Annotated in this window: 52 protein-coding genes and 1 tRNA gene (2 of these 53 cut by a window edge); 38 read left to right on the top strand and 15 right to left on the bottom strand. The window is 37.4% G+C overall.

Going from position 1 to position 57671, the window contains the following annotated elements; genetic code table 11:
• Both WJR50_RS18975 and WJR50_RS18970 read left to right on the top strand, forming a co-directional pair.
• Window positions 1-953: the 3' portion of a phage integrase SAM-like domain-containing protein gene (locus WJR50_RS18975; RefSeq protein WP_341294888.1), read on the top strand. Its footprint begins 367 nt before the window's first position; 953 of the gene's 1320 nt are visible here — the last part of the coding sequence; its start codon lies beyond the left edge, outside the window; its stop codon occupies window positions 951-953.
• On the top strand, window positions 953-1495 hold the full coding sequence (locus WJR50_RS18970; RefSeq protein ID WP_341294887.1) for a hypothetical protein: 543 nt from the start codon (window positions 953-955) through the stop codon (window positions 1493-1495). Before WJR50_RS18975 ends, WJR50_RS18970 begins: the two co-directional genes overlap by 1 nt.
• A 218-nt stretch (window positions 1496-1713) precedes the next feature.
• Here the strand turns inward: WJR50_RS18970 and WJR50_RS18965 are convergent, their stop codons facing one another.
• The 6 genes from WJR50_RS18965 to WJR50_RS18940 all read right to left on the bottom strand — a co-directional run bounded on the left by WJR50_RS18965 (window position 1714) and on the right by WJR50_RS18940 (window position 10768).
• Window positions 1714-4539, bottom strand: coding sequence for a hypothetical protein (locus tag WJR50_RS18965; RefSeq protein WP_341294886.1), 2826 nt, complete (start codon window positions 4537-4539; stop codon window positions 1714-1716).
• On the bottom strand, window positions 4539-6260 hold the full coding sequence (locus WJR50_RS18960) for a hyaluronate lyase N-terminal domain-containing protein (RefSeq protein WP_341294885.1): 1722 nt from the start codon (window positions 6258-6260) through the stop codon (window positions 4539-4541). The genes WJR50_RS18965 and WJR50_RS18960 overlap by 1 nt, the downstream gene beginning before the upstream one ends.
• Before the next feature lie 265 nt (window positions 6261-6525).
• Window positions 6526-6744, bottom strand: coding sequence for a hypothetical protein (locus tag WJR50_RS18955; protein WP_341294884.1), 219 nt, complete (start codon window positions 6742-6744; stop codon window positions 6526-6528).
• A 129-nt stretch (window positions 6745-6873) separates the two neighbouring features.
• A complete protein-coding gene (locus tag WJR50_RS18950) occupies window positions 6874-7413 on the bottom strand; it encodes a hypothetical protein (protein WP_341294883.1) in 540 nt (179 codons plus the stop codon).
• 52 nt (window positions 7414-7465) lie between these two features.
• Window positions 7466-8260: a phage antirepressor KilAC domain-containing protein gene (locus WJR50_RS18945; RefSeq protein WP_341294882.1), complete on the bottom strand. Its 795-nt coding sequence runs from the start codon at window positions 8258-8260 to the stop codon at window positions 7466-7468.
• A 381-nt stretch (window positions 8261-8641) separates the two neighbouring features.
• Window positions 8642-10768, bottom strand: coding sequence for a hypothetical protein (locus WJR50_RS18940; protein WP_341294881.1), 2127 nt, complete (start codon window positions 10766-10768; stop codon window positions 8642-8644).
• Between the two features lie 518 nt (window positions 10769-11286).
• Between WJR50_RS18940 and WJR50_RS18935 the strand changes: the two genes are divergently transcribed.
• From WJR50_RS18935 to WJR50_RS18920, 4 genes are all read left to right on the top strand, one after another.
• Window positions 11287-11721 carry a hypothetical protein gene (locus tag WJR50_RS18935; RefSeq protein ID WP_341294880.1) on the top strand — a complete coding sequence of 145 codons (435 nt, stop codon included), beginning with the start codon at window positions 11287-11289 and terminating at the stop codon, window positions 11719-11721.
• Between the two features lie 582 nt (window positions 11722-12303).
• Window positions 12304-12777 carry a hypothetical protein gene (locus tag WJR50_RS18930; RefSeq protein ID WP_341294879.1) on the top strand — a complete coding sequence of 158 codons (474 nt, stop codon included), beginning with the start codon at window positions 12304-12306 and terminating at the stop codon, window positions 12775-12777.
• A 40-nt stretch (window positions 12778-12817) separates the two neighbouring features.
• Entirely contained in the window at window positions 12818-13051 is a 234-nt protein-coding gene (locus tag WJR50_RS18925; RefSeq protein ID WP_341294878.1) for a hypothetical protein, read from the top strand.
• 507 nt (window positions 13052-13558) lie between these two features.
• The gene (locus WJR50_RS18920; RefSeq protein ID WP_341294877.1) at window positions 13559-14461 is read left to right on the top strand and encodes a hypothetical protein; all 903 of its coding nucleotides are present in this window, start codon (window positions 13559-13561) and stop codon (window positions 14459-14461) included.
• A 12-nt stretch (window positions 14462-14473) separates the two neighbouring features.
• Here WJR50_RS18920 and WJR50_RS18915 read toward each other — a convergent pair whose 3' ends face one another.
• On the bottom strand, window positions 14474-15994 hold the full coding sequence (locus WJR50_RS18915) for a hypothetical protein (RefSeq protein ID WP_341294876.1): 1521 nt from the start codon (window positions 15992-15994) through the stop codon (window positions 14474-14476).
• 81 nt (window positions 15995-16075) lie between these two features.
• Here WJR50_RS18915 and WJR50_RS18910 point away from each other — a divergent pair, with 81 nt between their 5' ends.
• From WJR50_RS18910 to WJR50_RS18900, 3 genes are all read left to right on the top strand, one after another.
• Window positions 16076-16483: a DUF5681 domain-containing protein gene (locus tag WJR50_RS18910; RefSeq protein WP_341294875.1), complete on the top strand. Its 408-nt coding sequence runs from the start codon at window positions 16076-16078 to the stop codon at window positions 16481-16483.
• 213 nt (window positions 16484-16696) lie between these two features.
• On the top strand, window positions 16697-17614 hold the full coding sequence (locus WJR50_RS18905) for a hypothetical protein (protein ID WP_341294874.1): 918 nt from the start codon (window positions 16697-16699) through the stop codon (window positions 17612-17614).
• A gap of 43 nt (window positions 17615-17657) precedes the next feature.
• Window positions 17658-18869, top strand: a complete 1212-nt coding sequence (locus tag WJR50_RS18900) for a PBSX family phage terminase large subunit (RefSeq protein WP_341294873.1) — start codon at window positions 17658-17660, stop codon at window positions 18867-18869.
• Here the strand turns inward: WJR50_RS18900 and WJR50_RS18895 are convergent, their stop codons facing one another.
• Window positions 18870-19199 carry a hypothetical protein gene (locus WJR50_RS18895; RefSeq protein ID WP_341294872.1) on the bottom strand — a complete coding sequence of 110 codons (330 nt, stop codon included), beginning with the start codon at window positions 19197-19199 and terminating at the stop codon, window positions 18870-18872.
• Between the two features lie 76 nt (window positions 19200-19275).
• Between WJR50_RS18895 and WJR50_RS18890 the strand changes: the two genes are divergently transcribed.
• The 16 genes from WJR50_RS18890 (at window position 19276) to WJR50_RS18815 (ending at window position 36490) form a co-directional block, all read left to right on the top strand.
• A complete protein-coding gene (locus tag WJR50_RS18890) occupies window positions 19276-20703 on the top strand; it encodes a phage portal protein (protein ID WP_341294871.1) in 1428 nt (475 codons plus the stop codon).
• Window positions 20693-21484: a phage minor head protein gene (locus WJR50_RS18885; RefSeq protein ID WP_341294870.1), complete on the top strand. Its 792-nt coding sequence runs from the start codon at window positions 20693-20695 to the stop codon at window positions 21482-21484. The genes WJR50_RS18890 and WJR50_RS18885 overlap by 11 nt, the downstream gene beginning before the upstream one ends.
• Before the next feature lie 57 nt (window positions 21485-21541).
• Window positions 21542-22276, top strand: coding sequence for an HK97 family phage prohead protease (locus tag WJR50_RS18880; RefSeq protein WP_341294869.1), 735 nt, complete (start codon window positions 21542-21544; stop codon window positions 22274-22276).
• A 1-nt stretch (window position 22277) separates the two neighbouring features.
• On the top strand, window positions 22278-23453 hold the full coding sequence (locus tag WJR50_RS18875; RefSeq protein WP_341294868.1) for a phage major capsid protein: 1176 nt from the start codon (window positions 22278-22280) through the stop codon (window positions 23451-23453).
• Window positions 23454-23705: 252 nt separating this feature from the next.
• Window positions 23706-23978, top strand: a complete 273-nt coding sequence (locus WJR50_RS18870; protein ID WP_341294867.1) for a hypothetical protein — start codon at window positions 23706-23708, stop codon at window positions 23976-23978.
• Between the two features lie 2 nt (window positions 23979-23980).
• Window positions 23981-24565, top strand: coding sequence for a head-tail connector protein (locus tag WJR50_RS18865; RefSeq protein WP_341294866.1), 585 nt, complete (start codon window positions 23981-23983; stop codon window positions 24563-24565).
• A complete protein-coding gene (locus tag WJR50_RS18860; protein WP_341294865.1) occupies window positions 24565-24984 on the top strand; it encodes a head-tail adaptor protein in 420 nt (139 codons plus the stop codon). The genes WJR50_RS18865 and WJR50_RS18860 overlap by 1 nt, the downstream gene beginning before the upstream one ends.
• Window positions 24985-24990: 6 nt before the next feature.
• Entirely contained in the window at window positions 24991-25365 is a 375-nt protein-coding gene (locus WJR50_RS18855; RefSeq protein WP_341294864.1) for an HK97-gp10 family putative phage morphogenesis protein, read from the top strand.
• Between the two features lie 5 nt (window positions 25366-25370).
• A complete protein-coding gene (locus tag WJR50_RS18850; protein ID WP_341294863.1) occupies window positions 25371-25877 on the top strand; it encodes a hypothetical protein in 507 nt (168 codons plus the stop codon).
• 53 nt (window positions 25878-25930) lie between these two features.
• Window positions 25931-26341 carry a phage tail tube protein gene (locus tag WJR50_RS18845; RefSeq protein ID WP_341294862.1) on the top strand — a complete coding sequence of 137 codons (411 nt, stop codon included), beginning with the start codon at window positions 25931-25933 and terminating at the stop codon, window positions 26339-26341.
• 15 nt (window positions 26342-26356) lie between these two features.
• Window positions 26357-26746 (top strand): hypothetical protein, encoded by a 390-nt coding sequence (locus WJR50_RS18840; protein WP_341294861.1) that lies wholly within the window; start codon window positions 26357-26359, stop codon window positions 26744-26746.
• 8 nt (window positions 26747-26754) lie between these two features.
• Window positions 26755-27126, top strand: a complete 372-nt coding sequence (locus WJR50_RS18835) for a hypothetical protein (RefSeq protein WP_341294860.1) — start codon at window positions 26755-26757, stop codon at window positions 27124-27126.
• 12 nt (window positions 27127-27138) lie between these two features.
• Complete coding sequence (locus WJR50_RS18830) at window positions 27139-28935, top strand: hypothetical protein (RefSeq protein ID WP_341294859.1); 1797 nt, start codon at window positions 27139-27141, stop codon at window positions 28933-28935.
• A gap of 36 nt (window positions 28936-28971) precedes the next feature.
• Entirely contained in the window at window positions 28972-33612 is a 4641-nt protein-coding gene (locus tag WJR50_RS18825; RefSeq protein ID WP_341294858.1) for an autotransporter outer membrane beta-barrel domain-containing protein, read from the top strand.
• A gap of 144 nt (window positions 33613-33756) precedes the next feature.
• Window positions 33757-34020, top strand: coding sequence for a hypothetical protein (locus WJR50_RS18820; RefSeq protein ID WP_341294857.1), 264 nt, complete (start codon window positions 33757-33759; stop codon window positions 34018-34020).
• Between the two features lie 130 nt (window positions 34021-34150).
• Window positions 34151-36490, top strand: coding sequence for a hypothetical protein (locus WJR50_RS18815; RefSeq protein WP_341294856.1), 2340 nt, complete (start codon window positions 34151-34153; stop codon window positions 36488-36490).
• 230 nt (window positions 36491-36720) lie between these two features.
• On the opposite strand, the gene WJR50_RS18810 is transcribed toward WJR50_RS18815, so the two are convergent.
• Window positions 36721-37467, bottom strand: a complete 747-nt coding sequence (locus WJR50_RS18810) for an NUMOD1 domain-containing DNA-binding protein (protein WP_341294855.1) — start codon at window positions 37465-37467, stop codon at window positions 36721-36723.
• Between the two features lie 83 nt (window positions 37468-37550).
• Window positions 37551-37622: transfer RNA gene (locus tag WJR50_RS18805), tRNA-Arg, on the bottom strand.
• Between the two features lie 535 nt (window positions 37623-38157).
• Here WJR50_RS18805 and WJR50_RS18800 point away from each other — a divergent pair.
• The 13 genes from WJR50_RS18800 (at window position 38158) to WJR50_RS18740 (ending at window position 53837) form a co-directional block, all read left to right on the top strand.
• Complete coding sequence (locus WJR50_RS18800; protein ID WP_341294854.1) at window positions 38158-39942, top strand: FAD-dependent oxidoreductase; 1785 nt, start codon at window positions 38158-38160, stop codon at window positions 39940-39942.
• Complete coding sequence (locus WJR50_RS18795; RefSeq protein ID WP_445223476.1) at window positions 39939-41789, top strand: 2-oxoacid:acceptor oxidoreductase subunit alpha; 1851 nt, start codon at window positions 39939-39941, stop codon at window positions 41787-41789. Before WJR50_RS18800 ends, WJR50_RS18795 begins: the two co-directional genes overlap by 4 nt.
• Window positions 41786-42838: a 2-oxoacid:ferredoxin oxidoreductase subunit beta gene (locus WJR50_RS18790; protein ID WP_341294853.1), complete on the top strand. Its 1053-nt coding sequence runs from the start codon at window positions 41786-41788 to the stop codon at window positions 42836-42838. Before WJR50_RS18795 ends, WJR50_RS18790 begins: the two co-directional genes overlap by 4 nt.
• Before the next feature lie 87 nt (window positions 42839-42925).
• Complete coding sequence (locus WJR50_RS18785; RefSeq protein WP_341294852.1) at window positions 42926-43207, top strand: hypothetical protein; 282 nt, start codon at window positions 42926-42928, stop codon at window positions 43205-43207.
• Window positions 43204-43590 (top strand): type II toxin-antitoxin system VapC family toxin, encoded by a 387-nt coding sequence (locus tag WJR50_RS18780; RefSeq protein ID WP_341294851.1) that lies wholly within the window; start codon window positions 43204-43206, stop codon window positions 43588-43590. The genes WJR50_RS18785 and WJR50_RS18780 overlap by 4 nt, the downstream gene beginning before the upstream one ends.
• Before the next feature lie 194 nt (window positions 43591-43784).
• A complete protein-coding gene (locus WJR50_RS18775; RefSeq protein ID WP_341294850.1) occupies window positions 43785-44978 on the top strand; it encodes a PepSY-associated TM helix domain-containing protein in 1194 nt (397 codons plus the stop codon).
• Window positions 44979-45031: 53 nt separating this feature from the next.
• Window positions 45032-45691 (top strand): HD domain-containing protein, encoded by a 660-nt coding sequence (locus WJR50_RS18770; protein ID WP_341294849.1) that lies wholly within the window; start codon window positions 45032-45034, stop codon window positions 45689-45691.
• A gap of 167 nt (window positions 45692-45858) precedes the next feature.
• Window positions 45859-46686, top strand: a complete 828-nt coding sequence (locus tag WJR50_RS18765) for a DUF5675 family protein (protein WP_341294848.1) — start codon at window positions 45859-45861, stop codon at window positions 46684-46686.
• Window positions 46683-49070, top strand: a complete 2388-nt coding sequence (locus tag WJR50_RS18760; protein ID WP_341294847.1) for an N-acetylmuramidase domain-containing protein — start codon at window positions 46683-46685, stop codon at window positions 49068-49070. Before WJR50_RS18765 ends, WJR50_RS18760 begins: the two co-directional genes overlap by 4 nt.
• On the top strand, window positions 49070-49702 hold the full coding sequence (locus WJR50_RS18755; RefSeq protein ID WP_341294846.1) for a DUF4230 domain-containing protein: 633 nt from the start codon (window positions 49070-49072) through the stop codon (window positions 49700-49702). The genes WJR50_RS18760 and WJR50_RS18755 overlap by 1 nt, the downstream gene beginning before the upstream one ends.
• Window positions 49695-51878, top strand: coding sequence for a hypothetical protein (locus WJR50_RS18750; protein ID WP_341294845.1), 2184 nt, complete (start codon window positions 49695-49697; stop codon window positions 51876-51878). The genes WJR50_RS18755 and WJR50_RS18750 overlap by 8 nt, the downstream gene beginning before the upstream one ends.
• Window positions 51879-52035: 157 nt before the next feature.
• Window positions 52036-53061, top strand: coding sequence for a zinc-binding alcohol dehydrogenase family protein (locus WJR50_RS18745; protein WP_341294844.1), 1026 nt, complete (start codon window positions 52036-52038; stop codon window positions 53059-53061).
• Window positions 53062-53171: 110 nt separating this feature from the next.
• Entirely contained in the window at window positions 53172-53837 is a 666-nt protein-coding gene (locus WJR50_RS18740; protein WP_341294843.1) for a hypothetical protein, read from the top strand.
• Between the two features lie 57 nt (window positions 53838-53894).
• Here the strand turns inward: WJR50_RS18740 and WJR50_RS18735 are convergent, their stop codons facing one another.
• From WJR50_RS18735 to WJR50_RS18715, 5 genes are all read right to left on the bottom strand, one after another.
• A complete protein-coding gene (locus WJR50_RS18735; protein ID WP_341294842.1) occupies window positions 53895-54605 on the bottom strand; it encodes an Rv2686c family ABC transporter permease subunit in 711 nt (236 codons plus the stop codon).
• A 4-nt stretch (window positions 54606-54609) separates the two neighbouring features.
• Window positions 54610-55311, bottom strand: a complete 702-nt coding sequence (locus tag WJR50_RS18730) for a fluoroquinolone export ABC transporter permease subunit (protein WP_341294841.1) — start codon at window positions 55309-55311, stop codon at window positions 54610-54612.
• Entirely contained in the window at window positions 55308-56159 is an 852-nt protein-coding gene (locus tag WJR50_RS18725) for an ABC transporter ATP-binding protein (protein ID WP_341294840.1), read from the bottom strand. Before WJR50_RS18725 ends, WJR50_RS18730 begins: the two co-directional genes overlap by 4 nt.
• 4 nt (window positions 56160-56163) lie before the next feature.
• On the bottom strand, window positions 56164-56823 hold the full coding sequence (locus WJR50_RS18720; RefSeq protein WP_341294839.1) for a TetR/AcrR family transcriptional regulator: 660 nt from the start codon (window positions 56821-56823) through the stop codon (window positions 56164-56166).
• Between the two features lie 215 nt (window positions 56824-57038).
• Window positions 57039-57671: the 3' portion of a hypothetical protein gene (locus WJR50_RS18715; protein ID WP_341294838.1), read on the bottom strand. Its footprint extends 264 nt past the window's final position; the window shows 633 of its 897 coding nt (coding positions 265-897); its start codon lies beyond the right edge, outside the window; it ends in the stop codon at window positions 57039-57041.

Raw genomic sequence — 57671 nt, 5'->3', positions numbered from 1 at the left:
ACATTCATTTGAATAATATTTCAAACAAGAACACTAGAAAGTCAGAGAAAAATGTCAGGAATTACGTCGAGCTATATGACAAAAATGCAAAGTTAAAGGATATAGATTTTGAATGGTTAGAAGGTTTTTATGATTACATATCTAAGCATCTTGATAAGATAAGTACAATTGAATCTTATATGTCAAGATTGGGTAGAGTGTTCAATACTATCAAAAAATATAATAGGAGAAACAGGAAAATTAAACAATATGTGATGGAGATAAAAGAGGATATCCAAGACCTAAAACCAGATGTTTTGTTTGATGATCCTATAGGGTTGGATTATGGTATGTTTTTGGACTTATTTAATTTTGATCAGTTTGATATTAAACAATCACATCTAAGGGTTACTAGAGATCATTTTGTACTTATGGTGTCGATGGGTGGACTACGAGTTCATGACTACCTAGCAATTAAACAGGATGACATAAGGAAGGAATACATGATGATAGATGGTGAAGCTAGAGAAGTTTGGTTACTGAATTACTTCGAGCAAAAAAACAAAAAACAACATAAAGACATTCCTATCCTGAGTTATGGAGTTGAAATTCTAAAACGGAATGATGGTAAATTACCTAAACGTAAACCTGCTAAAGACATAAACCTCCAGTTAAAAAAGTTAGCTGAATTGCTGGGATGGGATCACGAAATAGAAGTAAAATATTTTGATGCTGATAGGAATATAAAGATGATAGAAAGAAAAAGATTCTGTGATCATATCACTAGCAAAATGGCTAGACAAACGAGAGTAAGTATTGATGATGAAAGTCAGATCGATGAAGCAATTAGTAGACTTGCAACTGGACATAGATCAAAAGCAAGAAGTAGGTATCAGTACAAATCTACTGCTGCAATGGTGAAAGGGAATTTGAAGCATGAGGAAATTTACAATTCAATTAAGAAAGCTGAGTAATGAAAAAATACGAGTCTATAGCACAGAACTTTGAATTCTTTTACGATTCGGTATATGTTGATTCAGGAATATCACAAGTACTTGCAGCTAGATTATTAACTAATCATTTACTTCATTTGAACAGACAGGAAGCAGAACATTTTTTGAAGATATTTTTTACTCTGCATTCGGATCACTTCAAAGTGTATAATATTGTTTTTGATAGAAAGGATTCGGTAAGAAGGTTTATTCAAATGATAGCTGAGTCATTTCCTGTTCTGAGTAATCATATTAACGGGAAAGTATATGATTATATATGTAATATCTCTGATCAAGATATACAGGATATTATACAGTATGCTGATGAAAATAAGATTATGGAAAGATTCTATTCTTTTAGTGAGGTAGTTAATAACCCTGATAATCAAATATCTCTTAACACCCTGAAGAATTATATCAAGAAACTAAACATAGATGTAAAAAATGTAGGTAATGAAAAAGCTAAAGGAAAATTCATTACCGAAAGTGATCTACAAAAAATTCTAGAAGCAAAAAACGGATAAATTGTATTATTACAATATTTGATTTACCTTTATGCATATTCTTACACAACTTAACAATCTAGAAAAGCTCGTTCATATAGTTCGAGCCTTTTTTTACTTCAAATTAAATTTGTATTATTCAAATAATAAATATACCTTTATAACGCATAGTTAGTTACATATATACAGCGTAAGTGAGTAGAGGTCCGGTGTCGTGGTTTGAGCCGGACCTTTTTCTACTATGCGTAATTAGTTTTGTTCCAGGTGAAATTCTGATTGCTCATATATTGTTTCACATTACTACCACTTGCATTGATCAAACTCAGAACCATTCTTGCAACTCTATCAGCACCACTAGCAGAAAAATGCGTTTCGTCAGGTCCCGAAGGGGGGGAATCACTAGAAGCGAAGTCACTAGCAATAGTTGTTGTTCCATCCTGCGAGTATAGATATAAGAAAGTCTCTTGACTAAGTGCTTGAAGATCGAGTAAAACAACATTCTTTTCAGTTGCTACACTTCTTACAGTATCATCATAATTACCATGACTGTTGAAAGAAGGTGCAATCATCCTTTCTACAGGAGTAACCAATATTGGATTACCTCCCCTAGCACGTGTTTCATCGACAAAACTTCTTAACCTATTTGCCATTACAGCCGTTGAAGTGCCTTTTGTTTCGCTGTACTGATCATTATGTCCGAACTGAAACAGTACATAGTGACCTGCTGATACTTGATCTCTTACAGGATTAGCACCACCACTCCAAAACAGTTCATAGAAAGAATCAGCACTTTCTCCAGAGTCACCTCTATTATTTACAGTTGCACTAGCATTGACATAATTACCGAAATATTCTCCCCAACCATGCTTACCACCAGAATTCAAATTCACAGTACTATCACCACATAGATGAATAGTAGTAGATACAAGTTCTCCTGATCGATATTCATGACAACCTATATCTATCTGATCAACCGTGAATGAATTAATATCCTTAGTATATCCTGCAATGTTGAATCCTGCATTAATCGCAACACTACCAGCTTTTAGGGTGTAATCTCCACTACCGTTTGCTTGAGGATCTACAAATAGATCAGTAAGACTTACATTATTAATGTCTCCCTGTCCTGTATATCCAGCACCACCACCTGAACCATTACAAAAAATATTGTTCCTTCCTACATGATCCCCGTTTCCATTTCCCAGGCTACAACTCATATCATAACCATCAGGATTACCGTTGCTGTGAAAGATATTGTTATAGATTTGTACCTGATTAGTATTACCATCCAAGCCCCAACTTTCCATTCCTCTTCTACACTCGATAATTGTATTGTTATATACGTGTATATAGTCTACACCACTTTGACCCAATTTTATACCAGTTCCTTGGGTACAGCCAACAATGAGATTTCCGTAAATTTCTGCTGATCTTCCATCGTTCAAATTGATGACATTATAGCCATCATTCGCATTTGAATGACCTAGTGCTTTGTTATATCTGCAAATGACATTCTTTGCTTGAGCACCTCTTACACCTCCGTTGTCTGCATCAAAATTACCTGTTGAACCACCAATTTTAAATGCATTTACAGAACCGTTATTAGGGTTAATTGCTGTATTGTACTGATTAATAATATTCCTTCCAGCAAAGTGATCGAATCCATCATCCCCCCAATTTCGTACAGTATTATATTGTACAACAATACCGTTGTAATCGCCTCTCATGACACCTATACCATCGAGATTTGTCCCAGGATTGTCACCTACGAGATTCCCATGAATTCTACCACCTTGAACTTGATGAAGAAATTCACCAGTAGGAGTACCATCATCTGTACGAGTACCTCGATTTGTTCCATCCGCACCACTACTACGAATACAATTTGAAAATCGTAAAGCAGTATTATGAAGCACAATAGGATATATAGTACCACTTTCCCTTTCCGCAAACAGGATTCCTAAACCACCTATTCCACCGTTCCTCGTGATTGTACAGTTGCTTGTAATACATCTTTCAGAGCCGACATAATGCACAGCACCTTTTCCACCTGAATGGATTATTTCTAAGTCAGCAACAGCATTATAGCTACGAGTGAATTCTACTACTGATTGACCTCCTATTCCGCTGATTACAGGTTTTGCACCTGTTCCATAACTGCCTATAGTGATATACTGATTCGCATTTCCTGATCGATTGAAAAGAATTCTTGTCCCTGTCCAACTGTCTCCCCTTCTGAATAGTGCGTAGTCCCCAGCTTGCAACAGGTTTTGTACAGCTGAATAATTTCTTTTTGCCGTTCCAGGTGAAAGACCGTTGTTTGCATCATTTCCGGTTTCACTTATATAATATATAGTACCTGTACCCTGATATGAAGTTGTCTGATTATCAACAGTAAAATTTTGTGTGTTAACCTTACCACCATTACTTGTCAAACTGCCTACTTCATGCCTGTAGAAAAATTCAAATTCATCATCAGGAAGTGCGTGATCACTAAGTCTGAAACGTAATGTATTTGTACCTGATCCATTGATATAATTCTTAACCCGACAGCACCCACCTTTGAGATCGATAGAATACAAATCATTATTTACCCAGTTGCCCAGATTGACAGTATCATCAAACTGTAAGACAAGTACATCACTTTCATTATTAGAGATATAAGCATCAATTAGTTGTGTGTCACTGAATCCGCCTAACGGTTCTCCAGGTGGATCTACAGGTTCATTAGTTACAGCAAAATCAGGAGTGTTGTAAGGACCAAAACCGTGTTCATTTTGATCTTGCATCCTGATATAAACAGTAGTATTATCCGCTAATCCTACATACTCGAATGCTGTATCATTCAGTGTGAAATCTCCATTTTGGACACTAGCAATTACAGAATAATTAGAAGCATCAAGACTTGCTTCTATTACTCTATTAGTCACACCAGCGGGAATTCCACTCCAAGAAATTACAATTTTCCCTTGTCCACCTTGCAAGGTCATTCCGGCAGGAGCACTAGGTAATTGCACAGTTGAGCTTTCTCTATTTCTGATTATTTCAAGTAGTATCGGATGCATTATAGACCGAGATCAGATTTTAGAGGGGCGTTATTTTTGTAAGGGTGTCCTACAGGAAGGATAGGGAAACCTTCTATCACCTTATTCTGGAAATTGTGCTCGTGAACCATCAAACCTTCTAAGGCTTGAATCTCAGCTGTACTAAGGTTTTGGCCTATAGCAACTGCGAAAAGATCCATATTTATCGGACCTCCATTTCCGAAAGTAAAAGGTGCATCTGTACCACTACTAACACCTGTAGCAGGACCGCCTAATTCTCCAGTAGCCATTTCGATTCCCCAGTGCCACAACTGCTGTTTGTTGTCACCTGCTAAGGCAAGATTCACTTTTGAAGCTACTAGATAAGGTCCTGTCACATAGTTATCCGCAGGAGGATTTCCCCCAGGTTGGACCGTTTTTGTCTGATTATTGAATTCATTTGCTGATCCTCTAGCAAGACTTATGCGATGGCGACCATTCGGTCTGAACTGAAATCCGTCTGTGCCATCGTATTTTTCAAGCAACACGTTAGTTTGTGTGTTGTCATTCACCTTATACAAGGCAACAATATCGAATGTGTTCGTAGTCGTTTGCATGTTGACTATCTCATCGATAATGTCTCCAAAACTCAGAAATTGACTACCCGTAAAACGAACCGCTTTTGAACCTTCTGATGTTACATAGCTAGGATATTCTGTAGCTTCTGTACCTGTGAAACCTGATACAAGATCTTTCACTGATTGTACACTAGTCGAATCAACAATTGCGGGTGTTGTAGCTGCTGAATCTTGATAGACATTTTGCAAACTTGTGAACGCAAACTTTACATTACTTATGTCTGTATATTCTAATAAGTTACTTGAAGTAGATTCTGCAATAGTTTGAAACTCTGTATAAGTATAACTCCCTGAAGTTTCTACACCTGTCTGAGCAAAAGTTTGTACACCAAGACGAATTAATTTTCCTGCATATGTACTACCTGTAGGAATCGTGAAAGCCTGAGTTGTAGCTTCAAGTGTTGTAGTTCCCGTACTTCCTGTGCTTGCTGTTTCCCATCTGTACAAATGCGTTCCAGCTGCATCCCCTTCAGCATCAAAGTACCCTGCTTCCGCTACTAATTGTTCACCTTCTTTGATTGTGCCGATAATTGAAGGATTGCTGGTAGGTGCTGTATTACCAGATAAATCCCCTTCGTAACCGTAAGATTCAGAAACAGGGTTATAAGAATATATATAGAACAAACCATCCTGTTCAACTAGTAACTGTTCTACTCCATTATCAAAGTTAATTACAGAACCATCTATGAATATTTGTCCCGAACCTTTTCGCTTTCCTCCGTAGTCAAAATTTCCTAACGCTGATGATATAGTAATTGTGATATCTTCTGTGTTTGTGAAGATATCGTACTTCCCGTTGTACGTGCTGCTATTTCCTGAAGTGATTGTGAAACCTGATGTGACAGGAGGTCTAGCACCTGAAGTAGATCCTGATGCGTTAAGTTTTGTACGAACAGAAGGATCAAGTTTTACCTCAGTGATTGCATCATCAAGTATATATTGAGTAGTGATAGAATTATCTGAAAGAATTGCATAATCCAGTGAATTCCATGCCGTTGACCCATCACCGATTTTTATGCATTTTGGGTTTGTATCTGTGACAATTCCTATTTCCCCTTCTAGCAAAATCGGGTTAATACTTTGCCAGTTTGCTGAGGTATCTCTTCGTAATTTTATCTTAGCCAATTACCTATTTTTATATAAATAGCATGGCTTTGATGTTTGCTTACAGCGTAATTTTTAAGGGAAAAATGGTGGGTATATTATTCAGGGGGTGCTGATATTTACATCAGTCATAAGGTTATTTTAAGTGTATTAGTTTATTGTTTAAGAAGTCTGGGTTTTATTTTTTCCCCAGACTTTTTTTTGTTCAATAAAAAAACCTCCCACATTTTTTTGGCTCAAATGTTTATCGGGGAGGTGGTTGAGATTAACAATTATAAATAGTGTGTTATCTTTTTTTGACGTTTTTCAAATCCTTTGCGGATATCCATTTTACACCTATTAATTCGCTCCATTTACTTTTTCCATCTCCGATTTTGATACAATCACTATCTATATCTATTACTATTTCATCTTGAGCTATAACAGGATTTTCATTTCTCCAAAATTCTGAAGTGTGTTGTCTGAAGAAGTATTTATCTTTTTTCTTTTTAAAAAAATTAAACATTAATCTCTGTTTTACTTTGCTTTTTTATGTGAAGTCGCAGCACTTCATAATTCCTTTCAAAACTATACACATTAGACACGTACATGTTGAACAATAACAGGATTGTTATCATATATATTAGTATATATCTCATGCTTCCAGCAAATTTTTCATAGCTTCTAATTTCATCGATGCCTCTACAAAATCTTTCTCTACACTTTCTTTGCTGACATATTCTTTGCCGTTGATCACAAGTCTATCAGGGAGTTCAAACAATTTGAAATCTACTGCTGCAATTTTTTTCGGTTGAATATTTTCAAGTGCTTCAGAAATTTTTGGCTGAAGATTTTCATTGTAAAAAGTATCATCAGAATCTTCTATCCAGTCATGATTTTTGATGAAATTATGATACTCGGTACTTAATTGATCAGCAATTGCACTTGCTTTTGCTATGTTATATTTTCTCTCTATACAAACTTCTTCCATAACTTCAACCTGAACACATAGACCTAATTTTTCATCAAAAAAGTAGTCATCAAACCTATTGTACTTTTCAGTTATATTTTTTTGAAACCATCTTTGTTTATTGGAATTGTCGTAACCCAGTTTTTTGAAAACTGAATCAGCTGTAACGTATAGATCATCTTCTTTAATCAGGAATTGTAATCCATTTTTTTCATAATTTTTCATTTTTAGTTTATTAATTTTTCTTCTTTTTTAATGTTTGCCGTGAATTTTGGCATTAATTGCTTTTATGTTTCTGGGTGTATCCTAATCTTTTGAGCAGTTTTGAGCAGTAAGCCTTACCTCTCATTGTTGCGTAAGTCCTGTGTCCTATTCTAACCTTATCATCTTTACCGTAAAACTCATATTCTCTTAGAATAAAACGGTCTGTTACACTACTATAAGGTTGATTTTTGTATTTACCACTTTGCAGGATTCTTTCATTTCGCAGGATTTCAAAGAGTTTATTGGGACCTACCCCTTTAAAATTTAATAGCTTAGAAACTTCCTGAATGGTGAATAGATCATCCGTATTTTTTACATCTTGACAGTATTCAAAGGCTGGCTGCATCTTTTTATTATCAGATTCTAGTTGCTGATTCTGGTAAGTAAGCTTTTGATTTTCTTCAAGTGTGTTTGCTATACTTCTAAAGAATTCAGGGTTTTGAAAAAGGGAGGCAGAATTCATTAACTTATCATATTCAGTTGCTTTTGATATTAGTTCGCATCTTGTACGCATTCCCTCCGTTCCGGTATCAGATGATTTAATTAACTGATAAGTGATAGATTTTAAACCGTATTCTGTTAACTCTTTTCTTCCACCGTTAGGGTTACCTCCATCTATGGAGGTTACTATATAATCTCTTCCTTCTTCTAAGTTGAAGCGGTCTATCTGATACTTCATCCAAGTAGTGAAGTCCTTATTTGAATTGAGTTCAGCGTGTAGTTGTCTTCCAGAAAGTAATTGTTCCTGTGGTGGTGAAGTGTGGTAGACTAGATCAGTACTACCTGTTTGACTTGTTACATAATTCATCGTCTTTAAATTTTAAATAAAATTAAAACGGGCAGAAAGGGAGACGACGAAGAAACCTAACTGCCCGACAGCGTAAAGCTGTAAAGTTTTTCAATCTGTCGTCTCATTAATAAATAGAAGCGACTTCAAGAAAAACTCTTTATTTTAATATATTGACCTTGAATATTTTCTAACTATCTGATAATCAGGGAGAAAAATTTTATATAATTATGTAATTTATAATGATTCTAAATAATATTCACAGGTGTTAAAAAGTTAACCCCGTACATTTTCGTACAGGGGTGTCCCAAAATTGACACACCCTTACCTATATTCCATTTTTGGAAGAAAGTATTTTATAAAAAATTGTGGGGGTGTACGTTTTGGTACTCCCCCTACTTTTTATGCTACAGCCAATTCTTTTTGTTTTGCACGTAAAATTATATCACGAACATTTTCCATAATATTTTTATTGAATCTAATCTTAGTGTGGTGATCAGGATCTGACATTAAGCCAAAGAACGAATCACGATCAATCATTCTATTCCTTGTAAAATCCCAGGTGAAACTTGAAATCCCGTTATAATAATCGAGCATAATCTCATAGAGATACCATCTTTCAGAACCATTCAATTCTATTGAATCAAGAGGCGTATCAGGGTTCTCAATCTTAGCTAAGTTCGGGGAATAACCTTCATAATAATATCCTTTTACAGGATCATATTTCCGCTCAAACGTATTTGAAATATCTTCTACTGTATCCTGATCACTGTCGTAATCACTAAGTTCTACTTCTTCTTTTTGGTTTTGGTTAATGTTCATATCATTTGTATTATTTTTATTTACGTTAATCTGTTCTAATTGTTCGATACTTGACTGCTTGTATATAGTATCAAATAAATCATTTTCATCTATCTCAGTATTAACCGCTTTTTCTAATCTTTCAATACGCTTTTCAAGTCTCATATCTTCTGTCACATTGCTAGAAACTTTGCTTTGATATTCAACTTTTTTCATAGATGAATATCCTTTCATAGATTCAAGGTTTTGTATTATTTCATCATATGTTTGTTGATGATCCTTATCCTTTACCCAGGCTTTTAGCCCTGTAAAAATTGATAATTCTTCTATCATAATTGCTTTGACCTCTTCTGATGATGACTTATCAACTAAGATTGCATCGTGTTTAGGTATCCAGGAACACCCATCAACTTCAACAGGAATTCTTTTCCAGATGCTTTGAAAGACTTTTGATTCAAGTTTCATAAGATCACGTGAAAATACATCATGACCACCTTTACGGATATGTACAATTACCTTGGTGATCAGTGGAAACAGTGATGAAAAAGCTGTTTTAATAGTACTGTCTTTCTCTTTAACCTGAAATAAGAAGGTAGAGAACATTCTTTCCTTTACATCGTCTCTAGTCCATTCAGGTTGATCTATTTTTGACAGGATTAAATTATATATATCCTTTTTATTAGGTTGATCAGGGGTGTAACTTAAGGTGTGGTTAAGCAATGATAGTTCATAATCATATGATCCCATATCTTTAATAACACCTTCTTTTTTATATTTTTCCTTATACTTTACCAGATTTCTATACAGGATACATATTAGACTAGCTGATGCATCTAATTCAATCATAGAGTAACCGCTATGATCCTTAATAAATGGGACCAATATTCGAGGTAACTCAGTAAAATTATTGTGGATACGGTTTACAGCATCAGACTTGAAGTAAGATTCATTATTTGATATAGCTGCTACCTTCTGTTTATAATCCTTCTGAATTTCATCGTTGAATGTTCTGTTCTTTTCAACAAAGTAGAACTTACCTTTACTTATAACTTTGTCTTTTACGGGTATTTCAAGACCTCTACAGTGATTTATATATTTATAAGCATTATCACTATCAAAGTTATTTAGTAAGCTGGTGAACTCACTATGAAGCTTTTGAATATGATCCTGATGTTTAACTAAATTCTGAGTTTTCCTAGCCCAAACATTTGAAGCATTTTTCATTATCTGACCTTTGGGATCATCTACTTTATATACTTCTTTATTTGCCTTTCTATAGTCCTCAGTGTATCGGTAAGACTTACTATAATTATCTATATCTGTACCATAATAATATGATTCATTCGATTCAATGACATTCAGATATAACAGAACATTAAGGTATTTCCTGTATTCACTACCCAATATCCCTTTAAGAATTTGGGAATCTAGGTTAACATAGGAATTGTGGGAGTATTCAGAATTATTAATGATTTGATTCTGAATAATGTGGAGAATGTAATAAAGTTTGGGTAAGTGCTTCTTAAAGGTCTTTGCTTTGATTTTAACAGCACCTTTAACTACGTCAAACTTTTTTTCACCTACAATTGAATTATTAACGGTGTAGGTATCTTTTTGAATTTTTTGATTTTTAGCTACTTCAAATTCATTTGCTGAATCAAGTAGTAATGGGAGATCCAGATTTACAGGTTTGAGTATCGTAAAATACGATTGATCTTTCTTTTTCAAGTACTTTCATTTTTTCTATTTTTTTTATTTTAGCGACTATGGCTATAAAAGTTTAATGATCTTTTTGAAATCCTTTCTATTTGAGTCATTCTTTTTTAAACACTCCGGTAAGGGAGCTACCCTTACCAGACTGTTTTTAAACTCTTAATAGAAAAAATGATTCCGTTGAAATCACTTATTAATAAATAGTAACTACTTTCTGTTAGTTCCTCTATTAAGACAATTATTTTATATAAAAGGATAGTAATTATTAAGGATTTTAAAAACCAGTCTACATTAGAATAGAAGAAAAGAGGAGGAGATACCCTAATGTAGACCGATTTTTAAAACATATATTTATTTTTATGTTAATCCATTTTTTCAACTTTCCAATACTGGTTAATTACCTATTCTAATGTAGACCGTTTTTTTAGATAGGTGGATAAAAAGAAAAAAACTGATAAGTAGGTATTCTAATGTAGACTGATTTTTACTTTATTAGATGGTTAACTAATCACAACCAAACTATTTTAAACACCATGTATAACAGTTATGAAAATCTAGTATCAGATAATGGAAATTTTAAAACAGGATATGCAAAAGCTATTGTTAATTTTGGTGTATCAAAAGGTACAGATGATGAACAAAATAATTTTTTAAAATGGGTTAACGACAATAATAATTGGCAGGATATTCTTTATAAGGATCAACCTAGTAGATGGTTTAGTGAAGCTTCAGCTATGCAGTGGAAGGATATTGGATTGAACGAATTCTATACTCTTAGTTCAGACGAATTACAGCTACTAATAAAAACTATTAATCATTCTATAGAAAATTTAAATACTCAGATTGGGTTAAATACTGATTATCAGGAAATAGAAAAAATAAAAGAAAGGTTAACAAATGTGGAAAGTATTAAACAGAATTTACTCTCTTATCCATTCTGCTACAATATAGAGGTTAAGATACTTTAACTACCACCCCTACACCACTTCCCAACCTCCCAAAACATTTACGGGGAGGTTTTTTTATACCCAATTATCAGCACCTGCCAAAAATTTTTTAAAATATTTTCAATTTTTTTTCAGGCCCTATTCAATTTTCCTGTTAGACAAAAAATACAAAACCTAAGACCTTTACAATTACTTCTGATTTCCATTCTTTTTACTTTGTCATCTTGACAAATCTTTGTTTCTAACAAGCATTCACACAGTGCAAAAATTTTTAATTAAAATTATATCATCATAACCACATTTTTTAATTAAAAAATATTAGAAAAGTTATATATAAAGCTTTATTAAACGATTCTGTTAGACATACATCTCTAACAAGTACTAACAACAATGTATTGTATATATCAGTATAAGCATGTATGTTAGCATTATAATAATATGTCAACTAGAAATGATAGAACTGATATATAAAAGATTATTCAAAACTTTAAAGAAGATTCAGAAAGTTCTAAATCACAGACCTGATATACTACTTATAGTCTATCTCTCATATCTCTGTATAGCAACGATATACATACTTCTAAACTAAACATACACAATACTATGAACAATGAAATATCAAAAATCTGGACATATGACGAAGCTGTTAAAGACTTTGAAAAGAGATATACAAGAACAAAGAATAGATACATAGACTATCTCTTATCACCTGAAAAAAGCTGGCACGATGCTATATATTTCAGATTTACGGATTGTCCTGTTGATGATAGATTAGTGTTCTCAGATAGTACTGTTATCCTATTTCATTATGATCACGACATCAAAGAATTTATCAACATTCCTAATACATCATTATACACACAATTCGCACGAATGCTTGAGAAAAGAGAAGTAACAATACCTGATATTTTAAGTGATTACAACTTTGTGTATGAGAAGTTTTACAGTTCAAATGAGATATATCTTAATTACTTCCTGATCAAAGACATAGATAAGTTTTGTAATAAGCTTGAAGAACTAGTTAAGAAGGAATTCAGAATAGAACAGATTATTAAGAATATTATCGTAGCAGCTTAATTCACCATCAATATATTTTCAATCAAATAAACAGCTAGTTATGAAACAGTTACTATTCAATCCTGAACTACTCTTCTATCTCTCCTTCTTCAAAACTAATCAGCACCTGCATATGAGCAATATCAGTACTGATATAGAAGATAATTATACAGTAGAAGTGATTATAGATATAGTTGAAAAGCTGAAAGCAGGGATCATGAATTTTGATCAAACAGAGTTTTATTTTCTATCAACGTTTTTTGAGGAAAACTTTGTGCAGATGAATTTGAACTAAAGAATTTAAGATTTGTCATTATTTTTTTAACTGAATTATCAAATAACAATCAGAAAGGTAGTAGTCAGGTGATTGCTACCTTTTTTTAATAAGAAAATCCCTCCTGATTGAAGGGACTTAATAAAATGGCATTGTCACTAAACAATCTAATTATTATAAGTATTCTGCTATTGTGTACGTACACGGAGCCTTTTTTGTTGCTTATCTATTTATATCAAAAAGCTATTTGTTCCCATTTATATTGCTTTTTATCCCAGAAAAATATTTCTGGGTTTTTCTTTTCTACACTCCCTATCTTTTTAATGTCTTATGCAGTCTATATAATAACCGTTTGTATTTAATTTAAAATTTCTAGAGGAAAGGTGCTGCTTAAGTAGGGGGCACTTTTTTTTATTACTATTTATGAGTAGATAATCGAGGTCAAATTATATTTTGGCTTTGGCATTTGAATAAGCTGTTTTTAGGTCCCTCAGTATTTTGGTACTGGGGGATTTCTATTTATAAGTGATGGAGAACACTATAGAAAAAGTTACCCTGCTTAAACAGGATATTCAAAATATATATAATGCTAAGGATCTATATAAGCTAGAAGAGATAGCAAATCTGTACAGTATCACAGTAAGTACAATTAAGTATATACAAAGACTAAGTAATGTAGATGTAAAGAGAATGAGTTCTATGTCTGTTACAAAGCATCAATATAAATATATAGATGATGAAGAATCTCCAAAACCAAAACCCAAGGCAAAAAAATCTGATATCAAAAAAGAAAAGAAGGTCTATTATAAAAAGAAAGATCCATCTGAAAAAAAACATAGGAAATTAAATATAACAGATGAGCAGATACGATATATACGTAAAAATCCTGATCAACTCACTCTAAAACAGTTATCTCAACTTCTCAACATAACAGAATCTACTGTAACTAATTATAAGTATTTCTATTCTGGAAAATTTGTAAAAAATGAAGGTGAAATATATCAACCTGATCCAAAGCTTATAGAAGAAATCAAAAATCAGTCAGTAAAGAAGAAGAAGCCTGAAGAAAAAAAGCATAGAAAACCTCAACTTTCAGATTCTCAGATACGATATATCCGCAAAAATCCTGATAAACTAACACTTAGACAAATGATGCATCTATTAGAAATCTCAAGAGGTAAGCTTGACAGCATCAAATATTATTATGTAGCAAAAAATGTATCTGAAGAAGGTGAAATATATCAACCTGATCCCAAGCTTATAGAAGAAATCAAGAAGAATTACCCAAAAAAACCAAATAGTCAACCAAAAATATTCTTCACAGATCAACAGATTCAGGAAATGAAAAGCAGCGGATTATCTTCTAGAAAATTGGCAAAAAAATACGGTGTATCACCTACTACTATTCGTAGAAATTTAGGGATGAAATGAAAATTAAGATAATCACTTCTTATATAACCTTCTAAATGCGGTAATTGTCTGGTATATAAAAAAACTGGAAATAATTCTGCCAACAAAATCTAATACTGAAGACCAAGGATGTAAATTCTCAATAAAGTTAAACTTATGTACTGGGTTTAGGAATTCAATAAAATTATCAGGTCTATTAATTATATATGAAGGTGGATAATCAGAAATAAGTAATACAAATAGATAACACCAAAATCCAAAGAGAAAAAAATAACCTATAGGTTTAAGATAGTTTTCTCCAAAGTCGTTGGATTCTTTACTAATCCACAGGTTAATTCTGTCTGCTATTTTTCCGTCATTTTCATTCAATAGATCAAGGTATGCTTCCATCTCCTTATAGTGGAAATGAAGTTCATTAACTTTATCATGGCTATTTGCCATTAAAAGCTTTAATTGTCTATAGGTTTCCCTTCTACTTTCTGCATTATTTTGGTTCAATTTTTTAGGCCACTTAGTGGCAATAGATTTGATTTCTGTGAGGTCAGATCCTTCAATATTTACAGAGTCATATTCAGAAAAATCAGAATTGACAAAAAAGGTTTTACCAAGATTAGTGTCTTTTATTATAAAATCATTATTCTCACTCTTATTAGGTACTTCTATATGTTTTAAATCATAGAAGGTTAGATTACCTGAATTAACCATACCCTCCATTTTGAATGAATTTGCTGACACATTGGTAAATATTGATTTATCTTGATGCACAGTGTTCTTAAAAGATAACTCTCCAATATCAAAGTTATTAACATTTAGGCTAGACATTGAACCTGTGATAATTAAAGACAGAAGAGGTGATTTTTGAATCTTATAATTAATATGTCCATCTAAAATAATTGGACTATCACATACCACATTTTCAATTTCTATAGGTCCTTGCGAATGATTATGAATATTAATGTATTTATATGTACCTCTTGTAATTTTAATTTTAGATATACCTGGACCTTCATAAGATTGTCCATACCCAAAACTTCCAGTACAGTTACTTAAATGTATTTCTCCTACAAAACAAAAGATTCCTCCACAATGATTGAATACACAATTTAAAAGATGTATTGCCTTAATATTGCCATTAATACCTGTAAATTGAATATTTCCTATATTACATTCACTAATTAGAATACCAAATCTATCAGACTCTACAGACTCTTCAATATGAAGGGAAGTGAAGTCACAATTATCAATATTAATTCCACCACTTATTTTAGAACTTGTTTTGTTTGACTTTTCAAATTTTCTAAGGTTAAATTTTAAGCTAATATCATATTTCAAACCTTCTAACTTTCTATTAAAAGCTGAGGTTTGAGATAAAGAGAAAGATACACCTTCATATTCACCTTTCCCTTTAACCAATATTGACTTTGAATTAGTTTTTGGAGAAATAACACCTTTGGCTTCTACACTTAGGTATTCTTTATATTTTTCTATTTCCTGCTCATCTAGACCTTTTTCAATAAAGTTTTGTATGAATACTTGAATAGCATTTTCTTTCATCAACAATGGGTTTTTACCTAAAGATATTTAATAATGGTTAATTCTTAAACTGCTCATTATTTATAAGAAAGACCTTACTATATGTCTGAAAAAACAGAAGATAAACAGAATTCTTATCCACCAAATTTATTCCAGCCAGGACAATCAGGAAACCCTAATGGCAGGCCAAAAGGATCATCAGAGAAAACAAAAATGTGGGCAAGGCTTGGAGAATACATAACACAGGAAGGTGCTGAGAGGTACATGAATATTCTACAAAATATGAATGATGATGAGTTCATAAAACGCTTTGAAATGATCTTAGAATATTTTCAACCTAAACAATCCAGAGTTGAAGCTAAGGTAGAGAGTACACACACAACAGTAACAATAGAAGCACCTATACCAAAACGTCAGCTAGGAGAAGGTTACAATATGATTTCTATCCCTGAGAAGGTAGAAGAAGCTGAGATAGTGAGAGAGGATTCAGGCAGTAATTCAAATAGTTAGTAAAGTATTATAACTCAACTGTACATCTATCTTTTAGTACTTTGATTAACGCACGGGTTTTCGCACACTGAAAAGTGCTTTATTTAGCTATTTTTCAAAGTGTTATAAGGAGTATTATAAACGAGGGTTTTACGCACTACATAGGCAGTACTAGATATTAAACTTGGTAAAAATCACTGAATTACATATTATGTAGTGGTAAGACTAAAGGTTATGGGAAACAAAAGTGATAAAAGCTTAGAAGAGCGTATTCTTGAAGATATTGATAAGACAGGATTCATTACTGAATTAGAAATTGCATCAAAATTTTTAGAAAAAAAATGGTCTGTTATTCATAGTTCTACTTATGAAGATTTAGATTATAATATCAGTAGAGAAATCGATCTGATAGCAAACTTTTATCTATTTGATTTTTTTACCGATCAGGATATAAACGTATCTGTAAAACTAATTATCGAGGTTAAGAAGGTTAGTAAAAGGCCTTGGGTAATTTTTTCATCTCCAGGTACTTCTAAGCTTTTCGCTAATCATTTAGGTTGGAATCTTCTACACAATGCTAAAAACCACGAAAGTATTATTAGTAATGATGGGGATAAATACGAAACCCTATTAAATATTTTTGATGATGATGTTTTAGAGGAATCCAATTATTTCAACATTAATAAGAATTATGGAAGAGCATTTCATGAATCATTTAAAGCACCAAACGAACCTTCTAAAATTTATGAATCTTTATTAACAGTCTCAAAAGCGTCATTATATGAATACCAAAAAGCTAAAGGATCTGATATTGAAAATTTTGGTGAAGAAAAAGAGATGGATTATGAAAACAGTATTGATCTCGAGATATTTGTCCCTGTAATAATCTTAGAAGGAAATCTATTTGAGGTATACTTAAACAAAAATGGTAAAAAAGAATTAAAACGAGCAGATTATATACCGATAGATTTTAAATACTCTTCACCAAAATATAAAAGTGAGAAATTTCAAGAATTAAATCTATATCCTATTATCGTAGACCTAAAACATTTAGATCAGTTCATACTTCATATGGAAAGTTGGGCAACATCAATTAAAAACAATATGAATATGCGACTTAACTATAGAAAGTCTAAACTGAATATTAAATAATTTCCTAACTCTCTCCCCTCCTATTTATGTGTAAAGACATCCTTTGCACATTGATCTCAGTAATATATATGATTGCTTTCCAGAGCCATTTCACCACTTACTTTACAACAAGTCCAGACATTTAAGCCTCAAAGGAGGTAGAGGTAGTGGTAAGTCTCATTTTGTAGTAATTAAATTACTATTCAGGATTCTCACAGAGAAGAATCATAAGGTACTTGTAGTTCGTCAAACCTACAATTCTCATAGAGATTCAACCTTTGCACTGATCAAAAGCTATCTGGAGAAATGGAATCTTCTACAATTTGCACAATGTACTACCTCACCATTAAGGATACATCTACCAGACTTCAATTCTGAATTCATATTTAAGGGGTTGGATGATTCAGAGAAAACAAAGGGTATTGACTGTAGCATCATATGGTTCGAGGAATGTCACGAGGTCAAACAGGAAGAAGACTACGATGAGGTAAACCAAAACCTCAGAATAGAGTCAGCATATAAACAAACAATCAGTTCTTTCAACCCTGTCAACCGAAAGCATTGGCTTAAGTCAAAGTTCTTTGATAACACTCCTGCAAATGTAACAGTACACCATTCTACGTGGAGAGATAACCCATTTTTGGATGATGATCTTATCAATGATATAGTCAATTCACGAAGATCAAAGGTTAATGATCGTGGTGAATGGGGTGGTGATCTGGAAGGTGCGTTATGGCATAATGGTTTGATTGATCCTTATAAAGTAAAACAGATACCCAGTGAATTAGAACGTATTGTAGTATCAATAGATCCTGCAACAACTAGCAATAAAAACAGTGATGAAACAGGAATCATTGTCGCTGCAAAAGATCATTTAGGCCATGCCTATATATTAGAAGATTTGTCAGGTAAATATTCACCTGATCAGTGGGCTAATAAAGCTATTGAAGCTTACCACAGGTATCGAGCAGACCGTGTAGTGTGCGAGGTCAATCAGGGTGGTGATCTTGTAGAAACTATTATAAGAAATAAGGATAGAAATATTAGTTATAAAAAGGTGCATGCATCAAGAGGTAAGGTAACACGTGCGGAGCCTGTAGTAAGCTTGTATGAAAGGGGACTTGTACATCATGTAGATAGTAAGAATCTTCAGGACTTAGAGATACAAATGTGTGAGTGGGTTCCAGGTAATGGTGATAGTCCTGACAGGGTTGATGCACTTGTATGGGGGTTGACTGATCTACTTATTGTTAAGAAGGAATTCTTTATACTGTAATTACTTCTCACTAAGTTTACTCTTTAAAGAAAAGATAATAAGATTTAAATCTCTTAAAATTAAGGAGGTAGTATCATTAAGTCTTTTTTGTCTTCCTCTACCTTTCTTTGAATTTGAAAAAAGTTTGACTTCTGACTTTATATATTCCTCCATCAATAACGCATCATTCTCTAATCCATGACGGTAATCAGAATCTACCTGAATATTACGTAGAATATTAATTATCTCCTTAACAATTCTTTCTAATTCATAGCCAGGTTTATCAACACTGAATAATTGTACATTTGATTTTAAAGATTCTAGTTTTCTTATCCCATCTTGTAATTCCATAAATCCAATATAAGTGCTTGATAGCAGAAAGAAAAGCTTTCTAGAATGCTATCTATTTATGAAAAAGTAATAGCACTTGAATCTATTTAAAAACGTTGGCGACTTTTTTCGTAAAGCATTTTCAGGATCAGATAACGAATTATTAAGAAGCATATACAGGTATCACGGGTTTGAAAGTCCTGTATGGCTACCTGATTCACCTGAAACCTATGTCAATAATGCTTATCAAAGTAATCCTGATGTATACGCAATTGTCAAATTAAAAAGCTCAGTAGCTGCTTCTATCCCTTGGTGTGTGTACGAAGTGAAGGATGATAAATCATTAAGGAAGTATAAATCTCTGACATCTTCAGTCAATACTAATATTGCTTCAACTATTATCAATCGTACTAAAGCACTGGAAGAGATAGAACATTTACATCTATCTAAAATCCTTCATAGAGCAAATCCTAATCAATCATTCAGTCAACTAATTGAAAATGTTATAGCCTTTAAAATGATCACTGGGAATGGCTATATCTATGGCAATGGTCCAGATTCAAAAGATATATTCACAGACTTATGGGTAATGCCTTCACAGTATACCATCATACATGCTCATAATATCTTTACTGATAGTAAAGATGCATGGGACGATGAAGTATCACATTATACATTAAGCTTTAAACCAGATATAAAAATACCTAAAGAAAAAGTTCTCCATACAAAATATCCAAACCTAGATTTCTCATATCCAGGATCACACTTATATGGAATGAGTCCGATTCGAGCGGCTAATCGTGTAGTAACAATTAGTAACGATGCTTATAAGGCAAGTGCAAAGCTTCTACACAATATGATGCCTCCAGGAATATTGGTAGCTGATGATAAAGAACTTCCCCTTACAATTGATCAAGCAGAAAAAATAAGAGACAGATTGATTAAAGCTCATTCCGGTGTAGACAATAAACAGGGAGAGATACCTATCAGTCCTATCTCAATGAAGTGGGAACAGCTAGGATTTAGCCCTGTGGATTTGAATATAATAGAGTCTAAGAAAATGACTATGCGTGATTTCTGTAATGTTTACGGAGTGCAAAGTCAATTATTTAATGATCCAGAAAATAAGAGTTACAACAATATGCAGGAAGCTAGAAAAAGCCTGATTACTAACTCTGTCCTTCCAGAACTTTTTGCTATACGTGATGAACTCAACAGATGGTTAGTACCTGCTTATGAAAAATTAGACGGGAAAAAGTATTACATAGACCTTGATATAACATCTATTCCAGAACTTCAGGAAGATCTCGAAAGGATGTCTAATATTCTTGATAAAGCTTGGTATTTGACAGGTAATGAAAAAAGACTTGCCATGAATTATGATACTGATCAGGATAATAGCTTGATGAATGATTATCTGATACCTATGAATCTAGTTCCCATTAGTCAATACAGTTCTACCAGTGATATAGAGAAAAGTCTTAAGGAATTAACAGAAGCTGAAATTTCTGATTATGAATCTTAATACTGAAAATGGTATTACTCTATACTGGAAATCTATTGATCAAAAACGTAATAGGTATAATAGCAGGTTTGAAAAAGCAGTGTACAAAGCATTGCTTAATCAACTCAAACCATCATTAGAATATGTATCGAGACAATCCTCAAGCCTTAATCCTGATGATGTAGCAGCACAAGTATCTAGTAGTGATATAGAAAAAGTATTATCTGAATTATACAGTACAGTAAGTATTGAGTTCGCAAAAGACAGTTACAAATCTCTATTCCCTGAGAAATCATATACAGTAACCGTTAGTACAAAAAACCTTGATGATCTAGTTACTATATGGCTAGACAAGTTTAGACAATATGTATTTACAGATGGTGCTGAAAAGGTTCGGAATATTACCACCACTACCAAAACCATCATAAAAAGGATTATCCAAAAAAGTGGAAATGAAGGGTTAAGCATTCCTGATACATCAAAGTTGTTACTCAGTGAATGGAGATCATTAGCAAAAAGCAGGAGTGTTGTAATTGCTCGTACAGAAATTATTGCTGCAAGCAACTATGGGAGTTTAACAGGTGCGCAATCTACAGGATTGGAGATTGATAAGATTTGGATATCTACTAGAGATAGCAGAACCAGAGATAAACATATTATTGCTGATGGTCAAAGAGTAGATATTAATTCAAATTTTCAAGTAGGTGGTGAATCCTTACCATATCCTGGAGGTGGAAAGATCCCTTCTAATAATATTCAATGCAGATGTACGGTAGGATATAAGCGAAAAGGAGAGGACTAATTCACTTCAAAATTCATTTTCCTGAACACTGACTATTTATAATCAAAAGGTAGTCAGTTGAATTATTTCCAAACTAAAACTTTTGATGCTGAGGTAAAAGACCTTGATGAAAAGCAAGGGATTGTAACCGGATATTTCTCAAAGTTTGATAACGTAGATCATCATGGTGATGTGATAAGAAAAGGTGCTTTCCAAAAGAGTATCTCAGAGAGAGGACCACAGGGAAAAGACACTATCAAACATCTGTACCAGCACGATACAAACCTGCCATTGGGCAAGATCAAACACCTATCTGAAGATGATTATGGATTATACTTTGAATCCCAGATAGTAAAAACTTCATACGGTAATGATGTAATCAAATTGTATGCAGCATCTGTAATTGACAAACACAGTATTGGTTTCAAAACTCTTAAGGAGCAAATGAAAGACAGTTATAATGAAATGACAGAGTTAATGCTGTGGGAAGGAAGTACTGTAACATTCCCAGCAAACGAAGAAGCTGGAACAACTGGATTCAAAAGTCTTACTACTACCGAAGCAATCGACAAGATTAGCAAACTAGAAAAAGCAATTAAAGATGGAACATTCACTGATGATACATTCCATCTACTTATAATTTCTTTGAAGCAGCTACAACAAGCTTTTCATGATTTAGAAAAAAATTCACTTACTGAAACACAGGAGCCGGATACTACCACTTCTGAAGACACTAAGCCGAATACAGAAGATCAGGAAGCAAAAAATGTAGAAGCCTTCATCAATAAAATCTCTTTGAAATATACACAATAAAGTGTCAGAACAATTAATTAAACAATTAGAAACCCTAGAATCAAACCTAGATAAAAAATTTGAAACGTACCAAGCTGAATTAAAAGCAAACGGTAAAGTCCATGAAGAGACAAATAACGAAATCAAAAATCTTCAGGATCAATATAAAGATATAGCTTCTAAGCTTGAAGCATTTGAAACAAAAAGCAATCGCTTAGGTGGATCAGTAGGTAATTTAGAACCTCAATCCTTTAAAGATTCTTTCTCTAAAGAAATATATGAAAATGAATCTTTCAAAAAATATAAGGATGGGTCAATAGCTGAAGCAAGTTTTGAGGTTAAATCCGTTTCATTTACTGGTGAAACATACCCTGCTACTTATCTTGCTGGAATCGTAGCACCTGATGAAAGACCTGTTCACGTAAGACAGTATATGTCTACTGTAGGATGTAGTTCTGATCGTATCTACTATGTAGAAGAAACTGTATGGACTGACAAAACTACTATGAGAAAGCCAGGTGAAGCTACTTCATTAACTGGTGGTACATCAGAAATAGGTTTTGAACAGAAAGATGTACCAGTACGTGGTATCAGTAACATTTTGCAACTACCTGAGGAGTCTCTTGCTGATACAGCATTTGTAGCTTCATATGTACCTCAAAGACTTATGAGGGGTTTGATGGAAAAAGAAGATCAACAGATTTTCTACGGTACTGGAACTGGATCTGATCTAACAGGTATCTCTGTAGGTGCTTCTGATTTTGATCTTGCAGGATTTACGGGAAGTACTAGCGGTGGTACAATTGTAGATGCTATCCGATACGCTCTAAAAATGATCCGTAAGGGAGAGAAAAGAGGATCTGCAATTATTATGAACCCTGATTGGTACTACCAGTTAGAAACCTTGAAAGATTTGAATGGTAATTATCTATTTCCAGGTATTTTTAATGGTACAACTCCTACTATTTCAGGAATTCCTGTGTTTGAGAATACAGCTGTACAGGGTAATGATTGCTTTGTATCAGATATGCAACGTGCAGCAAGATTAGCAATCAGATCAGGTATTGAAATTAAAGTATATAATCAACACGTACCTAATATGGATAATGGATTAGTAGGATTCAAAGCTACAGAACGTATGGCAGTAGTTAATGAAAGACCTTCTGCAACAGTACATTTTGATTTATCAACTATCTAATAACAATCAGAAATAAGGGTATTACTCTACTATGGGTATACCCTTTTTTTACACTTAAGATATGGTAACAGTTCAATTTAAAAAAAGATCTTTTTTTCAGGATAAAATGAGAGAAGTAGGTGATATAATGCAGGTTTCTAAATCTACCTATGTAGAATTGAAAAGGTACAACATTGTAGATAATCTGAATGATCCCTCAACTATCCAGACAAAAAAAGCACCTAAAAAAAGAAGTAGAAAAAAATAAAATATATGTATGAAATCGAGCGAGTAGTTGCGGAAAGAGGATGTAAATATATTGATAGTGCAGATGGATTAGTCAGTGGACAATTTTACATGATTAGTGTAGTAGAAGATGCAACATTTACAACCCTGAAAGAACAAGGTGATATAGATGTATTAAGCGAAATCAATATATCAGGTAAGACAGTTCCAGCAGGTTCCCTTATTTCTGCCAGACGTGTATACTTTGAAAGTATTCAGTTAAGCGCAGGTAAAATAATAGCGTACAGATACGATAAATAATTATGGAAGACAGTACAGGATATGTATCAGGAGTGGATTATACAGTAATACAAGCTGAAGGTGAATTTTCAGGTGTAACAATAAATCAAGATTTACCCATACCTCTTGAAATGATTCAGGAATATATGAGAATCGATGATGAAGCAGAAAGTCATGTGATAAGTAGGTTAGTAGAATCTGCCCTCGAGGAAGCTGAGAAATTTACCAGTATGGCAATTCGTGAAAATCTGTATCAAATCTTCTATGATACTTACGCTAAAAAAATAAAACTTCCTGTAGCACCTGTACAATCTATCATCAAAGTATATCAGATCACACAGTCCGGTAAAAAAGAATTGATTCAGGATACTGACTTCTATGTTACTGGTGTATTTGATAAGTATTTAAATTTCGTGGGTAATGTTAATGGTTCACTTGAAATAGTAGCTAAATGTGGTTATTCAAAAATCCCTGCAAACCTAGTAACCAATATTCTCAAAATTGCTACTACTAACTATGAAAACAGAGAGGATATAATTCTTGGTACTGTTCAGGCAAAACTAGATAACAGTAGTAAAAAATCATTAGCGAAGTATAGGAGGTTCTAATGAGTGCATCCCGATTAAGAGAAAGAATTACCTTTCAGCAGATTGTAACAAAAGCAGATTCAACAGGTGGATTACTCCCTTCTAAAGAACCTTTTAATAATCAATATTCACAGGATTTTAATAGGGAAGAACCTTGGGTAGATATCTTAACAACTTATGCAGAAGTGGAATCTGCAAAGGGAGACAGGTATCTTTTATTAGGGCAAATTTTACAGGGTAAACCTTATGATGTAACTATAAGATACCGTTCTGATTTTGTTACACTTGATGAGATCAAACCCAGTACTTTACAAACAAAATTCAGAATCCTATTTAAAAACAAAGAACTCTATATCCATAGTGTTGATAATCGTGATGAGCGAAACAAATGGTATGATATAGTTTGTTTTGAAAAGACTGGAGGAATTAAGAAAAGATAATTCTATATGAGCAAACAAGGTGTAAAAATATATATATCAAAAACTCATCTAAGAGACTTCTCCAGAAAGATCGATAAAGCAAATAGTCATGTAAAAGAACAAGTTAAGAAGGAATTTCAAATGGCTACTCTTGAGGTTGAAACAAAAGCGAAGCAAAGAGTACCTGTTGATACTGGAAGATTACGTAGTTCTATTCAGAGTGATTTCTCCAATATTGGTAAGTTCCTCACCAGAGTTTTTACAAATGTTGAATACAGCAAGTGGATAGAATTTGGCAGTAGCAGAATGAAAGCAAAACCTTTCTTAAATCCTGCATTCCAAGAGGTCAAAGCAAAGTTGATAAATAATCTAAAACGGATATTTAAAGGTAAGAGGTTTTAAAAATTATGGTATACAAAGATCCCAAACTTGCGCTAAGAAAAGCTTACTATTCAGCTATTAACTATTCTATAAACTGGGAAGGTATGCCTATAAAACCTTATAGCAAAGTCCCTGAAGAGTTAGATATCTATATAAAATTTGCTGGACAAACTAATAATACACTTAGTAGTACAAAGACCTCTTACTTATCAAATAGTACTATCACTTTAGACATTGTTACAAAATTCCATCCCAGTACAGGGAGTTTTGATATAGCTGATATTATAGCAAATCAACTCTTTGCAGCTGTATTAGAAAAGGGTAAACCTTTGACTATGGATGATCCTTTCTACATAATAACTAGCAATCTTGAGTTTGACGAAACACTAAAGGAAGAGGATTCAGATACTGATATTATATACAGAAGGATACTCAGATTTCAACACCTTATTAATCAAACTCTTGAAGAGTCAACTGAATACAATTATCTTTCTACTCCACCGATGAGTATTCCCTTTGTATTAGCAAGTTAACTTTCCTTACACTTTCCTGATCACTGACTATTTATAAGAAATATTTCTTATTAATGGCAAATCAAAAAATAGAAGGAATAAAGGTACTAGTATATGTAGATGATAATCCAGTAGCTGAATCCTTATCCGCAACTCTTAACCTTTCTACTAACACTATTGACACTACTACAAAATCTTCAGGAGGTTGGAGAGAACTTATCTTATCTACCAGACAATGGTCAATCTCTGATAACGGATTAAAGGAGTATGGTGATGCATCTGGAAATACTGCAACATTAGAAAGTGCTTGGTTAAACCGTACACTTGTTGATCTAAAATTTGCTACCTCAATTACAGGTGATACCGGATATCAGGGTGAAGGATATATTACTTCATTTGATCTTGTAGCGGATAACGGAGCAGCTGCTACTTATTCCTGCACAATAGAAGGTACTGGATCTATCAGCACATTTGTAGTTACTTAAATCTTTTAGATGTCTATGAATAAAAACATAGTAGAAATAGAGGTAGGTGATAAAAAGATAGGGTTCAAATTCTGCTTTGCTAGTTACTCAATATTCTGTGATATGCATGATGTTGATTTGAAAGAATTGATATCCTATTTAAAAAATCTTGATCTAAATAAGATTAGGGATCTTCTGTATTCAGGTCATGTAGCTTATTGTAAATCAAAAGGTATTGAATGTGAAGCAACTCCTGAAAGTGTAGAGGATTGGATAGATGAAATAGGTCTGTTATCTGATAGTTACAAGTCGATTATGGATGCTTGGAATCATGCATTTACAAGCTTGTTCTTTGGTTCAAATACAGTAACCGTTAGTGAGGAAGGTTCAAAAAAAAAGAGAGTAAAGAAAAAGGATACTCAATAGATGATGCATTGAAGGATGCTATCCTAATGAATATCTCTCCTAATGACTTTTGGCAGATGGATTTCAGAACATTCAGCATCTACCAACAAGCATTTTGGGAGAAGGAAAGATTAGAATGGACTAAGCAAGCTCACCTTCAGACTGTCATCTGGAATTCACAGGTAAGTGATTCAAAATATGCTAGAAAACCACTCGATTATATTCCTGAGTATTATCAGTTACAAGAGGATCAACCACCTAGAGAAGAGAGTACTAGAGAATCCTTTGAACAGAGAGTTAAGAAGTGGAGCAACACAAAAATAGTAGAAAAGGATAATCACCAGATTTGGAAAGAAGCATTTAAAAATAATCACCCAAACTCTGAAATAAAAATAAGCTAGAATGGTATATGAGTGACCATAGATGAATTAGAGGTAAAGTTTACAGGAAATATAAAAGATATTCAAAGTAAGCTTAAAACACTTGAGAAAGATGTAAACGGATTTAATAAGAATCTTTCAGGTATTGCAAAGGGTGTAGGTGCTGTATTCGCAGCGGATCAGGTATTCCAGTTTACAAAAGAGATCATCCGTACCAGGGGTGAGTTCCAGAAATTTGAAGCGGTTTTAACCAACACGTTAGGAAGTCGTGGACTTGCTAAGGAAGCATTATCAGAGATATCAGAATTTGCAGCAAAAACTCCTTTCCAGATAGATCAATTAACAGGATCATTTGTAAAGCTTGCTAATCAGGGTTTTGTTCCTTCCACTACTGAGTTAAGAAAATTAGGTGACTTAGCTAGTAGTACAGGTAAGGACTTTGATATGCTTACAGAAGCAATCATCGATGCTCAGGTCGGAGAGTTTGAAAGACTAAAAGAGTTTGGAATACGTGCGCAAAAAGAAGGTGATAAAGTAAAGTTTACTTTTAAAGGTGTTCAAACTCAGACAGAATTCACTGAGGAAGCTATCAGGGATTATATATTAAGTCTTGGTGATCTTGAAGGGGTAACGGGTAGTATGGCTGCTATCTCTGAAACATTAGAAGGAAAAACTTCTAACCTTGAAGATTCATGGACACAGTTCATGAACAAACTAGGTACTTTAATTCAGGGTCCAGGAGCGACTACTATAGATTGGTTAACAGAAGCACTAGACAAAACTGGACAATTCATTGAAGGTATTAATCAACTTAATACAGATGCTGCATTAATTACAACAGGATTTGATAGTAGTGCTGGAGAACAGTTAAATAATATTGTTGATCTCACTGAAAGGTTAGCAGCTGTTCGTAGAAAACTTAATCGTGATATTTTCAAGAATGTTGAGGAGAGAGAGGCAGCTGAAAAACAGGAAAAAGATTTACTAGAATTACTCAAAAAGCAAAGTGAAGAATTAGGCAGACAATATAAACTAGATCAGGATCGTAAAAAATTAGCTGAAAAAAGACAGGAAGAACTTAGAAAAGAGAGAGAGAGACAAAAACAAGCTGAAAAAGATTCTAAAAAGAAAAAGGAATATCGAGATGATCCTTTAGCTTTTTTTGATGTGGAGGATTCTATATCTGATAGTGATCTAGACCTTAGTATTTTAGATAATATATCTGATCGTGTAGCTGAAAATCTTGGACAACTCACTCCTACCTTTTTGTCAGAAATGGCTGATTATCTAGCTGAGATGGATGATGAATTATCCCAGATGGATGCTTTACAGCAGTTGACAGAAGATTATAGAGAAGCAGGTAAAGCAGCGAAACAATTCAGTGATGATCAAAAAGCAGCTATGTTATCAGCAGCTGCTACAGCATTACTTAGTGCTGAAGATACAAAAGATGCAATCAGGGGAATCATCAAAGCATTTATTTCACAAGGTATAGCAGCAGTCATAAGTAATACTTTGAAGTCGGCTGGGATCGCTGGACCATTAGCAATTCCATTGGCTGGTGCAGCTGGGGGACTTGCAGCAAAAATGTTTGATAGTGCAATTCCAAAATTTGCATCTGGGGTTAATAATTTCTCAGGTGGTATGGCACTTGTTGGTGAACGTGGGCCGGAATTGGTGAATCTTCCAAGTGGTAGTGATGTAATTCCAAACCATAGGATTGGTAATTATTCTGATGGTGGTGGATTCGTAGCAAGTACAAAGGTAGTTGGGGAGGATCTATTAATCATGATTGAAAAAGCACAAAGGAAAAGAGACAGACTTTCTTAATACGTAGTAGAGCTATTTATATGTAAAGAATAGTTCTTGACTACTTATACCTATCAATACACAGATACACAGCAACAAGTACAAAGTGTTGATGTAACTGTAACATATTCAACTTGTGCTGATGTAGTACCTTCTCCTGATCCGCAAACTAGTGGATATATTAAGCTTAGACAGAAATCTATTACAATAGAGATACCTAATAGTATCCCTGTGGATTTAGATATCTATTTTGATTTTGAGCAAACCACTTATGTTCAATCTAATACTTTTGAATCCACAGGTACTACTTTTTTCACTCTTAAAAAGAATAACAGACTTCAGTCATTCACTTTTTTCTGTGAAGAGGTCCGAACACAACAATATGCCCAGGGACAATATAGAGTTCTAAGAGATTACGAATTCATAGAACAACCATCTGAAAGTTTACCTGAAGAACCTGTAGAGATTGAACCGGACAATCCAGAAGAAGAACCTTATAGTGATGTACCTCGATGGTGGTTTGAGTTTGAAAAATTATCTGAAGGGTATGATCCAACGGTTTGCCGTGTGGAAATTTTCACAAAAGAAGCAACAACAGGAAGTACTGAGTTAGCTTATATGCAGGATACACCTATCAGTATTAAAAGAAGAGGTGATAGTGAAGATCTTTTTAAGCCGATAATCGGAGGTAGTTGTGAAGTAAATTTTATAGCCTTTCAGGAAGATGAATTCAAATCCCTTTTTGCTAGTAGAGATGGTGAAGCAAAAATACGTTACTATGAAGATAGTGTATTATACTTTGAAGGGTACTCACTAGGATATTATTACAGTGAAGCTTATACAGATCCTCCTTACACAATCAAAGCAACCTTTTCGGATGGTATAGCATTGCTTAAGAATAGAAGTTTTCAAAGTGGTTACGATGAATACAGAGTACCAGCTATCAAGGTTTTGCATGATGTACTAGCTAAGATTCCCAGTACACTTGATATCTATACTCATATCTTTTCTGTAACTGATAATATGCCTTCCCCTAATTTTATCAGTCCTCTTCAGGATACTAAAATCGATGTGAGGACTTTCAAAAAGGATGATGGTAAACCTTTCAGTTGTTATGAAGTATTAGAAGCGATTTGCAGAACATTTGGAGCAAGATTTCACAGTTCTAATAATGAAGATAAGGAAGCTATATGGGTAATCGATGAGATCAATTCTATTATTGATTACACAAACAGTTATATAGTTTTTGGTGCAGGAGCTACAACACATAAGGATAAAGTCAACTTTTTTAATCGTATAATCAGTAATGTCAACGATAACAGACTTGGTATAATCGTTAATCAATCAGGACTGAAAAAACAGAAGAATCTGATCAATGAAGTACAGATCACTGAGGAAAAAGAATTCATCTTTAGCCTGTTACCTGATCGTGTTAACGGTTATGGAGAATTCAACCGTTCTGATGTTAATCAAAATCCTGTACGTGCATGGTTAGCAAGCTGGGATTACAACGGGGATATCTACACAGTTAATAAACCTTTCTCCGAGGGTGGTAATGTCAATCGTGCATTAGAAATTTTGAAAGGAGATCACGCATATAATATTAATGGATGGGTTATCAATGATGAAGATTATATAGAATCAGAAGGGGTAAGTGTTAAGGGTGGTAACGGATTCAATCTTGATATGAGGTTGAATTTTAACATAGTTGATAGTTATCCACCACCATTTGGAACAGGACAAAATGCAGTCAAAGTACTGAAGCTTAATAGTTCTTATCAACCTGCATACCTTCCTATTCAAATAACTCTTACAGATAGTTCAGGTAATACTCAGTACAGTGATGCAAATGGATTTTGGTCTGACAATGTACAGTACATTAAGATACTAGCATCTCAATACGATTCATTCATATCATTCACATTAGAAAATATTCTTATCCCTGAAGATGGTGAATTTGCTATTAGATTGTTTACTCCTGTAGTACCTTGGGTTCCTACACTTTTACAATCAGATATCGATGATCTTAACGGACTATTAGAAAGCGTTCAAATAGATTACATCAAACATCAGTATTTATCTGAAAACGATTTCAGTACCACTAAGAGGACTATTACACTTAGAAATAAGTCGATCAAGTCCAGTATTACAGAACCTTATACTTTTGACTTGCTGCTTGGTGATGCTGATACGCTGGAGAATGTTTCTGCATTGTCATATGATGGTGCTGTTACAAGTGGATGGACAAGGCAATACGTTTCAGGAGATACACCACTATCGATTAGTGAATTAGCTGGTGTAAAGATTCTGGAACAGTATAATAACTCTGAAGCTGTAATACTTGAAGACTTTGAAATCTTAGAAAATGCAGCCGATAAAGCAGGAGGCCATTACTCATTTCATAAACCTATCGGATTAAGCCAATATCCTTCTAGACGTTTTCTTCCTACAGATTGGGAGTATGTACCGAAGAGTAATTTAGGTGGACAAAGTAGAGGTGGTTATATACGTGCAACTTGGGTAGAGATTAGAAATGATTCTGTAAGTGATCTTGAAATTGTTGTCGATGAAGATACCTCTACAAGGAAAAATAATAATTATGGTTCTGGTGGTGGAGGTACTGTAACAATTACTAATAATATTGAAAACGATTACAACATTAGGGATGTATTGATATCTGGATCACCTAGCAATCCTGTATATGTTCAGTTGACAGATGATAACAAGCTTGCCGTAAACTTAGAAACTGTAAGCGGTTGGACAGGTACAACTCCAACACTTCAGCAAGTTACTGATCAGGGAAACATTAGTACTGATTCTATTATAGCTGATTCTTTCAAAAGTGGTGATCTTAATTATACATCTACAGGTATTACTCAGGATACAGGAGATATTACTATTAGTGCTCAATCAAATCTGAAATTATCTACTAATGATATCAATAGAATAACTATTCAAAACGATGGTGATATATATCTGAATGAACTCACAGGTAGCACTACTGAAATGATTAGTATTACTAGTGATGGTAGACTTAGTAGAATGGCAATTCCTAACGGATCGGGTGGTACAGTAACTATACCATCCTTACAGCAAGTAACGGATGTAGGGAATTATTCTAGTAATGTAATTGAAAGTGGATTAGGTTTCAAAACTGGTGTACTTGAAATAGAGAATGGGTTAATCATTCAAAAAGATTTAGGTGGTGGTGGTGCGCCTCAAAGCTTAACTATCAAAACTTCTGATTCCTTATTTCTATCTGGTAGTACAGGGTATGTACAGATGGATTACAACGGAAGGACAAAGTTCTCTAATACTACAGGAGCAACACCTACAAAGCTTGCAGGATTCTCTTCTGATGGATATATAGGAAGTTTACAACTTAGTGGTGCAACAATTTCAGGAGATACAATAGTAATTTCTCAACCTGCTACACCTACTCTTCAACAAGTCACTGATCAGGGAAATACTACTAATAATCTGGTAGTATTCAATAATAATATCCAGGTCAATACCAGAGTGTTTGGTAATTCATCAACACTAAATTTATCCTCAGAAAATAGTGCTTTGGGTGGTCAAATATCTGTAAATACCGGATCAATTCAGATGCGTACTAATGGGCAATCAATGATGACAGTTAGTACTGGATTCACTCAAATTAATAGTAGCCAACTTATTTTACCTAGTAGTGTAAGGTGGGATAAAAATTTAGGTAGTACAAAGATGTTGGTATTAGGTGCAAACAATCTGATTACTACTCAGGATATTCCCAGCTTTCAAAATACAGATAATTACGTCACAGGTGCTACATGGAATACAAGTAATGGTATTCTTACTTTGAATAGACAGAATGGATCTACAAGTGTAGACTTAGACAATAGATATGCATTAATATCTAGTTCTTTTAGTGGTGATTATAATGATCTAAATAACAGACCCTTTGATAACCTGAATAGTAGTTTAATCTACACAGCAAAAGAACTTTGGTTAGCTGATTTGGCAGGAAGTGGTACTAGAATGGTAGTAGCAAATAGTAACGGTGTATTATCTACTCAATCAATTCCTTCAGGTAGTGGTTCAGATTATTATGTCACAGGTGGCACATTCAATTCTAGTACTAGAGTTCTTACACTGAGAAGACAAAACGGATCTACTAATATAACTCTGACTAATGTACTTACTTCTGTACCTACTCTTCAACAAGTTACAAGTGCAGGTGCAAGTAGTAATCAAACTATTACGCTTAGTTCACTTTCAGGTTCTGGAACTAGAATGGTAGTAGCTAATAGTTCGGGTACATTATCTACTCAAAGTATTCCTTCAGGTGGTGGAGGTGGTGTATCTGGTACTAATAATTATATACCTGTATTTGATGGTAGTGCTGATGGTGTAGGTAATTCAGTAATCCAGCAGAATGTCAGCGGTTTTGGTCTGGTGATGAACAGTAACAACTTTAAGATTGGTAACTCTTCAACTTCTAGAATATTTGTAGCAGATGGTTCTACAGAGTATGGAACGTTACAGTTTGAAAATTCTGGTAGAGCGTACTGGAATAGAAGACTAGATGTTGGTGAAGGATTAGTTCTATATGATATGGCTACAGCACCACCAGCGAACGGTAATGGATGTGTACTTTTCTCCCAGGGTGGAGTACTGAAAGTAAGGAACTCAAATGGAAGTATAGTTACTCTAAGCTAACCTATTTATAGATATACATTATAGATGATTAATCTTTTTGAAAAATATACGGTCTATCACAACATTACTTTGTTTCAAGGTGATGACATATACTATATTATAGAACCAGTAGATCAATACGGTGAAAGTTACAACTTTTCAGGGTTGACAGCTGATCTACTGGTTCCTGATAATCCTGCTTACAACCGTAGTAGTGGAGATAATAATATCGAGTTAGGTGATGGATATATCAAAATATTGATGACAGGAGAAGAAAACCAGGGACCGAAGAATAGTTACAAATACAAGATAAGGTTCACTACTCCCGATGAAGGATTCCCTTATAGTTTCCCAGTTGACTTCGATGCAGATCCCGAAAATGATGGAAGGTCACGAATATTAATTTCAGGAAATCTAACTATACAGTAATGATCAACAAAAAAAGAAATACTCAGCAGGTAGTAATAGAAGATAAACGTAACCCTGTATTCTTAAGAACTTCTAGCATAGACAGAGTGAAGAAGTTCGCATTAACATTTTCCAGAACTTTCAAATAATAGTGAGCGTACAAACTGAACAACAACTAGTTAACCGAGCAACCGAAATTAAAACTGCTACTGAACAGTATTCTATCACTGAACAGCAGGTAGGACAATTATTAATAGATATAATCAATACAGCTTTTTATAATATTCCTGATGCTCTTACACCTGCACAGGTAAAAGCACTACTCTTACAAAATCCTGATACTAATAATCTATCTGATCAATTTGTAAGTGTACTTAATAATGTACCAGGCAATACAAATTATGTTTTATCCACAAAAGAAAATGTAGGGATTGCTCAAAGCTTGGTGGATGGTTTGAAAGATGGGGTAGTATTTTCGGGTAACACTCTGAACAAACTATACACTCTTATCTCAGGACTTACCACAGGACTTAATACAAAAGTCAGTACAGGAGATACTAGATTAACGGATGAAAGAACGCCTAAAGATTTATCTGTATCTACTGACAAAATTCAGAACAGTGCTGTAAATGAAATCAAACTTTCTTCTGAGGTTAGAGATAAGTTAAATCAAGTAAGTGGTGCAACTGGATATAATTCTGCAAGTTTTGATGCTGATTTTGCTGGAAAAGATAGTGATGATTTACAACAGGGTAATACAAATCTATTCTTTACAACAGCAGAAAAAACAAAACTATCTGGTATTGAATCAGGAGCTACAAGAGATCAATCAGCTAGTGAAATAGAAAGTTTATATGAGAGTAGACCGGATACAAATAAATACTCTGATACCGATAAAGGTAAAGTTGATAACCTTCCTTCTAATACAATCACTTCTTTATCTGGAAAAGAGAATGTAGGTGTAGCTCAAAATCTTATTGACAACTTAAAGGATTCAGTACCTACTAGTGGTGATACTCTTCATAAATTGTACATACTTCTGTCAGGTATTTCAGCAGGTCTTAATACAAAAGTCAGTACAGGAGATACAAGATTATCAGATCAAAGAACACCAATTAATAATTCCGTTAGTACTGCTAAAATTCAGGATAGTGCAGTAACTAATGATAAAATTGCCAGCGGAATAACTCAGGATAAATTATCTACTACTGTACAGAATACCTTAAACAGTGTAGCAGGTAAAGAGAATGTAGGTGTTGCTCAAACATTAATTGATAATATTAAAGATTCAGTACCTGCCAGTGGAGATACACTTAATAAAATTGCTGTCAATCTTGATCAAAAAGTTGATGATGGTGATTCTAGATTATCAAATGAAAGAACTCCAACCGACAATTCTGTAAGTACTGCTAAAATTGCTGATAGTGCTGTAACTAATGATAAGATAGCAAACAGTACTATAGAAGAAGTAAAATTATCCAGTGCTGTAAGGGATAAATTGAATGCAGTATCAGGTGCAACCGGATATGATAGTTCAAGTTTCAATGCAGACTTTAGCGGAAAGACTAGTGATGATTTAGCTGAAGGGGTATCTAATCTATATCTGACAAATGATTCAGTAGATACTGCTAAGATTCAGGATGAATCAGTTACAAAAGCTAAGTTATCTACAGCATTACAAAATCAAATAGATAATCTTTCAGGTGCTACAGGATATAACTCATCAGACTTTGATACAGATTTTTCAGGAAAGACTAGTGATGATCTTACTCAGGGTAATACAAACCTATATTTGACCACAGGTGAAAGATCAAAACTTGTTAATGTTCCTACAAACACCATAGATGAATTATCTACCAAAGCTTCTACAGGTGATAGTAGATTCAGTGATGAACGTATACCTACTGATGATTCAGTATCTACTGTAAAAATTCAGGACAATTCTGTAACAAATTCTAAAATCCTTGATGGTGAAATAGCAAAAGCTAAACTTATTCAAAGCTTACAGGATAGTATTGATAGTATCAGTTTAAAGGAAAATGCAGGTGTAGCGCAATCCCTGATAGATAGTTTAAAAGGTGGAGTAGCTATTAGTGGAAATACATTACAAAAGCTGAATGCATTAATAGAGCAGAACACACAGGATATAGGTAATAAAGAAAACACTGGTGTTGCTCAAACATTGATTGATAATCTGAAAGATTCTGTACCTACAAGTGGAGATACACTTAATAAATTATATACCCTGATCTCAGGTAACACTGAAGGATTATCTACAAAAGTTGATGATAGTGATTCAAGACTTAGTGATGAAAGAACTCCATTATCTGGTAGTGTAACAACTGATAAGATAGTTGATAGTGCAGTAACCGAAGTAAAACTTGCTAATGATCTAAGAATCAAAATAGATCAAGTTTCAGGTGATCTCGATGGGGGAAACGCTTTCTCTAATGATACATTTGTAGTAGATGCAGGATATGCAAGCGGGTAATTATTGTACAAAACAAAGAAATTAGATATTATATCTAACAGATTGTACTTTAGAAATCATATGGTTTTCAGGCAAAATAAGCGTTTATGAGCAATGAAAGCACTTTCTGATATACTGTATTGAAAAAAACGAGAAAGTAGAACAGAAACGGAATTGAATAATACAAATATTTAATAAGAATTATTTTCTTGTACTATTCAAACATTAAGGATTCTTAATGTGTAGTGATTTCAAGCAAATTTCCAGATAAAACCGTAACTAGTTTTTTGCTCACCTTTACAGCATCTTAGCACAGAAGTATTATGTATTTTTAGTTCTTTCTTTACTTGATATGGGTTAGGCCATTCTTTTATGAGATTCCCGTTTAAATCATATTGAAGAATTTTTTTACCTCTACCCTTTGCAGGAGCTATTTTATTTTTTGAATACTTCTTTTTGTATCTGAAAATGTAGCCTCCGGTATGAGCAAATTTACCTTTACATACTTGAGTTACTTGATTTGAAAAAAGATTTAATTGTCGTGCTGCTTCTCTTGCAGAAATATATTCCTGTATTAATTCACCTGTTTTAGCATCATAACATAGGACTGGTTTAGAGAATAATTCTTGTAGTTTCTTCTTCCCTTCTTCAGTTAGGTGATTACCTTGCGCACCAGAGAATCCACCATCGCAAACATTAAATAATTCATATTTCTTCCTGTACTCCTTAATGAAATCTCTTTCTACATCCCACCATTTTTGATCAGGCTTGACAACATATATAACTTCAAAAATCGGTTTACTACCTTTCGCTAAAATATCTCTAATATATTGACGCATAGCAGGAGTAGAATATCTATCCATACGTGCATCTATTATATGATTTGTTAACCTTCTTTCTAGTGTAATAGTCTTTCCTAAATAAAATATCCTGTTAGAAAAAGGATTTTTTAACACATAAATGTAGGTGGGTTTTGTGTCAGATAGTGTCAATTTCATAAAGGCCGTGTATTAATGGTGTATTAATGTGTTAGAAAAAACCCCCAAATCTGCGTTTAAACAGCGTATGGGGGTTTTAGGGGTGGCTCCGGCAGGAATCGAACCTGCATCTTGGGTTCCGGAGACCCACGTAGTATCCATTCTACTACGGAACCGTGCCGCAAAGATAAAAGAATAGTCCGACTCCTACGAATGAATTTTCAAAAACTAAGGATAAAGCAAAGTAATACAGAAATAGCAGGACTTACTTATGCAGCATTTATTTCCCACGCCCATTCTCCCTGATCTTTGCTCATTATAACAATTCTCCAAAACCATATGAAGCTTTAAAGAAAATGTGTAAAAGGAGTATTTAATTGACAGTAATACTTTTTTCAAGCAATAGAAATACTTAATTTGAGAACAAATCAGCATAGCCGAATTGGAGGAAACTTCATTCGACAACAGTAATGCAACTAACCGTCAGGTGATGGATAGTTGCATTTTCTTTTTCAGACCTTTCTTTTACAAATATACAGCTTCAGCTCAGCCCTCGCATAAGCATCCAAAATCCCGGTTCCATTAACATATTTATTTTTTGAACTTTGTTATTTCTTAATTTTCGCAAAGATTACTTATATTTTGTAAGTTTCTTTAGTATTTTTTAATCACTAATCTGATTTTGGCTTTGTTGAATAAAAATACAACGATTTGAAACCTACCGATACTAGCAACCCCGAGTACTTCCACAAGGTAGTGGATTGTCAATATGCCTGTCCGGCTCACACTCCCGTTCCCGAGTACATTCGTCTTATTGCTGCTGAGCGCTATACCGATGCCTATATGGTCAACTGGGAGTCCAATGTGTTTCCCGGCATACTGGGCCGTACCTGCGATCGCCCCTGTGAGCCTGCCTGCCGCCGGGGACGGTTGGCAGAAGAGGAAGAGCCGGTAGCCATTTGCCGCCTTAAGCGGGTAGCCGCTGACAATAAAGGAGAGGTTAAACACCGGATGCCCAAAGCTCCGGAGCAGAAAAACGGCAAAAAAATCGCCCTGATTGGCGGTGGTCCTGCTTCCCTTACGGTGGCAAGAGATCTGGCACCCCTCGGTTATGAAATTCATCTTTACGACGAATGGCACAAAGGCGGTGGCATGATGCGTACCCAGATTCCTGCCTTCCGTCTGCCCGAAGAGGTGCTGGATGAAGAGGTCAACTACATCATTGATATGGGCATACATACCCACTTCAACCACTATGTATCCAGCATGAAAGAAATACTGGAAAAGGACTATGACGCAGTGTTTGTGGGTACGGGTGCGCCCAAAGGCAGAGAGCTTAAGCTGCCCGGTAGCGAAGAAGCAGCCAAAAACATTCACATCGGCATAGAATTTCTGGCCAGTGTCGCTTTTGGTCATGTGGATAAGATCGGGAAAAAGGTCATTGTGCTGGGTGGTGGTAATACCGCGATGGACTGCTGCCGGACATCACGCCGATTAGGAGGAGATGATGTAAAGGTGGTAGTGCGTAGCCCCTTCAATGAGATGAAAGCTTCTCCCTGGGAGATTTCTGATGCACAGTCAGAAGATATTCCTATCCTCAACAACATGCCTCCCAAAGAATTTGTGGTAGAAAATGGTAAGCTTAAAGGTGTAATCTTCAGCAAGGTAAGAGCTGAATATGACGAGAGTGGAAAGCGCAAACTGATACCCACCGGAGAGCCGGATGAATTTATTGAAGCCGATGATGTCATCATTGCTATTGGTCAGGATAATGCTTTCCCCTGGATAGAAAGAGACCTGGGTATTGAATTTGGTAAATGGGATATTCCGGTGCTGGATAAAATTACTTTCCAGTCTACTTTGCCCAAAGTGTTTTTTGGCGGTGATGCTGCTTTTGGCCCGGAGAATATCATTACTGCTGCTGCGCACGGCCATCAGGCAGCGATTTCTATGCATCAGTTCTGCCAGGAAAAAGATGTGATGGATCGCCCCGCACCCATGACCAACCTGATCCGGCAAAAGATGGGCATTCATGAATGGAGTTATGACAGCCCGGTAGTCATTGACAAACGTTATCCGGTGCCCCATGCGCAGAAGACCATTACGCTGACCAACCGTAAGATTGAGGTGGAACTGGGATTTGACGAGCCTACCGGCTATAAGGAAGCGCAGCGCTGCCTCAACTGTGATGTACAAACGGTATTTACTGAGGATGCCTGTATTGAGTGTGATGCCTGTGTAGACATCTGCCCGACAACCTGCATCACTTTTACTGAAAATGGTGAAGAAGACGATCTGCGCTCCAGACTGAATGCTCCCGCAGAAAATAAATCTCAGGACCTGTATGTTTCTGATATACTGTCTACCAAAAGGGTGATGGTCAAAGATGAAGACGTTTGTCTGCACTGTGGCCTGTGTGCAGAGCGCTGCCCCACTTCAGCCTGGGATATGCAAAAATATTTATACAATGTAACCAAAGCTACCAAGGTGTTATGATGACAGTGAGTGCGGTCAACGATATGGTAATTCGTTTTGCCAATGTAAATGGAACAGGTTCGGCAAGTGCCAATGAAATGTTTGCCAAAGCAATTTTCCGAATGGGCATACCTGTTTCTCCCAAAAATATTTTTCCTTCCAATATACAGGGCCTGCCTACCTGGTATGAAGTTCGCGTCAGCGAAGAGGGCTATCTGGGAAGAAGGGATGGTGTGGATTTGCTGGTGGGTGTAAACCCCCAGAGCTATGCCAAAGATATAGCCTCCATTAAAGAAGGGGGCTATTTTGTTTATGACAGCACCAAGAGGCTGCACGACGATTTTATCCGGGAAGGAGTACACTATATTGGTATTCCCATGATGCAGATGTGCATGGAGCATTATGAAAATCCCCGGCACCAGCAGCTTTTCAAGAATATCGTCTATGTAGGCGCACTGGCTGCCCTACTGGATATTGAGATGGAAGTGATACAGAATATCATACGGGCACAGTTCAGCAAAAAAGAAAAGCTAATTCCTCCCAACTATAAAGCTTTGGATCTGGGGTATCAATATGCTAAAGCACATTACGACTGTCCACTGGATATCCGGCTGGAACGCCGCGATAACGTAGGAGACCACATCATGATAGAAGGTAATACGGCTACGGCTTTGGGAGCAATCTATGCCGGAGCTACCGTAGCCGCATGGTATCCTATCACACCTTCTACTTCGGTAGTCAAAGCTTTTGAAACCTATGCCAAAAAGCTGAGAGTTGATCCTGAAAGTGGTCAGAAAATGTATGCTATCGTGCAGGCTGAAGACGAACTGGCGGCTATGGGCATGGTGATTGGGGCTACCTGGAATGGAGCCCGCGCTTTTACCGCTACCAGCGGCCCCGGTGTATCGCTGATGAGTGAGTTTATTGGCCTGGCTTATTTCGCGGAAATTCCGGTGGTATTAGTCAATGTACAGCGGGGAGGCCCTTCTACCGGCATGCCAACCCGTACCCAGCAGTCGGATATACTGTCATCCGCATATGCCTCGCATGGTGATACTAAACATGTGCTGTTATTTCCTTCTACTCCGGCAGAGTGTTTTGAGATGTCGGCTGCTGCCTTTGATCTGGCCGATCAGTTGCAAACTCCCGTCATTATGATGTCAGATCTGGACCTGGGGATGAACAGCCATATGTCGCCTCCCTTAAAATGGGATGATGAATGTAAGTATGATCTGGGTAAAGTCCTCAATGCGGATGATCTGGAGAAAATAGAAAAGTACGGCCGTTATCTGGATGTAGATGATGATGGTATTTGCTACCGCACCATTCCCGGCACCCATCCTACCAAAGGTTCCTTCTTCACGCGAGGCACTTCCCGTGATGAGTACGCTCGCTATTCGGAAGACAGTGATGTGTATGAGCGCATTGTAGATAGACTCAGCAAAAAATGGGAAACCGCTAAAAGTTATGTGCCTGCTCCCGAACTTTTTCAGCAAAGCAATCAAAATGAGCGGGCAATTATCTTTTTTGGTACCTCTACTTATGCTGCCCTGGAAGCAATGGACTTACTGAAGCAAAAAGGTATTGTGCTGGATGCCATGCGTATCAAGGCATTGCCCTTTAATAGTACAGTAGAAGACTTTATCGCTTCTCATGAGGAAGTATTTGTAATTGAGCAAAATCGTGATAAGCAGTTTCGTGCATTACTGGTCAACGAGTTGGAAATTAACCCCAAGAAGCTGCTGCCGGTACTCAACTATGGAGGTATGCCTATAACGGCGGATGCTATCATTCAGCAGATTATGGAAAAACTCCCGGCTACTGCTCCACTGATCAGTACCAACAACCACAAAAGCAAAACCCTATGACTTTCGTAAAACCCGCCTTTCGTCATCCCGGACTACCCAAAAATAAAATCGGCTTTCGCAAAGCTGACTATGAGGGAGCCATCTCTACCCTCTGTGCCGGCTGCGGCCATGACTCCATCAGCGGAGCCATCATTCAGGCTTGCTATGAGATGGGCGTAGAGCCTCATAAATTGGCTAAGCTATCAGGGATAGGATGTTCTTCCAAAACCCCTACCTATTTTCTGGGCAACTCACATGGTTTTAATTCAGTGCACGGGCGCATGCCCTCCATTGCAACCGGTGCTAACCTTGCCAACCGTGACCTGATCTACCTGGGTGTGTCGGGCGATGGAGATACTGCTTCTATTGGTTTGGGACAATTCTGTCATGTGCTCCGCCGAAATCTGAACATGGTGTACATTGTGATGAACAACGGCTGCTATGGACTTACCAAAGGGCAAGATTCCGCTACCGCAGATATGGGTTCAATAAGTAAGGCAGGTTCCGTCAATCCCTTTGAACCTATTGATCTGGTGGGCTTATCGCTGGAATTAGGTGCCAGCTTTGTGGCCCGTAGCTTCTCAGGGGATAAGACACAGTTGGTGCCACTGATCAAAGCAGCCATGTCGCATCCTGGCTTTGCCTTACTGGATGTACTCTCCCCCTGTGTTACTTTTAATAATAACCAAGGCTCTACCAAATCTTATGATTATGTGAGAGACCATATTGAGGCGACTTCCGCGCTGGATTTTGTGCCGGAAAAAGAGGAGATCACGGTGGATTATGAGGAAGGCACTTCATCCTCTGTGGTGATGCACGATGGCTCTCTGATTCAACTCAGTAAGCTCAGTCCGCACTGGAATCCTACAGACCGTGATTCTGCGGTTAATCGTCTGCAACAGGCCAAGGCAAAAGGAGAAATCCTCACTGGATTACTTTATATTGATCCTAAAAGTAAAGAATTACATAAGATACTGGATACGGTGGAGCAACCCCTCAATACCCTGAGAGAAAAAGACCTGATGCCCGGTCAACAGGCTTTGGATAAGATCAATGCTTCTTTTAGGTGATAGTTTGTTTATCCTCTTTTGTGATTTTAAGCAGGAAACTTTTCATAAACTTACCTATATGTTTAATTTTGTTAGGCTGTTTAGCCAGTGATAAACTTTTATAGTGCAGAACAGTATATTTGGGAAAAAGCAAATATGGAGATTAAGGTAAACATTGAGTATGATCAGATACTTGAATTGATCCAACAACTTCCGGAAGAAAAGTTGACGGAATTAATTGAGACTTTGCAAGATGAGTTGAAAGTTAAAAAGCTTAGTTCTAAAGAAAAGCTTAAGCAATTGATATTAGAGGCACCATCGTGGACTGAGCAGCAACTTAAAGATTTTCAGGAAACTAGAGATTCTATTAACAGCTCCAGATTAGGATGATCTTATTAGATTCGTCTGTACTAATTGATCTTTTCAGAAAAAAAGACAAACGCAAATCCTTCTTTTTTAAGCTACTTGATCAGGAAGAGCATTTCGCTATCTCATCTATAACCCATTATGAGATTGGTATTGGAAATAAGGAGTCGGACTCCGCTTATTGGAAAGAGTTGTATGATAACTTAACGGTTATTCCATTTGATGAAAACTGCTCTGAAACAGCTATTGACATCTATCGTAATCTAAAGAAGAAAAATAAACTCATTGATATAGCTGACTTACTTATTGCAGCCACTGCTGTTGCTCATGGATTGACTTTAGCCACATTAAATAAGAAGCATTTTGTGCGGATTGAAAATTTAGGATTATTATATAAAAACCTATAGTTTGAAAGTTTTTATAGACTGTATTGATGCGTTTTCCTCACCTCAACTTTGTTGTTCTTCTTTCTCAATAGAGAGGAGAGTTGGGTAGTATTTACAGAATACCATTTCTTTTCAAATTTCTTCTAAAATCTCTTGTAATAGACAGGGTTTCTTATTTATTTTTGGTCTAAATAAAATCTATACTCTGCGTCACTATGGCAAAAGCAAAGAAATCCTCTGGCTGGAAACGCACAAGAAAACTTTTTAATGATATTCACCTCTGGATGGGGGTTGGCAGTGGCCTTATCCTGTTTTTAGTTTGCCTAAGTGGTACAATCTATACCTTTCGGGAAGAGATAGAAATGCTTATTGAGCCGGAAAAATATAGTGTGGATGTTCCGGAAGGCGCAGAGCCAATGACGGCAGAAGCCATTATAGAACAATTACAGCAGCAACCGGGAGGAATTATTTCTTCCATCAGCATTCCTCATGAGGAAGATAACCCCTATGCAGTAAGCATTAAACAATCAGAAGAAGAGCGGAGAGGGACCACCTATTTTGTGAATCCTTATTCCGCAGAAGTGCTGGGCACATCGGACAGCCCAGCTTCAGGTTTTTTTATGTTTATGTTCAGAATGCACCGCTGGTTACTCCTGGATAGTGCCATAGGTCGCCCAATTGTGGGAGTTGCTACCCTCATTTTTGTTTTCCTGATTCTCAGTGGTCTGATAATCTGGGTTCCGCAAAAAGTAAGTGCGTGGAGACAAGGCTTAAAAATAAAATTTAGCGCCAACTGGAAGCGTATCAATCATGATCTGCACAATTCTTTGGGTCTTTATTCTTCCATCCTTCTCCTTGTGATGGCGCTTACCGGCCTTTGCTGGTCTTTTGAATGGTACCGTGATGGTTTGGGAGAGGTGCTGGGGACGCAGGTGTTTGGCCGAAGAGGAGGTGGCGAAGGACCCTTAAACTCTACTTTGCCTGCTCAGAATGCGAGTCCATTAACAGTAGCAGAGCTTATGCACATTAGCGACGGAATGCTTCCTTACGAAGGAGATTATCAGATTTCTCTCCCTAAAGACTCAGTAGGTACGGTATCCATTTCCAAAAACAAAACAGGTTTCTTTGCCCCTTCAGCCTCTGATAAATTGCAGTTGGACCAGTATAGTGGGGAAGTTTTGGCTAGTGAGATTTTTGCCGAGAAACCATTTAATGAAAGAGTCGCTGCTTCAATCAAGCCTTTGCATATGGGTTATGTGTACGGCACTTTTACAAAAATACTCTATTTTATTGCCTGCCTTATTGCTACTTCTCTTCCGGTGACCGGAGTAATTATCTGGATCAATAAGCTGAAGAAAAAAGCGAAGAAAAAACAAAGCAGACAAAAAGCAGTCACTACTTCAGCCTAAATTGAGCGTCTGGGTACTACCAGTTAGTTCTGTTTTAACTCTGTAAAATAATAATGCTCGTAGACCAGGAAACTGTAATTAAGAAGACCATATCTTTTGTTCAGGAAACTTTGTCAGGTGCTGAAGGAGGGCATGACTGGTGGCATATTTACCGGGTATGGAATTTATCAAAGCATATTGCCAAAACCGAAGATGTTGATATGTTTACTGTTGAACTGGGCGCCTTACTGCATGACATAGCGGATGCAAAATTTCATAATGGTGACGAAGAAGTAGGGCCTCGCAAAGCAAGGGAGTTCTTAAGTACTCTCCATGTTGAAGAACAGGTGATTGCTCAGGTTGAAAGTATCATTGCCAATATTTCCTTCAAAGGGGGTAATGATCCTCAGAAATTTAAGTCCCCGGAACTGGATGTCATACAGGATGCTGACCGACTGGATGCCATGGGGGCCATGGGTATAGCAAGAGCCTTCAATTACGGAGGATATAAGAACAGGGAAATCTATAATCCTGAAATCAAGCCCAATTTTGCTATGACGAGAGAAGAGTACAAGCAGAGCAAAGCGCCTACCATCAATCATTTCTATGAAAAACTGCTGCTGCTTAAAGACAGGATGAATACCCCCACTGGAAAACGGATGGCTGAGCATAGACATCAATTCATGGAAGCTTTTCTTGATGAATTTTATCAGGAATGGAATGGGCACATGTAAATCTAAAATCAAGTAACGGTAATTTCTTACGGCAATTTCATTGCGACAATCTGACTTTTAAGCCTGCTGCCTAAGCATTTATGAATGGGAAATAATACCTAACGAAAGCTTTCAAATCCCGCTAATTTTGATAACTTTGGATAGACCATCAACCTAAACTATCCACCTTGACACGCCTTGCGGCCTTATTGTTTATAGCGCTTCTCACGATCGCTATTTTGCTGTTTCTCACCAATCCTGAGTTGCTGGAAGAGGTTTGGCTGTGGATTATAGGCTTTATTGGTTATATCATCGCCTTAGTTCAAAAAGGTTTTCAATCCGTAAAGGAGTTATTTAGTCGTGAACCTGTCAGTCAGGATGAAGAAAAAACAAATACACCTACTCGTACCTCTGTTGCAGATAGCGGTAAGATATCTACCGGCATACATCCTAAAATAGATCAGCTACAGCAGAAAATTACCCAACTTGAGCAGCAACTGAATGCTGAAGAAGGTAGATATGCTTCTCTCTCTGCCAACACCTTAACCGTACTGCGTTACCTGGATGATGGGGAGTCTACCCTAGGCTTGTTGTTCCTGCGTAAGAAGTTTTTTGCCTATACCTTGGAAGATACTTTTCGCAAAGAAAAGGTAGCAGGAAAAACAAGAGTACCCGAAGGCATTTACCCTCTGGATTTTAACAAAAACCTCACTCCCTTAACCAAGCAGTACCAAAAAAGCCGTCCCTGGTTTGAGTATCATCTGGAGGTTAAAAATATACCGGACTTTAAAAATGTCTATCTGCACGTGGGCAATACCCATAAAGATACCGAAGGCTGCCTGCTGATTGCCGATGGTATTGATGCTGCCAGCACTTCAAAAATGATTACCTACTCCAGAAAAGCTTACGAAAGATTTTATAAAACCATCAGTGCGCTACTTAAGTCGGGCGAAGAGGTGCAGATCAGCATAATGGATGAAGACTGGTTTGAGCGCAGTAAACTCCAAACAACATGAAAGCCTCCCCCAGAATCCTTATGTGGACGCACATTATTTTTATTGCTGTCATTGTGCTGACAGTAGTCCTTTTTATCTTCTGGGGGAGTGAAGATGGGGCTTCCAATGTTCTGCTGCCAGTAGGTATTGTGGTAGTCGTAGGCCTCAGCCTGATTTATAGCGCGGTTTTCAAATATTTCAATACTGAGGTAAAAGGAAAAACGGAGAGTGGCAATCCTTATCACAAATTCTTTTTTGCCGGGACGAACGTCCTTACGCTGCTTCTCACGGTCATCGGCATATTGGGGGGGCTGTTTATCTATGTTGAATATGGCAATCTCTTTCAGGCGGTCGGTTTAGTAGTTTCTATCATCTGGATCGCTGTATTTCTGCGGTACTTTATGTGGGCGGTCTACAATTACAACATCAATTACGGACTGACCGATAAAGACTGGGACAAAATCTTTGAAGCCCGGGAAATGGCAAAAATGGGTTATCCGGTGAACCCTGATGAATTGGAAGGGCCTGACAAAAACCCTTATCGCAGCCAGACTTTTGGCTTACCGCCCGGCACGGTGCGGGGGATGATTGCCTTTACGCTTCTCTTCGGAGGGCTTTCTCTGCTCATCGTAAGTTTTGGCAGTGAATATACCGCTAACGAACTGGCGCTGGTACGGCAGCAGTTTGAGTTTTTTGAAACCGCCTTCCTCATGATGATTGCCTTTTATTTCGGCGATAAGTCATTGAAGTACCTGCAGAAAAGATGGAGTCGCCCCGCTTCGCCTGCTTCTCAGGGAGGCTCCTCCGATGAGCAGCAACAGCCCCGCCCTTTTACCAATCAGCTGAATGAGGATGACATAGATTTCGTAGAACAAGAGCAGGATTTTGCCCTGCGAGAGGAGGATGAGAAACGCCCGTTCCTAGGCAAGATGAGGGAAGCTTTGTCGGTAAAAGCACCGGTCAAGGATGAAGAGAAACCCAAAGGCATGTTTGTACAGATCAGGGACAACCTCTTCAGTAGAGTACTTAGTGATGAAGAAATAGAAAAAGCCCTGCTGCACCTGGAAAAAGATGAGCAGATCAAGCTATCCATGCCGGTGGTGAAAGCAATTATTGAGGTTGAATCTTCCGGTAGGGGGCATCTTCCTGATGGCAAGCCTAAAATTCTGTTTGAAGGACATAAATTCTGGCACTGGCTGGAGAAAGCAGGCAAAACTCCTAAGCTGCTAGAGGCAGAGCATCCCAATATCATTTATGAAAAATGGACAACTAAGCATTATAAAGGGGGAACTGGCGAACATGAGCGGCTGAAAGAGGCTAAGGAAATTAATGGTAAAGATGATAAAAATATCCAGCGGGCAGCTATCTATTCTGCTTCCTGGGGGCTTTTTCAGATATTGGGAGAGAACCTGGAGCATTACATCAGAGGCAGGATACAACCCGATAAAGTAGCTGAAGGTAATCCCTACTTCTATGAAGATGTGTTTGACTTTGAGAAGAAGCAGGAGGTTTCGGAGTACTACCATTTTCTGGACTTTCTGGAATTTATCAAAACCAAAACCGCCCGGGGCAAACGCCTGGTAGATTATATTTCTGAAGATAATCAGGGTAGCTACGATTGGGCCACTTTCGCCTATGGCTACAATGGCCGAGGCTACAAGGAGAATAAATATGATGTACGGCTAAAAGCTGCTTACGAAAAGTACGTAATCCAATACGGCACAACCACTACCTCTCTTAGCAGAGGAGGTTTCATTCCCATCATAGATGCCGGACATGGAGGACTTAAGAACGGAAAGTATACTACACCTGCTTCCATTGGAAAGCGTTATAAATTTTCCGATGGTACCCAGGTTTACGAGGGCGTGATTAACCGCAAAATCGGGGAAATACTCATAGATATGCTGAAAGAAGCAGGCATCGCCTATCATGATCTGACAGTAAATACAGTAGAAGATGTTAGTTTGAAAGAGAGAGTAGACCAGGCCAATACGCTGTTTGCTAAGAACCCTAACTGCTATTTTCTCTCTATCCACAGCAACTCATCAACCAAAGCACTGGAAGGTGATAGCAATCATGCCAGGGGTTTTGAAGTATGGACCAGCGTAGGCGAAACTACCAGTGATACCCTGGCCAGCATTGCCGCCAGGTGGTACAAGCATGATTTTCCCGAATTCAGATTCAGGCAGGATATGAGCGATGGTGATGAGGACAAAGAGATGGAAGAGCAGTCCAAGACCTTCTATGTGCTGAGAAAAACCCGATGTCCGGCCTTCCTGGTAGAAAACCTGTTTTATGATAACCGGCTGGAAGCAGAATTCCTGCTGAGTACACAGGGACAAAGAAGAATAGCCCGCTGCCTGTTCAATACGATTAAGGAGATCCACTATAAATTCCATGCCTGATGCGGAGAACAAGCTACCATATAGCTTATGGGCTGTTTTTTAGCCTCTTTTGCCTGTCCGCTTGTCAGCAGGATGAACGTGGGTTGGTGGTGGGAAAAATTCAGAATGCCAGCGACCTGGCAACTACGGAATTCACGGTAGATAAAATTGTGCACGGTACCAAAACCCGCAAGCTTTCCTGGTTTATCAAGCTGAGTGAAGCGCGTTTCCTTGCTTATTCGCAAGCTAAAATTAAATCGGGCATAGACCTGAGTAAGATTGAGCAGGAGGATATAGTGATAGAAGGCAAGCGCATCAGCCTGCAACTGCCTCCGGTGAAAGTAATCAACTTTTCTTATCCTCCCTCCAGCTTCGTGGAAGACTCACTGATCTCCGACACTCGTGCCTTTTTGAACACTATCAGCATTGAAGATCAGGAGGAGTTTTTTCGGCAGGCGGAACTGGACATTCGCAGCAATCTGGAGTATATGGGCATCGTAGAGACCACGCAGGAGCATACCCGCACCCTGCTGATACAATTGCTCAAAGCGCTGGATTATGAAGAGATTTACATCTCATTTGAGAGTGATGAGCTGCTCATTGATCAAGTGAATTTGCTTACTGGAGAAGAAGATACTACAAGCGATGATTAGCCTGATATTCAATAACTGGAGATTTCTGCTGGATGCTATCCTCATCATAGCGTTGGTGGTGTTGATTTTCCTATGGAATCCTTTTGGCATTTTTGGAGGAGGACTGAAGCTAGGCACCACCACCAATATGGTGACTGAGATACGAGAGATCGGGCAACTTGTTACGGCTGAGTATTATGGTGAAGTGATTGCTTCTATTGACGAATCCAGGCTCAGTCTGATAAAGCGGGATTCAGTAGACCAGCGGGCTAACCTGATGTATGCCGATCTTAAGTTGGCTTTGTATAATCTCTATCGGTTTCAGCAGCTTTCCCGAGATGAAAGGATACAGGAGTACAAAGAGAACAAAGACCTGTACCCCCAACTCAATTTCCTCAACTGGGGCAGAATCTTCAAGCAAGATGTAGACCGGAAGAATATTCTGGATAAACTTGAGCACCACAATCCTGATTTCCGGCAAACCAATCTATACGGAGAAGTAGTAGAATATCTCTGGCGTGAGCAAATGGGTAATGACGAAAAGGAAAGCTGGGATGTAAAAGAACGACATGAAGAGCAGGTACTTTTTATGCTCTACAATGAGGTAACGCAAGCTTCAGATACTGATCCGGAAAACTTGCAGGTGTATCTGACCGAAGGTTTTGATAGCAATCAAAATTTCATTGCTTTCTACGATGAGGGTTTGACCTCCGAACTACCCCGAACAGAGCAAAAGAAAAAGCTGTCTATGGTAGGACGTGGCTGGGTAAAGGCGGGCTTTGACTTTGGTACTTTGGACGAACAGTCTTTCTACTTTCATGAAGAATCCTCAGAGCTACACTTCTTTGGCTTTGAGCCCAAGATTCTGAATGCTGATATTAATCCCTGGTTCATTCCTGAAAAAGGTATTCCCGGCTTTGAGATTATTGACTATAATGGCAGAGTCAACTTTAAAGATGCCAAAAAGGTAAAAGAACATTGTATCCATAAACTTACCCTATACGCGCATCGGGCAAATATTCTCACCAATGCGCAAAAGCAGGGAGAAGAGACCCTGAAAAGCTTTTTTTCCCTGCTGACCGGTAAGGAAGTTAAAAAAGTACATTTTCATAACGACAGGCTGGTGCAGATAGCTGATGAAGTGGCGCAGGATGAGTTTGTCAACTACTATGAAGCCCAACTGCTTGACTCACTGATCAGAGAAGAACTCCAGTTGATTGATTCATTGCGTGATACCCGTTTCAACCGTAGCAATAATCTACAGAAGATACAGGTGAGGCAGAACCTGCTGAAATCTACCATCGGCAGGCTAAGAAAGCTGCCTTTTGAAGACATGGATACGCCCTTCGGTTACTATTCTGCTGCTGCCTATCGCATTGCCCTTGACCAAACCCTTGACCCGCAGGAGCGCAAAGCACTGGAACAAATCCGCTGGAATAACCTTCAGCAGCCGGATACGCTCCCTTTAAATCTATGGTACGAGGATAGTCTCAGCTTTATGATGGAATACAATGCCGCACTGAGCTACCTGATGGAGAAGAGCAGATGGATGGAAAGCACTATCGATACAGTGTTTGCTCCGGAGGATAGCATAAGCTGGAGAAAAAGTGTAGATACTGCTTACACTGTGCTGGATACGACCTGGCTGAGAGATAGCTTACACTTAAGCTTATCCCGAAACGACAGCATCACCAAGCCTCAATTTCTGCTGGGTTTGCTGCATCCTTTTTACTACCAAAAAGATACTTTTACCAGTTTTGCCAGATCCCGAACATTGTTAGGCGCTGAAGTTTCTTCTGTAAAAGACACTACACTTGCCCCAAGTCATCATCTTATGTGGGTTTACAGTAATGCATCTGAAGATATAATTCGGAGCCTAAGCATTTCTCCTGAGCACTTCATCAATAAACATATTCTAGCCCAGTACGAAAACGGCCTTCAGGCAGATTCCTTGTACTTCATTTTCAATAATGAGCCGGTGAGCTTACCATTGGATACCTCCCGTTACCAAAGTCCACTCAATCCTGTTCAGGTCAAAGAGTTATTAGAGTTTTACCAGTTGATGGAGGATAAACATGAGGACTTTCGGCACAAAGGAGCCATCGTCAGAGCCAGTGAATGGGTACAAGCGAAGTTGTCTGACCGTAAAAGCCTGGAGTTTAGTTTTGCTGAGGTAAAGGAGTATCTGGAAAACTAAATAGAAAGCTCTCGTCCAAACTTCATCTCAGCCATGAAGTTATTTACAACAACATTTGAATATTGATCATCGTAGAAAATTGCTGAAAAAGGCAAACAATCTAAGAATTTTCCTACTTACTAATTTTGATTGGATTCACATTTTTTAACTCAGCACTATGAAAGCCATTGGCATCAAAACATCCTTACCTATTGAAGAAGCAGAAAGCTTTATTTCCTTTGACGCTCCCAAACCCAGTCCCGAAGCACATGACCTGCTGGTAAAGGTCAAAGCCATTGCTGTAAATCCGGTAGATTACAAAGTGCGGAAAAACAGTGCAGTGGATAAGACTCTGGACCCACCCAAGATACTGGGCTGGGATGCCGTAGGCGTAGTAGAAGCTGTAGGCGATGAGGTAAGCTTGTTTGAAGTAGGTGAAGAGGTGTATTATGCAGGGGTGATCACCCGCTCGGGCAGTAATGCCGAATACCAGTGTGTAGATGAACGTATCGTAGGAAAAAAGCCCAGTTCACTGAATTATGCCGAAGCAGCGGCTTTACCCCTTACTTCTCTCACCGCATGGGAAGCCATCTTTGATCGTCTGCATATCCAGCGACAAAAAGGCGAAGATAAGACCATACTGATCATTGGTGGAGCCGGTGGTGTGGGTTCTATTGCTATACAGATGCTGAAGCAGATGACGAAGTTAAAAGTAATCGCTACCGCCTCCCGGGATGAAACCAAAGACTGGTGTCTTCAATTGGGTGCGGATGAGGTTGCCAATCATCATAATCTTGTGGAATCAGTACGCGCTACTGGTATCCAAAACGTAGATTACATTCTGAACTTCGCCGATACCGACGGGCACTGGGATGCTATGGCTGAGCTGATCAAGCCGCAGGGAGGCATCTGTTCTATCGTGGAAAATAAGCATGAGCTGAACATGCGTGCCATCCGCTCCAAAAGTGTTTCCTTCTCCTGGGAGCTGATGTTTACCCGTGCTATGTTCCAGACCGAAGACATGATAGAGCAGCACCATATCCTCAATTCTGTGGCCGATCTGATTGATCAGGAGATTCTGAAAACCACTCTTAACAAAACCCTAAACGGACTTACCGTAGAAAATCTCAAAGAAGCGCACCGCATACTGGAGTCAGGCAAAGCCATCGGAAAAATAGCGATTGTGGTGGATGAGGAGATATGACTTGCGTACTAATGCTTGGTCAGAAATGATCACTCAAATTCCGTTACGCCAAAAGGTGGAACTTTGCTGAAAATCTCACATTGCCCTTAACCGTATTTGACCTGATCAGCATGAAATTTGAAGTTTGTAACGGACATGTCTATACTTCAATATTATACTTCGCTGATATGCCGTACTTCATTACGCTCACTCTGAGTCTGATTTTGATCTCCTCTGCTCACTGTCAGGAGTTGGCGCAGGATGGATATCTGATTCTTTCTGGTGGAGATACCCTTCATGGTCAGGTACAGCGACTCAAGGAAACTTTTGGAGGTGTAAAGTTCTTAAACAAAATCAGGTACTGGGATGCGGAGGGCAAACGGAAGAAATATGCAATGTCTCGTATTGCTGAATATAAAGTAGGCAATGAAGTATACCGAAAATATCGGCTGGAAGAAGCGCAGGTCTTCAGCCTCTTGAACAGTTATTACCAGCTTGTGCCTTATGGAGGAGAAGAAACATTTTTGAGAGTTTTGAAGGAAGGTCCCTTATGCCTGTACGAATATGAGTGGATCGATGGAACAGACGATTATATTTCCAGCTTTCCCCTGTTCAAGCGTGCCGATGAAAAGATGATGGTTCGTGCAACCCAGGGCATTTTTGGCTTGAAAAAGAAAGTGCTGCGCTCCTATTTCTCTGATTGTCCGGAACTACAGCAGAAGTTGGAGTCAGGCTTTTTTAAACTTCCTTTTGAAGTAGTCAATTACTACAACGCACAATGTGCAAGCCCTTACTAAGCCTATTCATAGGCACCATGCAATGGGCGCCATGCAATGGGCGCTATGCAATAGGCACTACGCAAAATGTACCTTGGAAAACTTTCTCGCAGTAAGCACCAGCAGCACTATAAAATAGATGAAACCTGACACTGCCTGCCAGAGGAAAGCACTGCCCTCTATCAGGTGGTTTAATCCCTGAAAAGCCCAGTGGGTAGGAAACACACCAAAGAGAAAGCTAAATGTCTTTGGTACAAAAAAGGCTACCACCGGAAGTATTACAGCAATGTTGAATATCTTGATCCACACCATGCCTTCCATTTTGTTTTTAGACAGTATGGAAATCCCCAGGGCATATACCGGAACAATCACCCCCGCCAATATAGAAAATAGCAGACTGGCCCATAATGAAAGTCCATAAAAAGGCTGTATGATCAGCAGTATCCAGGTAAGCAGCACCGTCAGCAGGCAAGGGATGATCATTCGGAAGAGGATGAAGCCAACCTTAGAGACCGGCAATACGCCATACACCTTAGCTACTTCCGTTTCTTTTTCATCAATGAATACCATACTGTAGATGAAACCAAACATTTGAGTAGTTTCAATGGTCGCCACAATCAGCACATAGGGCACATACTCACTTACGGCTCCAAAACGGCTGACCAGCCAGGGCAGAAATAGATTGATCAGCAGATAAATCAGGCCGGGCAGAAACAGAAATACCCGGAGCGAAGCATCTCGGAAGATCAACTTAAAATCACTGAGGGAGACTTTGATGAGTTGGTTCATGGGATCAGGCGTTTACGACTTTGGACATAAAAACACGGTACACTCCCCAGTACAGCAGGGCTGACCATCCTATGACAGACCCATAGCTGAAGATCAGTTCAGACCATGCTGTATCGCTTTGATAGGAGTTGGCAATAAGATTCAGACTGCCGTAAGAAGGCATGAGCCGGAAAAACCAGATATCGGTTACCCCAAAATAATTGAGCAGGGGCAGGTTGACAAAGATCAGCAGCAGAGGTATGGAGCGGAGCGTAAAATGCATAAACTCTGAAGTATAGCACACCAGATACAAACCCGCCAGGCAGGCAAGTATACAAATACCAAAAGTCCCGACAGAAAAGTGTAAAAAATGAAAAGAAGTCCCTACGGCTGCCAAAGCCATACCCACCGCACATAGCCAACCTACAATGGATAAAGTCAGTATGCGAGAAAGCAGGTAAATGTGGTGATTGACAGGTGTTACAAACAAAGCCGAAAGTACCTGCTGATTCCTCTCCATAATTACCGACAGGCCGATAAAAAACATACCGATGATGGCCGGGTCGTTCAGGATCAGCAAAGTCAGTACTTTGTCCATATTGTCTAAGCCTTTCAGGGCGAAGAAGATCAGTGCGTAGATCACCGTAACCGCTATGCTGATAGATATAATATTGTTGCGGGTCATGATCATGAACTGCCATTTCATCTGTTGTATCAGTGCTTTCATGCCTTCAGTGCTTTTCCGGTAACCTGAATAAAAACTTCTTCCAGCGTAGCTTCCAGGGTATTGATTCTGAGTAATTCTTCCTGCCTGATGAAGCTTAAAAAGGATTCATTATCTCCTAGCTGCTCCATAGGAAATTCAGCGGTTCGTGCATCTTTCAGCTCTACTTTCACCACATTTTTACCGTGCTGATGCTTTAGTACGGAAGGTTTTTCGGTCACCCGTAACTGTCCGTCCACAATAAAAGCTACCCGGTCGCAGAGTTCATCGGCGGTATTCATATTGTGGGTAGTAATGAAAATGGTTTTGCCCTCCTGCCTCAGTTTCAGAATGTGCGCTTTGATCTTGTGCGCATTGACCGGGTCCAGGCCTGCTGTTGGTTCGTCAAAGAAAAGAATATCCGGACTATGCATAATGGCACGGATAAAATTGAGGCGCATCTTCATTCCTTTGGAGTAGGCTTCTACCTTTTTATCCATGCTGTCTGCCAGATCTACCATCGCAAACAGATCAGGAATGGGCAGCAGTTTTTCTTTTTTGTAGAAGGTAGCAAACAATTCCAGGTTTTCTTTTCCGCTGAGTTTGAGATAATGGTTAGGCAACTCAAAACCTACGCCTATGCGCTCCAGATACGCTTTACCCCAGTGGTTGAGCGGTTTGTTTTCTATCAGCACTTCTCCTTCAAAACCATGCAGTATTTTGTAAAGAATTTTCTGCGTAGTGCTTTTCCCGGCTCCCGAAGGCCCCAGAAAACCGAAGATTTCTCCCTGGCCGATCTCAAAATTCAGCTTTTTCAGTATTGGCTTGGTACTGCCGGGATAGGTAAATGAAAGGTTATTTACTTTAATCATGTGATTATTTTGCTAATGCCTGGCGAAGTAAAAAGATATATTCATCTACAGTTTTCATAAGCAGTTGCTCTTTCTGATCTGCGTATACCGGTACTTGTCTTTGAATGCTTTCCTCCGGATTTACATCATAGAAAAGCTGCATATGATCATTGATGCTCAGGCTGGTTTTGTACAGAAAGAAAGCCATTGTGTTCGGCGGAAGATCATCTCTAAAATATCCATGTTCCACTTCGTAGCGGATCATCTCGGTAAAGGCTGCTATGGTTTTTTCCTGAAACTTTTCATGGATCTCCTGGATAGAGGGTGAGTTGATATTTTTTGCCAGACTGTACAGAAAATGACTTTGCAGCGGATTCTCCAGATCAAACTTCACCCCTTCTTCATACAAAGCTTTGAAGTATGCCCAGAAATCCGGATAATCTTCTCTTTTCAGATGACCAATATATTTTTGCTTTACCGCACCGCATTCTGCTACCAGAAAAAGGAAGAGGTCCAGCTTGTGCTCAAAATACTGATAGACACTTCCCTTAGCAATGCTCAAAGATTTAACTACTGAGCTAAGTGATGCTTCATCATAGGATTTGATGCTAAACTCCCTCAGAAAGCCATCTATCAGCTTCTTTTTCTTCTCTGCTTTAAGGTTATGAAAGGTTTCCTTTGGCATAAACTTGGTGATATGACTGTATGGTCACAAATATAAGAAGAGTTTTTCAGATATATGACCGAGTGGTCATTTTTTATTGCGTCTGCATTAAAATCAGACGAAAGCTCAAAGGTTTAAGACGACAGGATAGTATTCAAAAGGGCTTTCAAAGGACTCGTTAGGCCTCAAGTCACAGAAGGGGGTATAAATATGAGATTCATAAGTTAAGAGAAAGATTATTTACAATCGGTATTTGCAACAGCCATTACACGTACTTCATTCATGAAAAGCTTGTTATCTTCCATCATCAAATTCACCTGTAATGGAGGTAATTTCTCTTTCTTAAACCTGAGGGTAAGCTGAGCTGTACCGTTTTCAAGCGGTTCAAATTCATAAGTTCCTTTCTGTCTGCCGGCATACTGCTTCCATGCTTCTAGGGCTCCTTTGCGAGAAATATCTGAGGAGAAGCTGCCATCCGGACAGAGGTAAAGGTTACTTTTATGAGGATCGCTCTGCGCATGATAATAGGTAAAAATATGCTTATCAGGTAGAAAGGCTTGCCAGTCAAAAGGTTCCCGGGCAGCGCTGGGATCAGGTTTTTCAAAAACCAATGACTGCATAAATTCTTCCTGCGACTGCCCGGCTTTGGGCATCTGCTTAAGATTACCCACTAAAAAGGAAATAGCACATTGTCCAAACGCTCCACATTTGGCGTAGCCTACGGCTTGATAATCAGGGCGATTACTAAAACTAAAATTCTGAATGAGCATATTTTCTTCTTGCTTCGGGGCACCCTGAGGCTGAGAAAGAATACCGGAGGAAATCTCAATAGGCCGTTCCCACCTTTGTTTGATAGCAGTTAAGTTATC

It is taken from the genome of Catalinimonas locisalis, from assembly GCF_038039535.1.
GTDB lineage: Bacteria > Bacteroidota > Bacteroidia > Cytophagales > Cyclobacteriaceae > Catalinimonas.
The sequence above is the reverse complement of the archived record's forward strand: the minus strand, read 5'-3'. Positions and strand labels throughout refer to the sequence as shown.

Bases quoted from the DNA above. Each gene is read 5' to 3' on its own strand.
- WJR50_RS18810 (WP_341294855.1), bottom strand. From the start codon at position 37,467: ATGAAATTGACACTATCTGACACAAAACCCACCTACATTTATGTGTTA.
- WJR50_RS18945 (WP_341294882.1), bottom strand. From the start codon at position 8,260: ATGAATTATGTAACAAGTCAAACAGGTAGTACTGATCTAGTCTACCAC.
- WJR50_RS18925 (WP_341294878.1), top strand. From the start codon at position 12,818: ATGAAACAGTTACTATTCAATCCTGAACTACTCTTCTATCTCTCCTTC.
- WJR50_RS18920 (WP_341294877.1), top strand. From the start codon at position 13,559: ATGGAGAACACTATAGAAAAAGTTACCCTGCTTAAACAGGATATTCAA.
- WJR50_RS18740 (WP_341294843.1), top strand. From the start codon at position 53,172: ATGAAATTTGAAGTTTGTAACGGACATGTCTATACTTCAATATTATAC.
- WJR50_RS18865 (WP_341294866.1), top strand. From the start codon at position 23,981: ATGGAAGACAGTACAGGATATGTATCAGGAGTGGATTATACAGTAATA.
- WJR50_RS18775 (WP_341294850.1), top strand. From the start codon at position 43,785: ATGGCAAAAGCAAAGAAATCCTCTGGCTGGAAACGCACAAGAAAACTT.
- WJR50_RS18860 (WP_341294865.1), top strand. From the start codon at position 24,565: ATGAGTGCATCCCGATTAAGAGAAAGAATTACCTTTCAGCAGATTGTA.
- WJR50_RS18845 (WP_341294862.1), top strand. From the start codon at position 25,931: ATGGCAAATCAAAAAATAGAAGGAATAAAGGTACTAGTATATGTAGAT.
- WJR50_RS18935 (WP_341294880.1), top strand. From the start codon at position 11,287: ATGTATAACAGTTATGAAAATCTAGTATCAGATAATGGAAATTTTAAA.
- WJR50_RS18780 (WP_341294851.1), top strand. From the start codon at position 43,204: ATGATCTTATTAGATTCGTCTGTACTAATTGATCTTTTCAGAAAAAAA.
- WJR50_RS18895 (WP_341294872.1), bottom strand. From the start codon at position 19,199: ATGGAATTACAAGATGGGATAAGAAAACTAGAATCTTTAAAATCAAAT.
- WJR50_RS18770 (WP_341294849.1), top strand. From the start codon at position 45,032: ATGCTCGTAGACCAGGAAACTGTAATTAAGAAGACCATATCTTTTGTT.
- WJR50_RS18930 (WP_341294879.1), top strand. From the start codon at position 12,304: ATGAACAATGAAATATCAAAAATCTGGACATATGACGAAGCTGTTAAA.
- WJR50_RS18915 (WP_341294876.1), bottom strand. From the start codon at position 15,994: ATGAAAGAAAATGCTATTCAAGTATTCATACAAAACTTTATTGAAAAA.
- WJR50_RS18755 (WP_341294846.1), top strand. From the start codon at position 49,070: ATGCGGAGAACAAGCTACCATATAGCTTATGGGCTGTTTTTTAGCCTC.
- WJR50_RS18720 (WP_341294839.1), bottom strand. From the start codon at position 56,823: ATGCCAAAGGAAACCTTTCATAACCTTAAAGCAGAGAAGAAAAAGAAG.
- WJR50_RS18795 (WP_445223476.1), top strand. From the start codon at position 39,939: ATGATGACAGTGAGTGCGGTCAACGATATGGTAATTCGTTTTGCCAAT.
- WJR50_RS18910 (WP_341294875.1), top strand. From the start codon at position 16,076: ATGTCTGAAAAAACAGAAGATAAACAGAATTCTTATCCACCAAATTTA.
- WJR50_RS18850 (WP_341294863.1), top strand. From the start codon at position 25,371: ATGGTATACAAAGATCCCAAACTTGCGCTAAGAAAAGCTTACTATTCA.
- WJR50_RS18870 (WP_341294867.1), top strand. From the start codon at position 23,706: ATGTATGAAATCGAGCGAGTAGTTGCGGAAAGAGGATGTAAATATATT.
- WJR50_RS18955 (WP_341294884.1), bottom strand. From the start codon at position 6,744: ATGTTTAATTTTTTTAAAAAGAAAAAAGATAAATACTTCTTCAGACAA.
- WJR50_RS18885 (WP_341294870.1), top strand. From the start codon at position 20,693: ATGAATCTTAATACTGAAAATGGTATTACTCTATACTGGAAATCTATT.
- WJR50_RS18970 (WP_341294887.1), top strand. From the start codon at position 953: ATGAAAAAATACGAGTCTATAGCACAGAACTTTGAATTCTTTTACGAT.
- WJR50_RS18965 (WP_341294886.1), bottom strand. From the start codon at position 4,539: ATGCATCCGATACTACTTGAAATAATCAGAAATAGAGAAAGCTCAACT.
- WJR50_RS18745 (WP_341294844.1), top strand. From the start codon at position 52,036: ATGAAAGCCATTGGCATCAAAACATCCTTACCTATTGAAGAAGCAGAA.
- WJR50_RS18725 (WP_341294840.1), bottom strand. From the start codon at position 56,159: ATGATTAAAGTAAATAACCTTTCATTTACCTATCCCGGCAGTACCAAG.
- WJR50_RS18950 (WP_341294883.1), bottom strand. From the start codon at position 7,413: ATGAAAAATTATGAAAAAAATGGATTACAATTCCTGATTAAAGAAGAT.
- WJR50_RS18760 (WP_341294847.1), top strand. From the start codon at position 46,683: ATGAAAGCCTCCCCCAGAATCCTTATGTGGACGCACATTATTTTTATT.
- WJR50_RS18905 (WP_341294874.1), top strand. From the start codon at position 16,697: ATGGGAAACAAAAGTGATAAAAGCTTAGAAGAGCGTATTCTTGAAGAT.
- WJR50_RS18750 (WP_341294845.1), top strand. From the start codon at position 49,695: ATGATTAGCCTGATATTCAATAACTGGAGATTTCTGCTGGATGCTATC.
- WJR50_RS18855 (WP_341294864.1), top strand. From the start codon at position 24,991: ATGAGCAAACAAGGTGTAAAAATATATATATCAAAAACTCATCTAAGA.
- WJR50_RS18735 (WP_341294842.1), bottom strand. From the start codon at position 54,605: ATGAACCAACTCATCAAAGTCTCCCTCAGTGATTTTAAGTTGATCTTC.
- WJR50_RS18730 (WP_341294841.1), bottom strand. From the start codon at position 55,311: ATGAAAGCACTGATACAACAGATGAAATGGCAGTTCATGATCATGACC.
- WJR50_RS18790 (WP_341294853.1), top strand. From the start codon at position 41,786: ATGACTTTCGTAAAACCCGCCTTTCGTCATCCCGGACTACCCAAAAAT.
- WJR50_RS18840 (WP_341294861.1), top strand. From the start codon at position 26,357: ATGAATAAAAACATAGTAGAAATAGAGGTAGGTGATAAAAAGATAGGG.